At 61.2% G+C, this 56,289-nt stretch carries 54 protein-coding genes and 1 pseudogene (2 of these 55 running past the window's edge); 24 read left to right on the forward strand and 31 right to left on the reverse strand.

Features of this window, described 5'->3' with window-relative positions; all coding sequences use genetic code 11:
- From LWH94_RS08010 to folE, 7 genes and pseudogenes are all read right to left on the reverse strand, one after another.
- Window positions 1–2,590: the 5' portion of a heavy metal translocating P-type ATPase gene (locus tag LWH94_RS08010; protein ID WP_232901821.1), read on the reverse strand. Its footprint begins 23 nt before the window's first position; 2,590 of the gene's 2,613 nt are visible here — the first part of the coding sequence; the start codon lies at window positions 2,588–2,590; the stop codon falls past the left edge of the window.
- A complete protein-coding gene (locus tag LWH94_RS08015; protein ID WP_232901822.1) occupies window positions 2,590–3,027 on the reverse strand; it encodes a MerR family transcriptional regulator in 438 nt (145 codons plus the stop codon). The genes LWH94_RS08010 and LWH94_RS08015 overlap by 1 nt, the downstream gene beginning before the upstream one ends.
- A gap of 163 nt (window positions 3,028–3,190) precedes the next feature.
- A complete protein-coding gene (locus LWH94_RS08020) occupies window positions 3,191–3,511 on the reverse strand; it encodes a hypothetical protein (RefSeq protein WP_094624988.1) in 321 nt (106 codons plus the stop codon).
- Between the two features lie 51 nt (window positions 3,512–3,562).
- Window positions 3,563–5,029, reverse strand: a pseudogene (locus tag LWH94_RS08025) (putative bifunctional diguanylate cyclase/phosphodiesterase); the annotation flags it as partial.
- Between the two features lie 323 nt (window positions 5,030–5,352).
- Window positions 5,353–5,790, reverse strand: coding sequence for a CoA-binding protein (locus LWH94_RS08030; RefSeq protein ID WP_232901823.1), 438 nt, complete (start codon window positions 5,788–5,790; stop codon window positions 5,353–5,355).
- Entirely contained in the window at window positions 5,791–6,183 is a 393-nt protein-coding gene (gene folX, locus LWH94_RS08035; protein WP_022990348.1) for a dihydroneopterin triphosphate 2'-epimerase, read from the reverse strand.
- A 23-nt stretch (window positions 6,184–6,206) separates the two neighbouring features.
- Window positions 6,207–6,776, reverse strand: a complete 570-nt coding sequence (gene folE / locus LWH94_RS08040; protein WP_022990349.1) for a GTP cyclohydrolase I FolE — start codon at window positions 6,774–6,776, stop codon at window positions 6,207–6,209.
- A 175-nt stretch (window positions 6,777–6,951) separates the two neighbouring features.
- Here folE and LWH94_RS08045 point away from each other — a divergent pair, with 175 nt between their 5' ends.
- On the forward strand, window positions 6,952–7,875 hold the full coding sequence (locus LWH94_RS08045) for an alpha/beta fold hydrolase (RefSeq protein ID WP_232901824.1): 924 nt from the start codon (window positions 6,952–6,954) through the stop codon (window positions 7,873–7,875).
- Here the strand turns inward: LWH94_RS08045 and LWH94_RS08050 are convergent.
- Window positions 7,832–8,947: a GGDEF domain-containing protein gene (locus LWH94_RS08050; protein WP_232901825.1), complete on the reverse strand. Its 1,116-nt coding sequence runs from the start codon at window positions 8,945–8,947 to the stop codon at window positions 7,832–7,834. The two genes, LWH94_RS08045 and LWH94_RS08050, sit on opposite strands and share 44 nt — an antisense overlap.
- 147 nt (window positions 8,948–9,094) lie before the next feature.
- Here LWH94_RS08050 and LWH94_RS08055 point away from each other — a divergent pair, with 147 nt between their 5' ends.
- Window positions 9,095–10,177 carry a patatin-like phospholipase family protein gene (locus LWH94_RS08055; protein WP_058342099.1) on the forward strand — a complete coding sequence of 361 codons (1,083 nt, stop codon included), beginning with the start codon at window positions 9,095–9,097 and terminating at the stop codon, window positions 10,175–10,177.
- Between the two features lie 12 nt (window positions 10,178–10,189).
- Here LWH94_RS08055 and LWH94_RS08060 read toward each other — a convergent pair whose 3' ends face one another.
- The 11 genes from LWH94_RS08060 to pilG form a co-directional block, all read right to left on the reverse strand.
- Window positions 10,190–10,981, reverse strand: coding sequence for an iron chelate uptake ABC transporter family permease subunit (locus LWH94_RS08060; RefSeq protein WP_442914977.1), 792 nt, complete (start codon window positions 10,979–10,981; stop codon window positions 10,190–10,192).
- 7 nt (window positions 10,982–10,988) lie between these two features.
- Window positions 10,989–11,762, reverse strand: coding sequence for a zinc ABC transporter ATP-binding protein ZnuC (gene znuC, locus LWH94_RS08065; protein WP_022990354.1), 774 nt, complete (start codon window positions 11,760–11,762; stop codon window positions 10,989–10,991).
- Entirely contained in the window at window positions 11,755–12,246 is a 492-nt protein-coding gene (locus LWH94_RS08070) for a Fur family transcriptional regulator (protein WP_199456150.1), read from the reverse strand. The genes znuC and LWH94_RS08070 overlap by 8 nt, the downstream gene beginning before the upstream one ends.
- Before the next feature lie 69 nt (window positions 12,247–12,315).
- A complete protein-coding gene (locus LWH94_RS08075) occupies window positions 12,316–12,777 on the reverse strand; it encodes a chemotaxis protein CheW (RefSeq protein ID WP_058342097.1) in 462 nt (153 codons plus the stop codon).
- Between the two features lie 9 nt (window positions 12,778–12,786).
- Window positions 12,787–13,839 carry a chemotaxis protein CheB gene (locus LWH94_RS08080; RefSeq protein ID WP_232901827.1) on the reverse strand — a complete coding sequence of 351 codons (1,053 nt, stop codon included), beginning with the start codon at window positions 13,837–13,839 and terminating at the stop codon, window positions 12,787–12,789.
- A complete protein-coding gene (locus LWH94_RS08085) occupies window positions 13,839–21,452 on the reverse strand; it encodes an Hpt domain-containing protein (RefSeq protein WP_232901828.1) in 7,614 nt (2,537 codons plus the stop codon). The genes LWH94_RS08080 and LWH94_RS08085 overlap by 1 nt, the downstream gene beginning before the upstream one ends.
- An 11-nt stretch (window positions 21,453–21,463) precedes the next feature.
- The gene (locus tag LWH94_RS08090; RefSeq protein WP_094624837.1) at window positions 21,464–22,363 is read right to left on the reverse strand and encodes a CheR family methyltransferase; all 900 of its coding nucleotides are present in this window, start codon (window positions 22,361–22,363) and stop codon (window positions 21,464–21,466) included.
- Between the two features lie 27 nt (window positions 22,364–22,390).
- Window positions 22,391–24,466: a methyl-accepting chemotaxis protein gene (locus tag LWH94_RS08095; protein WP_094624838.1), complete on the reverse strand. Its 2,076-nt coding sequence runs from the start codon at window positions 24,464–24,466 to the stop codon at window positions 22,391–22,393.
- 94 nt (window positions 24,467–24,560) lie between these two features.
- On the reverse strand, window positions 24,561–25,106 hold the full coding sequence (locus LWH94_RS08100) for a chemotaxis protein CheW (RefSeq protein ID WP_058342093.1): 546 nt from the start codon (window positions 25,104–25,106) through the stop codon (window positions 24,561–24,563).
- Between the two features lie 20 nt (window positions 25,107–25,126).
- On the reverse strand, window positions 25,127–25,489 hold the full coding sequence (gene pilH / locus LWH94_RS08105) for a twitching motility response regulator PilH (protein WP_011787171.1): 363 nt from the start codon (window positions 25,487–25,489) through the stop codon (window positions 25,127–25,129).
- Window positions 25,490–25,523: 34 nt separating this feature from the next.
- The gene (gene pilG / locus LWH94_RS08110; RefSeq protein WP_022990362.1) at window positions 25,524–25,916 is read right to left on the reverse strand and encodes a twitching motility response regulator PilG; all 393 of its coding nucleotides are present in this window, start codon (window positions 25,914–25,916) and stop codon (window positions 25,524–25,526) included.
- A 316-nt stretch (window positions 25,917–26,232) separates the two neighbouring features.
- On the opposite strand from pilG, the gene gshB reads away from it, so the two are divergent.
- The 8 genes from gshB (at window position 26,233) to LWH94_RS08150 (ending at window position 33,163) form a co-directional block, all read left to right on the forward strand.
- Entirely contained in the window at window positions 26,233–27,186 is a 954-nt protein-coding gene (gshB, locus tag LWH94_RS08115) for a glutathione synthase (RefSeq protein WP_199456155.1), read from the forward strand.
- A 38-nt stretch (window positions 27,187–27,224) separates the two neighbouring features.
- Window positions 27,225–28,085 (forward strand): energy transducer TonB, encoded by an 861-nt coding sequence (locus LWH94_RS08120; protein ID WP_232901829.1) that lies wholly within the window; start codon window positions 27,225–27,227, stop codon window positions 28,083–28,085.
- The gene (locus tag LWH94_RS08125) at window positions 28,082–28,648 is read left to right on the forward strand and encodes a YqgE/AlgH family protein (RefSeq protein ID WP_022990365.1); all 567 of its coding nucleotides are present in this window, start codon (window positions 28,082–28,084) and stop codon (window positions 28,646–28,648) included. The genes LWH94_RS08120 and LWH94_RS08125 overlap by 4 nt, the downstream gene beginning before the upstream one ends.
- On the forward strand, window positions 28,641–29,081 hold the full coding sequence (gene ruvX / locus LWH94_RS08130; RefSeq protein ID WP_058342090.1) for a Holliday junction resolvase RuvX: 441 nt from the start codon (window positions 28,641–28,643) through the stop codon (window positions 29,079–29,081). Before LWH94_RS08125 ends, ruvX begins: the two co-directional genes overlap by 8 nt.
- 10 nt (window positions 29,082–29,091) lie before the next feature.
- Window positions 29,092–29,601, forward strand: coding sequence for a bifunctional pyr operon transcriptional regulator/uracil phosphoribosyltransferase PyrR (gene pyrR / locus LWH94_RS08135; RefSeq protein ID WP_232901830.1), 510 nt, complete (start codon window positions 29,092–29,094; stop codon window positions 29,599–29,601).
- A gap of 27 nt (window positions 29,602–29,628) precedes the next feature.
- Window positions 29,629–30,648: an aspartate carbamoyltransferase catalytic subunit gene (locus LWH94_RS08140; protein WP_022990368.1), complete on the forward strand. Its 1,020-nt coding sequence runs from the start codon at window positions 29,629–29,631 to the stop codon at window positions 30,646–30,648.
- The gene (locus tag LWH94_RS08145; RefSeq protein ID WP_232901831.1) at window positions 30,645–31,940 is read left to right on the forward strand and encodes a dihydroorotase; all 1,296 of its coding nucleotides are present in this window, start codon (window positions 30,645–30,647) and stop codon (window positions 31,938–31,940) included. The genes LWH94_RS08140 and LWH94_RS08145 overlap by 4 nt, the downstream gene beginning before the upstream one ends.
- Window positions 31,941–32,143: 203 nt before the next feature.
- Entirely contained in the window at window positions 32,144–33,163 is a 1,020-nt protein-coding gene (locus LWH94_RS08150; protein WP_232901832.1) for a putative solute-binding protein, read from the forward strand.
- Window positions 33,164–33,214: 51 nt separating this feature from the next.
- Here LWH94_RS08150 and LWH94_RS08155 read toward each other — a convergent pair whose 3' ends face one another.
- A complete protein-coding gene (locus LWH94_RS08155) occupies window positions 33,215–33,487 on the reverse strand; it encodes an HU family DNA-binding protein (RefSeq protein ID WP_232901833.1) in 273 nt (90 codons plus the stop codon).
- Between the two features lie 160 nt (window positions 33,488–33,647).
- Between LWH94_RS08155 and LWH94_RS08160 the strand changes: the two genes are divergently transcribed.
- Window positions 33,648–34,700, forward strand: a complete 1,053-nt coding sequence (locus tag LWH94_RS08160) for a hypothetical protein (RefSeq protein WP_232901834.1) — start codon at window positions 33,648–33,650, stop codon at window positions 34,698–34,700.
- A 25-nt stretch (window positions 34,701–34,725) separates the two neighbouring features.
- Window positions 34,726–36,792: a TRAP transporter large permease subunit gene (locus tag LWH94_RS08165; RefSeq protein WP_232901835.1), complete on the forward strand. Its 2,067-nt coding sequence runs from the start codon at window positions 34,726–34,728 to the stop codon at window positions 36,790–36,792.
- A gap of 96 nt (window positions 36,793–36,888) precedes the next feature.
- Here the strand turns inward: LWH94_RS08165 and LWH94_RS08170 are convergent, their stop codons facing one another.
- From LWH94_RS08170 to mutM, 6 genes are all read right to left on the reverse strand, one after another.
- Complete coding sequence (locus LWH94_RS08170) at window positions 36,889–38,424, reverse strand: phosphoenolpyruvate carboxykinase (protein ID WP_232901836.1); 1,536 nt, start codon at window positions 38,422–38,424, stop codon at window positions 36,889–36,891.
- A 174-nt stretch (window positions 38,425–38,598) separates the two neighbouring features.
- The gene (hslO, locus tag LWH94_RS08175; RefSeq protein WP_022990389.1) at window positions 38,599–39,453 is read right to left on the reverse strand and encodes an Hsp33 family molecular chaperone HslO; all 855 of its coding nucleotides are present in this window, start codon (window positions 39,451–39,453) and stop codon (window positions 38,599–38,601) included.
- 94 nt (window positions 39,454–39,547) lie between these two features.
- Window positions 39,548–39,955: a ribosome-associated heat shock protein Hsp15 gene (gene hslR / locus LWH94_RS08180; protein ID WP_058342084.1), complete on the reverse strand. Its 408-nt coding sequence runs from the start codon at window positions 39,953–39,955 to the stop codon at window positions 39,548–39,550.
- A gap of 66 nt (window positions 39,956–40,021) precedes the next feature.
- Window positions 40,022–40,708 carry a GMP/IMP nucleotidase gene (yrfG, locus tag LWH94_RS08185; RefSeq protein WP_232901837.1) on the reverse strand — a complete coding sequence of 229 codons (687 nt, stop codon included), beginning with the start codon at window positions 40,706–40,708 and terminating at the stop codon, window positions 40,022–40,024.
- Window positions 40,709–40,795: 87 nt separating this feature from the next.
- Window positions 40,796–41,128 carry a hypothetical protein gene (locus LWH94_RS08190; RefSeq protein WP_022990392.1) on the reverse strand — a complete coding sequence of 111 codons (333 nt, stop codon included), beginning with the start codon at window positions 41,126–41,128 and terminating at the stop codon, window positions 40,796–40,798.
- Window positions 41,129–41,224: 96 nt separating this feature from the next.
- Window positions 41,225–42,037 carry a bifunctional DNA-formamidopyrimidine glycosylase/DNA-(apurinic or apyrimidinic site) lyase gene (gene mutM, locus LWH94_RS08195; RefSeq protein ID WP_232901838.1) on the reverse strand — a complete coding sequence of 271 codons (813 nt, stop codon included), beginning with the start codon at window positions 42,035–42,037 and terminating at the stop codon, window positions 41,225–41,227.
- 184 nt (window positions 42,038–42,221) lie between these two features.
- On the opposite strand from mutM, the gene LWH94_RS08200 reads away from it, so the two are divergent.
- Entirely contained in the window at window positions 42,222–43,400 is a 1,179-nt protein-coding gene (locus LWH94_RS08200; RefSeq protein ID WP_058342081.1) for a DesA family fatty acid desaturase, read from the forward strand.
- A 65-nt stretch (window positions 43,401–43,465) separates the two neighbouring features.
- Here the strand turns inward: LWH94_RS08200 and rsmD are convergent, their stop codons facing one another.
- Window positions 43,466–44,095 (reverse strand): 16S rRNA (guanine(966)-N(2))-methyltransferase RsmD, encoded by a 630-nt coding sequence (gene rsmD, locus LWH94_RS08205; protein ID WP_232901839.1) that lies wholly within the window; start codon window positions 44,093–44,095, stop codon window positions 43,466–43,468.
- Window positions 44,096–44,256: 161 nt separating this feature from the next.
- Here rsmD and ftsY point away from each other — a divergent pair, with 161 nt between their 5' ends.
- The 8 genes from ftsY (at window position 44,257) to LWH94_RS08245 (ending at window position 52,531) form a co-directional block, all read left to right on the forward strand.
- Window positions 44,257–45,543: a signal recognition particle-docking protein FtsY gene (gene ftsY, locus LWH94_RS08210; protein ID WP_232901840.1), complete on the forward strand. Its 1,287-nt coding sequence runs from the start codon at window positions 44,257–44,259 to the stop codon at window positions 45,541–45,543.
- 28 nt (window positions 45,544–45,571) lie between these two features.
- Window positions 45,572–46,264 carry a cell division ATP-binding protein FtsE gene (ftsE, locus tag LWH94_RS08215; RefSeq protein ID WP_094624851.1) on the forward strand — a complete coding sequence of 231 codons (693 nt, stop codon included), beginning with the start codon at window positions 45,572–45,574 and terminating at the stop codon, window positions 46,262–46,264.
- Window positions 46,254–47,258, forward strand: a complete 1,005-nt coding sequence (gene ftsX, locus LWH94_RS08220) for a permease-like cell division protein FtsX (RefSeq protein WP_232901841.1) — start codon at window positions 46,254–46,256, stop codon at window positions 47,256–47,258. The genes ftsE and ftsX overlap by 11 nt, the downstream gene beginning before the upstream one ends.
- Window positions 47,259–47,463: 205 nt before the next feature.
- The gene (gene rpoH, locus LWH94_RS08225) at window positions 47,464–48,324 is read left to right on the forward strand and encodes an RNA polymerase sigma factor RpoH (RefSeq protein WP_058342077.1); all 861 of its coding nucleotides are present in this window, start codon (window positions 47,464–47,466) and stop codon (window positions 48,322–48,324) included.
- A gap of 252 nt (window positions 48,325–48,576) precedes the next feature.
- Window positions 48,577–49,488 carry an NAD(P)-dependent oxidoreductase gene (locus tag LWH94_RS08230; RefSeq protein WP_232901842.1) on the forward strand — a complete coding sequence of 304 codons (912 nt, stop codon included), beginning with the start codon at window positions 48,577–48,579 and terminating at the stop codon, window positions 49,486–49,488.
- 10 nt (window positions 49,489–49,498) lie between these two features.
- Window positions 49,499–50,278, forward strand: coding sequence for a hydroxypyruvate isomerase (gene hyi, locus LWH94_RS08235; protein ID WP_232901843.1), 780 nt, complete (start codon window positions 49,499–49,501; stop codon window positions 50,276–50,278).
- 104 nt (window positions 50,279–50,382) lie between these two features.
- A complete protein-coding gene (locus tag LWH94_RS08240; RefSeq protein ID WP_022988601.1) occupies window positions 50,383–51,063 on the forward strand; it encodes a winged helix-turn-helix domain-containing protein in 681 nt (226 codons plus the stop codon).
- Entirely contained in the window at window positions 51,050–52,531 is a 1,482-nt protein-coding gene (locus tag LWH94_RS08245; RefSeq protein ID WP_232901844.1) for a HAMP domain-containing sensor histidine kinase, read from the forward strand. Before LWH94_RS08240 ends, LWH94_RS08245 begins: the two co-directional genes overlap by 14 nt.
- A gap of 4 nt (window positions 52,532–52,535) precedes the next feature.
- On the opposite strand, the gene LWH94_RS08250 is transcribed toward LWH94_RS08245, so the two are convergent.
- Both LWH94_RS08250 and greB read right to left on the reverse strand, forming a co-directional pair.
- A complete protein-coding gene (locus tag LWH94_RS08250) occupies window positions 52,536–52,817 on the reverse strand; it encodes a hypothetical protein (protein ID WP_022988599.1) in 282 nt (93 codons plus the stop codon).
- A 248-nt stretch (window positions 52,818–53,065) separates the two neighbouring features.
- The gene (gene greB / locus LWH94_RS08255) at window positions 53,066–53,542 is read right to left on the reverse strand and encodes a transcription elongation factor GreB (RefSeq protein WP_232901862.1); all 477 of its coding nucleotides are present in this window, start codon (window positions 53,540–53,542) and stop codon (window positions 53,066–53,068) included.
- A 220-nt stretch (window positions 53,543–53,762) separates the two neighbouring features.
- Between greB and LWH94_RS08260 the strand changes: the two genes are divergently transcribed.
- Window positions 53,763–54,221 (forward strand): hypothetical protein, encoded by a 459-nt coding sequence (locus LWH94_RS08260; protein WP_232901845.1) that lies wholly within the window; start codon window positions 53,763–53,765, stop codon window positions 54,219–54,221.
- 3 nt (window positions 54,222–54,224) lie between these two features.
- On the opposite strand, the gene LWH94_RS08265 is transcribed toward LWH94_RS08260, so the two are convergent.
- Both LWH94_RS08265 and LWH94_RS08270 read right to left on the reverse strand, forming a co-directional pair.
- Complete coding sequence (locus tag LWH94_RS08265; protein WP_022988596.1) at window positions 54,225–54,533, reverse strand: site-specific integrase; 309 nt, start codon at window positions 54,531–54,533, stop codon at window positions 54,225–54,227.
- A gap of 146 nt (window positions 54,534–54,679) precedes the next feature.
- Window positions 54,680–54,940 carry an acyl-CoA-binding protein gene (locus LWH94_RS08270; protein ID WP_022988595.1) on the reverse strand — a complete coding sequence of 87 codons (261 nt, stop codon included), beginning with the start codon at window positions 54,938–54,940 and terminating at the stop codon, window positions 54,680–54,682.
- Between the two features lie 271 nt (window positions 54,941–55,211).
- Between LWH94_RS08270 and tssB the strand changes: the two genes are divergently transcribed.
- Entirely contained in the window at window positions 55,212–55,709 is a 498-nt protein-coding gene (gene tssB / locus LWH94_RS08275) for a type VI secretion system contractile sheath small subunit (protein WP_232901846.1), read from the forward strand.
- Between the two features lie 61 nt (window positions 55,710–55,770).
- Window positions 55,771–56,289: the 5' end (the start) of a type VI secretion system contractile sheath large subunit gene (gene tssC / locus LWH94_RS08280; RefSeq protein ID WP_232901847.1), read on the forward strand. The gene runs 963 nt beyond the window's last position; 519 of the gene's 1,482 nt are visible here — the first part of the coding sequence; it begins with the start codon at window positions 55,771–55,773; its stop codon lies off the right edge, out of view.

Here is a 56,289-nt window from a genome sequence, read left to right on the forward strand (position 1 = left end):
ACGAGTGTGCCGGTTTGTGGCTGGTCTTGAACAACCGCAGCCGGTTGGCGTTGGTCACCACGGTGACCGACGACAGTGACATGGCGGCGCCGGCCAGGATCGGACTCATCAGGATGCCCCAGACAGGGTAGAGCAGGCCCGCAGCCACCGGAATACCCAAGGAGTTATAGATGAAGGCGCCGAACAGGTTCTGGTGAATGTTCTTCACCGTCGCCCGGGAGATCTCGATAGCGTCCGGTACCCCGTGCAGGGAGCCGCGCATCAGGGTGATCGATGCGCTTTCAATGGCCACATCGGTACCGGTGCCGATGGCAAAGCCGACATCGGCCGCCGCCAGTGCCGGGGCATCGTTGATGCCATCGCCGACCATGGCCACGGTGTAGCCTTTGCCCCGCATTTCGCTCACCACCTCGGCCTTGTCCTCGGGCAGCACCTCGGCCCGGTAGTCATCGATGCCAGCCTTGGCCGCAATGGCTTTGGCGGTGGCGTCGACATCACCGGTGACCATCATCACCTTGATGCCGGCGTCGTGTAGTCGCCGGATAGCGGCTTCGGAATCCGGTTTGATGGCATCGGCCACGCCGATAACACCCAGCACTTGTTGCCCTGATGCGAGGAACAGCGGTGTGCCGGCTTCCCGGGTAATGGCTTGGGCGGCTTCATTCAGGGCGTCTACAGACAGCCCTTCGGCTTCCAGCCAGCGCCGGTTACCCAGACGCACTGTTTCGCCGTTAAATTCACCTTGAACACCTTTACCGTTCAACGCTTCAAAGCCGTTGACGGCTTCCACGGAGACCTCATCTTCTTTGGCACGCGCCAGAATCGCCTCCGCTAAAGGGTGCTCGGAATGCTGCTCCAGCCCGGCGGCCAGCGCCAGCAACCGGTTTTCATCGCCATCGACGGCATGCACCCGGGTGACCGCCGGATGGCCTTCGGTGATGGTGCCGGTCTTGTCCAGAATCACCAGGTCAATCTTGCCGGCGGTCTGCAGGGCATCGCCCTGGCGAATCAGGGCACCGTACTCTGCTGCCTTGCCGACACCGACCATCACCGACATGGGCGTGGCCAGGCCTAACGCACAGGGGCAGGCAATGATCAGTACTGTGGTGGCGGCCACCATCATGTGCACTACCGCCGGCTCCGGCCCGACGTTGTACCAGACCAGCGCCGACACTACGGCAATCAGCATCACCGAGGGCACGAACACGGAAGAAATCTTGTCCGCCAGCCGCCCGATGGCAGGCTTGGAGCCCTGGGCCTTCTTCACCAGCTTGATGATCTGCGCCAGCGCGGTCTCGCTGCCCACTCGGGTGGCTTCGTAAATGATTGAGCCGTGGGTATTCAGGGTGCCGGCAGAGACTTCATCGCCTTCGCCCTTGCTCACCGGCATGGGCTCGCCGGTCAGCATGCTTTCATCGATACGGGTGGAGCCCTCGGCAATCACCCCGTCCACCGGCAGCTTCTCGCCCGGGCGTACCCGGATGCGATCGCCTTTCTGCACGTCTTCCACCGGAATGTCCTGCTCCTGGCCATCGCGGATCACCCGGGCCGTCTTTGCCCGCAAATCCAGCAGCCGGCGCACCGCCTCCGAGGTCTTGCCCTTGGCCCGCAGCTCCAGCGCCTGGCCCAGGTTGATCAGGCCGATAATCATCGCCGAGGCCTCAAAATACACATGCCGCGCCATCTCCGGCAGCGCCTCCGGCACACTGGCCACCACCATCGAATACAGCCAGGCGGTACCGGTACCCAGGGCAATCAGCGTGTCCATATTGGCGTTATGGTGTTTGAACGCCTTCCAGGCCCCGGTATAGAAATGCCCGCCAGTGGCAACCATCACCCCCAGGGTGAGAATACCCAGATTGATCCAGGTAAGCTGATTGGCCTCGGTCACCATCATCGACCCGAAGCCCATGCCCCAGATCATCAGCCCAAGGCCCAGCCCCAGACTGATGGCCATCTTCACCAGCAGCACCTTGTACTGCTTCTTGTCCTCTTCCTGCTTGCGATCGTCTGCCGCATCCGGGTCTTCAATCACCCGCGCGCCGTAACCGGCGCTCTCCACCGCATTAACCAGTGCCTGCGGGTCGGCATCTCCGCTGGCGGTGGCGGTGTTATCCGCCAGGTTCATATGGGCGTGGGTTACCCCGGGCACCGACATCAGGGCTTTCTCGATAGAGTTCACACAGGAGGCACAAGTCGCCCCGGTCACCGCCAACACCACCGCATCGCTATCGGCCGGCACCTCAGTTGCGCTCGCAGCCTCTGCTGCCGGCTCATCCGGCTTGTGGGTTTCTTCCTGCGCCTTGCTGCTACAGCAGGACGTGGTTTTCTTCGACGCACAACAGCTGCCGAACTCCGCCCCCGGCTCGGCAATGGCCTCTGCCGGATAACCCGTCTCCGTCACAATCCGCGCCGCCTCGGCCACATCCACGCCCTCAGGCAGGGCCACCGTCTGTGCCTCGAGATTCACCTCAACCAGCTCGGTACTACCGGCCAACGGCTCCAGGGCATTGCGAATCTTCTTCGCACACCCCTGACAAGACGCCCCGGAAATCGACAGTGCTGTTCTCAGAACCGGTGCTTCACCCATCACTCACTACTCCCACAGCAAGACCCGGCAGAAGGATCATCCCAATGCTCGATCAACCGACAAATCGTATGCCCGTCCGGCGTCCCATCCGGCATCTCCTGCCAGGCCGACAACGCCGACACCATCCGCTTGCGCAACAACTGCAACTCCGCAATCTCCCGCTCAACCTCCGCCAGCCGTTGCGTGAACACATCCCGCACCATGGGGCAGGGCGAATGATGATCATCCGCCTGCTCCAGAATCTGTCGGACCTCCGGCAACGAAAAACCCAGTTGCCGCGCCTTCCGGGCAAACCGCAACCGCCGCAGATCCTCGGCATCATAAAGCTGATAGTTGTTATCCGGATTCCGCACCGGACGCAGCAGACCTTCCCGGGTGTAGAACCGGACGGTATCCGGGTTAACCCCGGCGGCGGTGGCGATTTCTTTGACTTTCATAAGCAACGTCCAGCGTTCAGGAAGCAGGGTTTTGAATCCACGAATCAAGTCAGCGGAGTGCTGGTGCGGGGCTACCCCCGTGCCAGCGCGGCAAACTCACTACGTTGAAGGATAGACTAAAACCTGTGACCAACTCACAGGTCAAAGGTTTCAGAAAAGGAAATCAGGAAGAGGAATTTTTAGAGCGAAGAAACACACCACAAGACTTGCACTGATCAGGCGCCATCAGCTTCGCCTGCCAGCCGATCTTCTCGCCACAGGCCGGACACCGAAGCCGAAGCTGAAGCACAACAATCGGCGCCACCAGCAACGCCAGCAACACCCCCAGTGAACCCCAGTCATCGCCGGAAGAAATCCCCAGCTGACTGCTGAACACCAACACCACAATCAACGCCACAAACGCGAAGACAAAATAATTGCGATTCCACCGCTCCCAGCGGCGAAGCTTCGCATCCTGCTCCGGAGTCAGATACCTGGCAGACATAACAACCACCCGAAAAGAATTTACCGGAAGTTTGCAGCCAGCGGCAGGCAATTACAATCGGGAAATGGCCGGCTCACGGGCGAATGGTGCTTCCACCATGATGGAACTCTCCAGCTCCTCCGGCGGCACCGGATGATTGATCAGGAAACCCTGGGCCAGATTGCAGTGGTGCCGGCGCAGGAAATTCAGCTGGTCCCGGGTCTCCACACCTTCGGCCACCACCCGGATGCCCAGGTTGTGCGCCAGGTTGATCACCGCCCGGGTAATCACCGCATCATCGTGGCGGCTGGTCACCTCGGTGATAAACGACCGGTCAATCTTCAGCATATCCACCGGGAAATCCCGCAGGTAGCCCAGCGACGAATAGCCCACCCCGAAATCATCAATGGCCAGGTGCACACCCAGCTGGTGCAACTGGCGTAGCTGATTGAGGTTGTGCTCGATATTCTGGATGAAAATCTCCTCGGTCAGCTCCACCTCCAGCATGGCCGGGTTCACCTGCTCGGCCAGCAGGGTGTCCCGGATATGGGCCACCAGGGACTCATCGTCCAGCTCCCGACCGGACAGGTTGACGGCAATCCGGAGGTTCTCGCAGGGCGTGCCTTTCCAGCGCGCCAGCTGGCGGCAGGCGGCCAGGACTACCCAGCGGCCGATCTCGGTAATGCGGCCGCTTTCCTCCGCCAGGGGAATGAACTCACAGGGTGCCAGCAAGCCCCGGCGCGGGTGCTGCCAGCGAATCAGTGCCTCGACGCTGGTTACCTCGTTGGAGTCCAGATCGAGCTGGGGCTGGTAGTACAGAACGAATTCGTTATTGGCCAGGGCCTGGCTCAGATCCTTGTCCAGTTCCAGCCGCATCACCTCCCGGTCCTGCATGCCTTCCATATAGAACTGATAGGTGTTGCGGCCCTGCTCCTTGGCCCGGTACAGGGCAATGTCGGCGTTGCGCAGCAGGGTGTCGGCATCCAGGCCGCTCTGGGGATACAAGGCCACGCCCATGGTGGCGGTAATGCTGTGGCGTTCGCCCTGAACCTCGAACGGCTCCTGGAAGCACTGGCTGATTTGCCCCAGCAGATGAATGACATCATCGATATCGTCGACCTGTTGCTGGCACACCATAAACTCGTCACCGCCGGAATAGGCCACCAGCACCAGCTCGTCGCTGAGGCGGTTCAGCCGTTCCGACACGCTAATCAGCAGTTCGTCGCCAAACTGGTGGCCGAGGGTATCGTTGAGCATCTGGAAGCGGTCAAGGTCGAGCAGGATCAGCGCTGCCTGGCGCATCTGCCGGTCGGCAATGCCGAGGGTATGGACCAGGTCTTCCATAAAGAAGCGGCGGTTGGCCAGGCCGGTGAGGGTGTCGGTGGATTCCAGCCGTTCCAGGTCTTTCTGCACGGCTTTGCGCTGGTCGATCTCCCGCTCCAGCTCTTTACGGGTTTTCAGCAGGGCCTGGTTGCGCCGGAGGATGGCCTGGACCAGCACCGTGGTCAGGCTGGTGAGCAGCCCGAGCAGGAACAGGCTGGCGAAGATAATCCGGACGTGACGGCTGTCTTCCTCGATCAGCCCGCTGCGCAGCCAGAAGCCGACGGCCAGGAATACCATCAGAATTAGCACAGGGAACGCCGGGCTCATCAGAGCACGCACGATCGGTTTCAAGGCTGTGTCATTGCCCGGCATACTTCTCAACCACATGGCTCGGCCAATCTTATGATTATTATGGGACCACGGATCACCCCCCGAAGGGGGTGCGGATACAATCGCTGCAGGCTAGGTTATGACAGGCTGGGCAAACGGGTAACAGTTGTTCGCCCAAACTGTGACAGGCCTCTTGGTTCGAGCGGGAATCAGCGGCCGGATGCGGGTGTGGCAATGCCCAGTTTCGGAATTTCCTGCATCGGGCAGCGATCCATGACCACTTTAAGCCCTGCGGCTTCCGCTCGGGCAGCACCGTCTTCGTTGATCACGCCAATCTGCAGCCAGAGCACCGGGATTTTCTGTTCGATGGCCTGGTCGATCACCGCATCGGTGCGCTCCGGAGCCAGGAACAGGTCTGCCATGTCGACCGGCTCGGGCAAGGAGGCCAGGTCGGCATACACGGTCTCGCCGAGAATTTCCTGGCCGGCTAGTCTCGGGTTTACCGGAATCACCCGGTAACCGTGGCCTTGCAGGTTTTCCATCACCTCATGGGAGGGGCGGTTGGCTTTCTCGCTGGCGCCCACCAGGGCAATGGTGCGGACGGTCTCGAGAATTTCGCGAACCTGTTCAGGGCTGTTACGGGACATTCAGAGTTCCTTGTGGGTTTCACGACGGGCTTCAAGGCAAACAGAAACCGACTCCGCATAGCGTAGCGCATGGGGCTTGTCGATCTCGACACTGGCCCAGTTTACCGCCTTGTGTTCCATCACAATAGCCAACACTTCGTGGGTCAGCCGCTCCAGCAGGGCAAACCGGTTGCCATCCACGTGGCCGATGATCTGCTTGGTGATGGTGCGGTAATTGAGTGCGGCGGAGATCTCGTTCTGTTCGATGGCCTCGGAGGCATCGTAGGTCAGGCAAACGTTGATCACCACATCCTGCTGGTTGTTGATCTCTTCATCCTTGATGCCGATGTAGGCGCGCAGCAGCAGGTTTTTGATGCGGACACGGGCCAGGTGGTCGCCGGTTACGTTTGCCATGGGTTCTCCTGTCGTTCGTGCTGTCAGTGGTTGCTGCTGATCAGGTTCAGAAACTCGGTACGGGTTGCCTGGGATTTGCGGAACTGCCCCAGCATCATTGAGGTCTTCATACGGGAGTTCTGCTTCTCGACACCGCGCATCATCATGCACATGTGCTGGGCTTCGATCACCACCGCCACGCCCTTGGCACCGGTCACGCTTTCCACGGCTTCGGCAATCTGGCGGGTCAGGTTTTCCTGGATCTGCAGCCGGCGGGCATACATATCCACAATGCGGGCGAACTTGGACAGGCCCAGCACCTTGCCCTGGGGCAGGTAGGCGATGTGGCACTTGCCGATGAAGGGCAGCATGTGGTGCTCACACATGCTGTACAGTTCGATGTCCTGCACCACCACCATTTCGTCCATGGCAGATTCGAACACGGCGTTGTTCACCAGGTCCTGAAGGTCCTGCTGGTAGCCCCGGGTCAGGAACTGCATGGCCTTGGCGGCACGCATGGGTGTGTCTTTCAGTCCTTCGCGTTCGGGGTTCTCGCCCAGGCCGTCAAGGATGGAGTAATAATGACCGGCCAGGTCATCGAGGGGTAGAGTCATAATGGTTTCCGGTAGTCTGTGCCTAACAAGGGCCAAAGCTTAAGGGAATTCGGGCCGTATCTCCATGCTTTACGATACCTCAGCCGGAACAGACCAGTGCGCTGCCGGCCGGGCTATGGCCGTTGCTGGCGCTTTCATCTAAAGTGACAGGCTTGGAATGTGTCAGGGATCTGCCATGGAACAGCTTACGACCGGGGCTGGCGTTTCCGCCGCCGGTAAACAGGACATATCGACCCTGGATGGCTGGCAGCAGGCCGGCAAATGGTTCAGCTACGGCGGCCACGCCATATTCAGCCGCATGGCCGGCCAGGGTGAGCCGCTGGTGTTGCTGCACGGTTTTCCGACCGCCAGCTGGGACTGGAGCCGGGTGTGGCCGATGCTGGCCCGGCACTACAACCTGCTGACCGTGGATATGCTGGGTTTCGGGTTTTCCGACAAGCCCCGCAACTACCGCTACAGCATTGAAGACCAGGCAGACCTGGTTCAGGGCTGGATAGAAGGCCTGGGCCTGCCCGGCATTCACCTGCTGGCCCATGATTACGGTTCCACCGTGGCCCAGGAACTGTTGGCCCGGGACCAGGAAGGCGGCCTTGGCTTTACCGTCGACAGCCTGTGCCTGCTGAACGGCGGCATCTTCCCGGAAGTGCACAATCCCCTGTTAATCCAGCGCGTATTGGGCAGCCCTTTAGGCGGACTGATCAGCCGGGGCCTGACCCGCAGCATGTTCGAGCGCAACTTCTGCCGGCTGTTCGGCTCCCGCAACCCTCCTGGCCAGCAGGAAATGGACGAATTCTGGCACCTGCTGACCTACAACAACGGCCGCGGCATCCTGCATGAGCTGATTCACTTTATGGAGGAGCGGCGGTGCCACCGTAACCGCTGGGTGGGGGCACTGCAGAATGCCCGCCAGCCGATGCGGCTGATCTCGGGCACGGCGGATCCGGTGTCCGGTGCCGGTATGGTTCGGCGTTACCGGGAACTGATTACCGATGCAGATGTGGTCACCCTGAGAAATGTGGGCCATTACCCCCACTTCGAGCAGCCCTGGGATGTGTTTACGGCGTATCGGGCGTTCCGGAAGCAGCGGGCCCTGAGCTGACCGGTTGCAACGGTGCCGGTGACCGCTGCCATGGCTCCGGCGGCATCGGGGGCTGTCGGCTGGCTGGCGCCAGCACCACCTGGTTGCGGCCCCGGGCCTTGGCTTCATACAGCGCCTGGTCGGCGCGGTTGAGCCACACAGACCAGGTTTCACCCCGTTCGACTTCGGCAATGCTGGCGCTGGCGGTTACCCGGATGTCGTCCAGAAATGGCCGGGCGCTGATACTGGTCAGTAATTGCTGGGCCAGGGTATGGGCGTCTTTCTGTCGGGTTTCCGGCAGCACCACCATGAATTCTTCGCCGCCGATGCGGAACAGCTGGTCGTTCTGGCGCAGCCGTTTGCGCACCCTGCCGGCCATTTCCTTCAGTACCCGGTCGCCGGCCAGGTGGCCCCACTGGTCGTTGATGTTCTTGAAATAGTCCAGGTCGATCAGCACCAGGCTGGACACCCGCTCATAGCGCTCCCGCATCTGGATCTGGCTGTTCAGCACATCGGCCAGTTGCGAGCGGTTCAGGCAGCCGGTGAGTGGATCGGTGGTGGCCAGCCGGGTCAGTTCCTGCTGCAGACGCCCCACCAGCCAGGCAAAGATCATGGCAAACAGGCAGCTGAGCCCGAGCGAAAAGGTAATGCGCCAGAAGTCCGCCTCGGGGAACTGCAGGAACGACACCACCGCCATAACTGCGACAAAAATGACGTTGCAGACGATAGCTTCCTTGATGGGGAGCAGGAAGAACAGGGCGATGGCCGCCGGATAGGCCCAGTACAGGCCGGCGTGGCCGTTGATGGCCGTGGAGTAGGCCGCGCAGACGACAGCCAGCAGGGGGAACAGCCGGCCTTTCAGAAAGTAGGTGTTGCGAAACCGCAAAAACAGCAGGACCAGTGCGGCATTGGCGCAGAAGAATACCAGCAGGGCAGACAGCAACAAATTGCCGTGCTGCCACTGCACCATCACCAGCGGGGCAACGGCAATAAAGGCCCAGAAATGCAGGTGGTACACCAGCTGCCGTCGAAAACCCAGTACCGCCAGGGTAGGGTTGGTGGTTGCCGTCCCCGGCGGGGCAGATTGATTCACCGCTTGCTCCTGCTGCAGTCCTGCTTCCTTGGAAGGTTTTCGATCGAGTCTAGCACGCAGATCCGGCGTGCCAAGGAAAAAGCCGGTTTTCTTGGCTGCTGCAGCCCGGGTTCGTTAAACTCCCCGCACTTCCAGAGGAACAACAGAATGACGGCAATACATATCAAACAGCCGGCGTTGACCATTCGCGTTGGACGGCGGGCACTGAACCGGTTGCAGCAAAAACCGCTGGGTCCGGAAGACGTACACGTTATCCCCGGTGCTGCCGGTGGCCCGAAAGCCCTGGGCCTCAGCGGCCTGGATAAAGCGATCTTTGGCGACTGGCTGCCCCGGGTGGAACAGGAACGGGCGCTGATCGGCTCGTCGATCGGTAGCTGGCGCTTTGCGGCGGTGGCCTCCTCCGATGACCCCCGGGCCCAGCTGGCAAAGCTGGCGGAGCTTTACACCAGCCAGCGCTTTGCCAAGGGCGTCAGTGCGGCGGAAGTGACCCGCAAGAGCATCCTGTTCCTGGAGGAGTTGCTGGGTGGTCGTGAGGACTACCTGCTCAACCATCCCTGGTACCGCCTGAATGTGGTGGTGGTGCGCAGCCGGGGTTTTCTGGAGCACGACACCCGGGGCCGGCTAGGTCTGGGGCTGATGAGTGCCATCAGTGCCAATATGGTAAGCCGCCGGCACCTGGGCCGTTATATGGAACGGGGCATTCTGCACGATGGCCGGGTACGGGCACCGGTGTCTAAACTGGTGGATTTTCCCAGCCACGAAGTGCCCCTGACCCGGGAAAACCTGCTGCCGGCGTTGCTGGCCTCCGCGTCTATTCCGCTGGTGATGTCCGGTGTCCGCAATATTCCGGGTGCGCCGGAGGGGGTGTATCGGGATGGCGGGCTGCTGGATTACCACCTGGACCTGCCCTACGAGCAGCCCGGGGTGATTCTCTACCCGCACTTTACCGACAAGGTGGTGCCCGGCTGGTTCGACAAGACCCTGCCCTGGCGCCGGGGTGACGCCACCCGGCTGCAGGATGTGTTGCTGGTGTCACCGTCCCGGGAGTATCTGGACAGCCTGCCGAACCGCAAACTGCCGGACCGCAAGGATTTCGAGAAATACCTGGGCGATGACGAAGGTCGTGAACGGGACTGGCGCAAGGCCATCGCCGAGAGCGACCGGCTGGGTGACGAGTTCCTTGAACTGCTGGAAACCGGCCGCCTGATGGACCGGCTCCAGCCGCTTTGACCGGCGAGTGGCTCAGTGGCTGTTCTTGCGGGCCGCTCCGTAAACCAGCAGGAAGCTCAGGAAGGCGGTAACCACCACCGACGGGCCGGCGGGGGAGTCCAGGTACCAGGACATACTTAACCCGCCGGCAACCGCAATGAAGCCAAACACCACGGCCAGCACCATCATATGCTCGGGGTTTTTCGCCAGTCGCCGGGCGGTTGCCGCCGGGATCACCAGCAGGGCGGTAATCAGCAGCACACCGACTATCTTCATGGCGACCGCAATCACCAGCGAGAACATCAGCATCAGTGCCAGCCGCAGGCGCTCCACCGGAACACCTTCCACCCGCGCCAGTTCTTCGTGGATGGTACTCATCAGCAAACCGCGCCAGAGCACGGCCAGCAGGGTCAGCACCACCGCCGCGCCGCCGTAGATCCACAGCAGGTCCTGGCGGCTCATGGCCAGCAGGTCACCAAACAGCAGGCCGGTGAGGTCTACCCGTACTTCCGGCATAAAGCTGAGGGTAACCAGGCCGATGGCCAGGGCCGAGTGCGCCAGGATGCCCAGCAGGGTGTCGGTAGACAGGGCCCGGGTACGGGACAACAGCACCAGCGCCAGGGCGATCACCACGCAGGTGATGATCACCGCCAGGTTGAGCGGAACGCTGATCAGAAAGCTCAGGGCAATGCCCAGCAGGGCGGAGTGGGCCAGGGTGTCGCCGAAATAGGCCAGCCGGCGCCAGACCACAAAACAGCCCAGTGGCCCGGCCACCAGTGCTACCCCCAGGCCGCCGATCAGGGCTCGCCAGAAGAAATCGCCCAGCACCGCATCAATGATGCTCATGGTTACAGGCTCCCTGATGGCCGGTGCCGGCAACAACGTCGCCGTGCAGGTTATGTTGGTGGTTATGGTGGTGGTGATACACCGCCAGCGATTCCGCCACCTGGTGGCCGAAGGTTTCGATAAAGGCCGGATCGTGGGAAATATCCGCCGGATAGCCGCTGCAGCAGACGTGCTGGTTCAGGCAGATCACCTTGTCGGTGGCAGCCATCACCAGGTGCAAATCGTGGGAGATCATGATGACGCCGCAGTGCAGTTCGTCCCGCAGCTCCCGGATCAGTTCGTACAGTGCGGCCTGGCCGTTGATGTCCACGCCCTGGGCGGGTTCGTCCAGCACCAGCAGGTCCGGTTTGCGCACCAGCGCGCGGGCCAGCAGTAAGCGCTGTTTTTCGCCGCCAGACAGGTGATGCACCGAGGCCTCCAGCAAATGGCTTACCCCGGTCCGGGCCAGCGCCGCCTCGCACTCTGCCAGCGGCTTGCCGCTGAGCAGCATGAACCGGCGCACGCTCAGGGGCAGGGTGGCTTCCAGGGTCAGGTGCTGGGGCACATAGCCGGTTACCAGCCCCGGGGCCCGTGATACCTTGCCGCTGGTGGCCCGCTGCAGGCCGAGTACGGTTTTGATCAGGGTGGTTTTGCCGGCTCCGTTGGGGCCGATGATGGTGATGATGTCGCCCCGGTGCACGGTCAGGCTGACCCGGTTGACCACCAGCCGGTCATCAAACTGAACGGTAACGCCCTCCAGGTTCGCCAGCGCCTCAGTCATGGGCTTCTGCTCCCTGGCAGCGGGGGCACAGGCCGGAAATTTCCAGGGTGATGTCGTCGGGCCGGAAACCTTCGGCCCGGGCTGCGGCTTCAATCGATTCGCTGAGCGTCGGCGCATCCAGTTCCAGCACATTGCCGCACTGGCGGCAGATCAGGAAGGTGCCACGATGGTGTTCGCCGGCATGGGGGCAGCCGATAAAGGCGTTCAGGGAGGCAATCCTGTGTACCAGTCCGTACTGCTGCAGGAAATCCAGGGCCCGGTACACGGTCGGTGGCGCGGCGTTGTGGCCCTCTTCGCCCAGCCGGGCCAGGATATCGTAGGCGCCCAGCGGTTTGTGGGACTGCCAGATCAGTTCCAGCACCCGCTCACGGATGGCCGTCAGGCGGGCATTCTGTTGCCGGCAAATGGTGCGGGCGTCGGCCAGGGCATGGCTGACGCAGGCATCATGGTTGTGGGGGCGGTAGGGGAGCGCACGTTCGGGCATGGTCCGTGTCCTGCAAAGTTTGCAACATTATAACATTTGCAGGATCGGCTGCCATGGCCCGGGATGGAATCAGTTCCGGGCCTGCACCGCCAGGGATTCCAGGTATTCCAGGTTGGGAATCCAGGCAGCTTCGCCGTCCACGTCTACCAGCATCAGGTCGGCGGGGCCGGGCTCTCCGTCCAGCTTGCGCACTTGGCTTTCATCCAGGCGGGCCTGGCTCGGAATGCCCTGGGTCACCAGGGCCATGAACGGCGCCTTGTTGTGGTCCGGGCCAATGGTGTTGAGCACAATGATACGGCCCCGGTTATCGCCCGGAACCGTGAGCGATCCGCCATTGGCGGCATCGTAGGATATGACCGGCAAGGTCAGTCCGCGCCAGTCCAGAAAACCCACCAGCCAGTCCGGGGTGTTGGCGCCGGCGTCTGTGCTGTTGAAATCCACCACCTCGGCGATGGATACGTTGGGCAGCAGCAAGTGACGGTCGTAGACAGGGATCATGACGCAGGGAAGCGTTTGGCTGTTTTCGTTCATTGTGTGTCCTCAGGCAGAATCCCGTTTTTGCCGGCCCTTGAGCAGGCAATGGTTCTCAATGGTTTTGATCAGTTCGCCGGCGAGCTGGTCCGGTGTGCCGCAGAAGCTGGTGCAGCCGGTGGCAGCGACAGACTCGGGCATCGAACTGTTGCCACAGCTGGCACTGTCCTGGACCCAGATCCGGCTGCCCCGTTTCTTCAGCAGCGGTGCGGCGATGGCGCCGTCGTTGCCCATCCCGGAGAACAGAATCGCGTGGCAGTGCTCGCGGAAGTGGTCAGCCACGTTCAGCAGCACCTGGTCGATAGACGGGCCATAGGGGCCGGGCCAGGGCTTGCCGGTGGCGGTCAGGCTGCCGTCGTCTGCGAACGACCACTCCTGTTCTACCGGCATCAGTACCACATCGCCGTTGCGAACCTTGTAGCCTTCCTCCGCCCGCTTCAGCTGGTAGTGGGCATGGCGGCCCAGTACCCGGGTCAGCACGCCGGTAAAGTTGTCATCAATATGCTGGGCGTAGACAAAGCCGACCGGCAGGCCGGCCGGCAGGTGGTCCAGAAAGGTTTTCACCGCAGCGGGACCGCCCAGCGAAGCGCCCAGAACCCAGATCTCCTCGGCTACCGAACCCGGAGCCGCCGGGGTTATCCACTGGGGCAGTTGTGGTGCCTCGGGTGATGGCCGGGCGTGGACTTCCAGCTCTTCGATGTCGTTGGCGGAGTCCAGTTTCTCCAGGTGCCCCAGCTGCTTTTCCAGCTTGTTGAGCAGCCGCCTTTCCCAGCGCACATAGTCCTTGGTGCCGGGCTTTGGGGCCTGGTCCATCCCGAACAGAACCGGGGCATCGGTGTGCTCCAGCAGGTGTTCGAACAGTGCCGGATGGTCGGCTTCGTCTTCCAGGGTTACCAGCCACAGGGCGGCATCGGGAAACCCCGGATAATCCATCAGGCGGTCGGGGCCGCCGGAAAAGCTGACCTCAAGGCCGAACTTGCCGGCAGCCACCTGCAACCGGTGCCGCTGCAACACCACATCGGACACAATGCCGATGCCGGGCCGGCCGTCATGGCCGGTCATTACCCGTTCCCGGTCAGTCGTTTGATGGTTTCAAGCAGCTCGGCTTCCTGGAACGGCTTGCCCAGATATTCGTTGACGCCGATGGCCAGTGCCCGTTCCCGGTGTTTCTCGCCGGTCCGGGAGGTAATCATACAGATGGGCGTCTCTTTCAGGTTTTCGTCGTGGCGCACAAAGCTGGCCACTTCGAAACCGTCCATCCGGGGCATTTCGATATCCAGCAGGATAATGTCCGGACGATGGTCCTGCAGCTGGGCCACCGCATCCAGGCCGTCCTTCGCGAGGATAACCTCCATGCCGTTGCGTTCCAGCAGTCGGGAAGTAACCTTCCGTACGGTAACCGAGTCGTCCACCACCATAACCGTGGTGGTCTGGTCTTCGTAGCGGCCGGCTTCGCGGGCCTTGTCCAGGTTAGCCAGGCGCTGGCGCTCAGACAGGATGTCGGAACGGAGCATGGCCGGCAGGTCTAGAATCACCACCACGTTACCGTCACCCAGAATGGTGGCACCGGACACGCCACGAACCGAGCTGAACTGCGGGCCGAGAGACTTAACCACGATTTCCCGGCTGCCCATCAGGTGGTCAACCTGCAGGGCCAGTGGCTGCTCGGCACCCCGCACCAGGATCACCGGCAGCGGCAGGGCCTGGCCTTGCAGCTTGGGCTGGTGGTCACTGTTCAGCAGGCTGCCCAGGTACTGCAGGCGATATTCCTGGCCGGCGTATTCGTACAGCGGTGCATCCGGCTTGTAGTACTCTTCCAGCTCGTAGGTGCTGACCCGCACGATACCTTCAATGGTGTTGAGCGGGATGGCGTAGAAGTCTTCGCCGGTGGCGACCATCAGGGCCCGGTTAACCGATACCGTGAATGGCAGGCGCACAGTGAAGGTAGTGCCACGCCCCAGGGCCGAATCGATATCCAGGCTGCCGCCGAGCTGTTTGATTTCGCTGGATACCACGTCCATACCCACGCCTCGGCCGGAAATCTGGGTCACCTGCTGGGCGGTAGAGAAGCCGGGCTGCAGGATGAACTGCAGGACTTCCCGTTCGGTAAGGTCTTCGTCGGCCCGCAGCAGGCCCTGGCGAATGGCCTTGTCACGGATCACTTCGGCGGGAATGCCTTTGCCGTCGTCGATCATACGCAGTACCACGTCGCCGCCTTCACGGGTCAGCGAGAGCACGACTTCACCGGTTTCCGGCTTGCCGGCACGGGCCCGGTCTTCGGGGCTTTCAATGCCGTGGTCGAGGGCGTTCCGCAGCATGTGTTCCAGCGGCGCAATCATGCGCTCAAGGATGTTGCGGTCCATTTCGCCCTCGGCGTTGCGCACGTCGAAGTTGACCTTCTTGCCCAGTTCGTTGCTGATCTGGCGCACAATCCGGCGCAGTCTCGGCACCATGGAGGCAAACGGAATCATCCGGGTCTTCATCAGACCTTCCTGGAGTTCCGTGTTGATCCGGGACTGCTGCACCAGCAGGGTTTCGGTATCCCGTACCCGGTCAGACAGGGTTTCACGCAGGTCTGCAAGGTCAGAAGACGATTCGCTCAGTGCCCGTGACAGCTGCTGGATCGAGGAGTAGCGGTCCATTTCAAGCGGGTCGAAGTCGTCGCCGTAATCCGGGCCGTGTTCCTGTTCGGCACGGAACAGGATCTGGGCTTCGGTTTCGATATCCATCCGTCGCAACTGTTCGCGCAGACGCTCGATGGTAGCGGCCATTTCCTCAAGGGTGTGGCCGAAGTCGCTGGTCTGCTGTTCCAGGCGGCCGCGGGTAATACTGGTTTCACCGGCCAGGTTAACCAGCTCGTCCAGCAACGGTGCCGATACCCGGATGGTTTCCTGGGCGGCACGCTGGGCTTCCGCTGCTTTGTTGCGGGCCTTGGCCGGAGCCTGGGCCGGCTTGGCGGGCGCTGGCGGTTTCGGGGCTTCGGGCACCGGTGTTTCCGGCTCGGCGGCCTGCGGTTCGGGCTGCTCGTGTTCGGGTGCGTCTTCCGCGGGCTGCTCCGGCTGGACCACCGGGCTACCGTCGGCAAAGCGCCGGCGAACGTCGGAGACCAGCTCGATGATGGCGTCGTGGTCCTGGGTGATCTCCTGCCACTGGCTGTCGCCCGGTGCATTGCCGCCCAGGTCGATCAACCGGGTCTCGAAGGCATGGGCCTTGTCGCCCAGCATGCTCAGCTGGAACAGGCGGGCGCCACCTTTGAGGGTATGCAGGGCCCGCTGGGCTTCCTGGTTGTACTGGTGGTTGTTCGGGTCTTTGCGCCAGTCATCGAGCACCTGCTCGAGCTGGTCCATGATCTCGCCGGCTTCTTCCAGGAAGATTTCCAGCACTTCCGGGTCAACCGCATCGGCTTCGTCAGCGGCCGGTTCTGCCATGGCTGTCGCTTGTTCGCCCTGTTCAGCCGGTTCGGCCTGAATACTGCGGAAGGCTTCAATCAGATCGCTGGCGGCGGCCGGTTTATGGCCGTCTTCCAGGCTGTCGAGCATGCCCTTGAGGCTGGCGGCACCCTGATCGCTGAGCGCCAGCAACGCCTGTTGGTTGTTGCCGCCGGAGAGCAGGGGCTCGAGGCTGTCAGACCAGGCTTCGGCAAGGTCGGCCACCGGGTCGATATCGGACAACCGGGCACCACCCTTGAGGGTGTGCAGCTCCTGCTGCAGGCGGGTCAGAATGGTCAGTTCGTCCGGATCTTCGCGCCACTGGTCCAGGCACTCGGTAATGGCTTCGTGGATTTCCAGGCCTTCATCCAGGAAGATGCCGGCCAGGTCGTCACCGCCCATGGCTTCGAAGGCTTCGGTGAGGTCTTCGTCAGCCTCAAGCCCGGTGTCTGGCATCCAGCCGGTGTCATCCGCTGTGTCTTCGGTAAGGTCTTGTGCCGGTTCCTGCCCTTCGCTGGCCGGTACCGGTGTTTCACCGCGGAGAATCGCTTCTACCTGCTGAACCAGGTCGTTGGCCGGCGGGCAGGGCTTCTGGGTGGCAACCTGTTCCACCATTTGTGCCAGGCGGTCATGGCAGGCAAACAGCAGGTCGGTCATGTCGTTGCTGGCGGCCAGCTGGCCTTCGGCCACCTTCTCGAACAGGTCTTCCAGAACGTGGGTCAGGTCGCCAATAGCGTCGACGCCGGCCATCCGTGCGCCACCCTTCAGGGTGTGTACATCGCGCTGCAGTTCTGCGGCCACGGCCTGGTTCGACGGATCTTCGCTCCAGGTGTGCAGGGCACTGCCGGTGGAGTTGATCAGGTCGTAGGCTTCTTCCAGGAAGATGCCGGTCAGTTCCGGGTCAAGGTCCGACAGGCTAGCCAGGGCATCCTCATCGGCGCTGTCTGTGGCTTCCTCTTCGCTGTCCGCATCGAACGCGGCTTCGGCCTGGGCCAGAATGTCGTCATCAAAGTCGGTTGCCGGTTCGGTGCTGGCTCCGCCATCCCGGGCGCCGTCGATCCAGGCGTGGATATCGGCAATCAGGTCCGGGGCTGCTTCGGGCTGGTTGCCGGCTTCCAGGGTGTCGACCATGTTGGCCAACCGGTCATGGCACCGGAACAGCAGGTCAGACAACGAATCGCTGACGGCAAAACGCTGCTCGGTCAGGCCTTCGAACAGGGTTTCCAGTTCGTGGGACAGGTCGCCGACGGGCGCAATGCCGGCCAGGCGGGCGCCGCCCTTGAGGGTGTGAAGGTCGCGCTGCAACAGGTGCAGGGTATCCAGGTTGCCGGTGTCTTCGCTCCAGGCCTGCAGCGAGGTTGCGGTGCTGTCGACCAGGTCCCGCGCTTCTTCCAGGAAGATGGCAGCCAGCTCGTCGTCCAGTTCGCTGTCTTCGTCGGTGGCAGCTGCCGTTTCGAACGCAGGTTCTTCGCTCAGCCAGCCTTCGCCAGGCGACTCGGGTTCCGGCTGCTCGTCGGGCTGGCCGAGTTCGTCGAATTCCAGGCTCAGGTCGATTTCGTCGAGATCGCCGGAGAACTGCTGCTCGAATTCCTGCTCCAGCTCGCTCTCGTCTGCCCGGTTCGCGAGGGCGTAGAGTTCGTCGATCAGGTTGTCATTGCTCTCGGTGGCCAGGCCGGCGGCGACTTGGTCCATCAGGTTGATCAGTTGCTCATGGCCGGTGCGCAGGGTGCCGAAGAAGGTATCGTCCGGCTCCAGCTGCTTTTCGGATACCGTGCTGTAGGCCTGGTTCAGCGCAGCGGCCAGTTCGGTAACATCCACCAGGCCGGCTTCTGCGGCGCCGGCAGCCAGTTGTTCCAGCTCTCTCTGCAGGGTCTCCACAGACTGGCGCTGGTCCGGGTGGCGGGACCATTCATCCAGGATGCTATCGGCATCCAGCACAATGTCCAGGCCCTCGTTCAGGAACAGCTGTACCAGCTGGGACGGTGCCCGGGTGTCCGGTTGCAGTTCATCGGCCGGGTCAGAGGACTGCAGGGTACGCTGGTACACCTGCTCCAGGCGGGCCAGGTAGTCTTCGGTACCTTCGAGGTCTGCCTGCGGGTTATCCCGGAGCTGGGCCAGGCCGCGGGTCAGGAACTCCTTGGCATCGGCAATCAGTTCCAGTACATCACGGTCTGCCCGCTTGTTCTGGGCACGGGATTCCTTAACAAAGCGTTCCAGCGGGGTGATGACGGCGGCGATGGGGGCAATGCCAGCCGTGTTCGCGCTGCCTTTGAGGGTGTGCAGGGCCCGGGACAGATCGTCGGTGTAGCTGACGGTGGCCTTGTCGCCGGCGGTTGCCAGGTAGTCGTTGATGGTCTGCAGGTGGGTTTCGGTTTCGTTCTCGAAAATTTCCAGCAGGATCGGATCAACGGCGTCTTCATCGTCGTCGTAGTCAGCGGCTTCAGCGTCGCTGTCGGTTTCCTGGACGCCAACGGTTTCAGGTTCAGCCAGTGATTCGGAGTCGGCTGCCGGCATGGTGCTGGCGTCCGGGATCTCTCCGTTGGCCAGGGCATTGGCGCGGGCTTCAAGGGCCGAGGTATCCAACGCTGCCGGGCGGCGGTTCTCGAAGTCGGAAACCAGGCCGGGTACAGCATCGGTGACATCCTGCAGCAGGCTGGCCACGTCTTCGGTCATGAAGATGCTGCCATCAATGACCCGGTTCAGCATGTTTTCCACAGACCAGGCCAGTTCGCCGATCACACTGGCGCCAACCATGCGGCCGCTGCCTTTGAGGGTGTGGAAGGCCCGGCGTACTTCGGTCAGGGCACTGCGATCGTCGTGCTGGCGCAGCAGCATCGGCAGGTATTCGCGAATGGTATCCAGAACTTCGCCGGCTTCTTCAACGAAGATCTCGAGGATTTCGTCGTCGATCAGGTCGTCGGCATCCGCCTCTGTTTCGCCAGTGCTCTCCGGCTGGGCCAGTTCCGGTTCCGCTTCGGGTTCCAGAACCGCGGCGGGGGCCTCGGTGACGGTCTCGGTTGCTTCGGCCACTTCCGTTTCTGCGGTGCCGGTTTCGGTGCGGCGGGTGGTGGCCAGGGCTTCGGCCCGGCTGATCAGGCCATCAACATCGCCGGTGTAATCACCCCGGCGGAATTCCTGGATCAGGGACGGAATGCGTGCGTTGACCTCGTCGACCAGGGCGAAGGTGTCGTCATTGAGCTTGAGGGTCTGGTCGATCACCCGGTTCAGCAGGTTTTCCACAGACCAGGCCAGCTCGCCAATGGAGGTGGCTCCCACCATGCGGCCACTGCCCTTGAGGGTGTGGAACGCCCGGCGCACTTCGGTCAGGGCATCCCGGTCGTCGTAATTCTGGCGCAGACGGGGGTAATGCTCGTGGATGGTCTGCAGCACTTCCTCGGCTTCTTCCACGAAGATGCCGAGGATTTCGTCGTCAACCAGGTCCTGGTCGGAGGTCTTGGCTTCCTGGACTGGCTCTTCGACGGCCGCCCCGGTCTCCAGTACCGGCAGTTCGTCCGGCTGGAGTACCTCTCCGGCTTGCTGCCAGGTGGGTTCCTGGCCGACCGGGAAGCCCAGGCTGGCCAGGCTGTCTTCGGCAACGCGCAGGATAGCGTCGTTCTCGGTGATGCCGTCGGCCAGGCGCTCCAGGTAGTATTCAATGCTGGTTACCGCATCGGCCAGGGTGTCGAGCTGTTTCCAGTCCGGCACCTGTTTGCCGTTGAGCAGAACGTCGGTTACGTAGCGTTCGGCGGAGGCCAGCATGTCGGCGACACGCTCCAGCGGCACCAGCGACAGGCCGCCGCGGATGCTGTGCAGCAACTCAGGAACGTGTTCCACTTCCCGGGTATCCCACTGGGAAGCGATAAAGTTCACAATCGAGGATTTGACCTGTTCCAGGGTGTTGCGGGATTCCCGGATCAGCGCTTCGTTAGCCTCGCCCAGTTCCTGGGAGCCAAGGTGGAATTCGTTGTCGCCGGTGGCTGCCGGTTCGTGGCGATCGCTGTCCAGTCCGGCCAGGCTGGCCTCGACGTAGAGCAGCGCACCGGCGATATCCATCAGGGTGCCGTCGTCAACGGTGTCGCTCTGGGTGCTGAGCTTTTCCACCAGTTCGATCTGGTCAGTAACCACTTTGCGCGGAATGCCCAGGCCGATCACTGCCAGGGTGTTGGCTACCTGGCGCATACCCGGCAGCAGTTCTTCCAGTTCATCGTTCTGGCGCAGCTCGGCCCGGACAAACAGGTCCAGCTGGTCTTTCAGGCGAGCCAGTTCTTCGTTCAGCGCACTCACCACCGAATGGATGGCGTCCCGGCCCGGGCCGGAAACCCGGGTGCGGGCGGCGTCGACATCGCTGTCCGACGGCAGGGCATCATCCAGCTGGTAGGCCTGGCGCAGGGCGCTGACCTGAGGCATGTCCAGGTCCCGGGCGCGGGCGACGTAGTACAGCAGGTGCTTGAACAGGGCTTCGGGTACCGGCTGTTGCAGGATGCTGCTGTGTTCGTCGGTGAGCCTGCGGATTTCCGCGTCCAGCTCCCGCAACAGGGATTTGACCGCAGTGTTGACCGGGTTGGCGCCGCCCTGGAGTGTTTCGATAAAGCCGCTGGCAGCTTTGTAGAGCTCACCCCTCGGGGTTTTCTGGCACAGGCGGATCAGGCGCTGGAGCACCTTCTGCATGTAGTTGAAGTGGGCAGACAGACTTTCCTCGCGCACTACGCCGGCCAGGGCAAACTGGTACATCTGGCGCAGTTTGCGCAGGTGGCCGAGAACCTTGGGATCCTGCAGGCGTTCTGAAACAGCGGCGCTGACCTGCAGCTGTGAGGGGGTCAGGTCAGGCTTGAACAGTGAGGTATCAGACAGCAGTGAATCGCCACGGGCAGCCCGGAGGTCGTTCAGCAGGGGCAGCAGCACCATCGGGAAATCGTCCTGGCTGCTGTCCAGGTGTTCCAGGTATTGCGGCAGCTGCAGGATGGCCTGCATCAGTACTTCAACGGCATCGTCAACGCTGGTGACGGATTCGTTCAGAATGGCCTGGGTCAGTTTCTCCATCTCTTCGGTGAGCAGGGCTGCACCGTAGAGTTCCACCATTTGCAGGGTACCGTGTACCTGGTGGAGGTAGTTCAGGCAGAAGCGCAGGCGTGCGGTGTCGTCGCGATTCTCGACGTACGCTTCCAGTGCATGCTGGCCTTGAGTCAGCGTGTCCTGTATTTCGCCCCGAACCCAGTCGAGGGCGATACTGTCATGGTGATTGCCCATAACCACTCCGGTTATTCTTCGTCGGGCTGGCGCTTGATCCACGCCAGTACATGTTCCGAGGGAACCCTCTGCAGGCCCGGTGGCTGCCAATCGGTCAGTTCACCCTGGCCAAGCACCAGTAAGCCCCCCGGTGCCAGACGCTCTGCTAGCCTTTTCACAATGTCCCGCCGACGCCAGCGGCGGAAATAAATCAGCAGGTTCTGGCAGAAGATAATGTTCATGCCGTGCATGGGTGCCTTGCCCAGATCCATTACGTTGAGCCTGGTAAAACACACCCGTTCACGGATGCTGTTCACGATTTCTACGGTGTTCCTTTCGGCAGGGCGGAAGTACCTGGCTTTCAGGTCTTCATCCATACCCAGCAACTTGCGGGCGCTGTACTGGCCCAGCCTGGCCTTCTCGATGGCCGGCTGGCTGATGTCCGAACCGGTTACCCCGAACAGGGGCTGCAGAGCCAGCTGGTTCATGCATTCGTTCAGAATCATCGCGAGGGTGTAGGGCTCCTCGCCGGTGGAGCAGCCCACACTCCAGGCTTCCAGTGCACGCTTTCTCAGTTGCTCCCGGGGCCGGGTCAGTACGTAATCGGCCACCAGCCTGAAGGCATCGGCATCCCGGAAAAACCGGGTTTCCTGCACGGTCAGGCGGTCCACCAGTGTGGCCCATTCCCTGATGGCATCCGGGCCGGATACGATTTTCTCGTAGTAGGCCTGATAGCTGCTGCAGCCGATTTCCCGCATCCGGATTCCCAGGTTGGTTTCCAGGAAGGAGCGGCGGTCGGCCGTCAGGGTCATGCCGGTACGGTGTTCCAGCAGGGTCTGCCACTGGTTGAACTGCGCCTCGTCCATATCCGGAAGCCGGCGCAGTGCCCAGATCCCTTCGGCGGCTGACAGCTGGTTATGCATCTGAGCCATAAACCGTTATCTGCCCCGGGCCGGTGATCAGCTGACCACCGGGATATCGTTGTCCTGCTCTTGTTCCTGGTCGGCCTGGTCTTCATCCGGCAGGGTGAAACCGGCAACGGAGGACCGCAGCTCGGACGCCATTTCAGCCAGGTTACCGATAGACTTCGCCGTGGCGTTGGTACCAGAGGAGGTCTGCGAGGTGATTTCCTGGATTACGTTCATCGTGTTGGAAATGTGCGCCGCAGAGGACGATTGCTGGCGTGCCGCGTTGGAGATGTTCTGGATCAGCTCCGCCAGGGACATGGATACGTTCTCGATTTCCTCGAGGGCGATACCCGCGTCCTGGGCCAGACGGGCACCACGGACCACCTCGGCGGTGGTGTGTTCCATGGAGATAACCGCTTCGTTGGTGTCAGACTGGATCGTCTTAACCAGCGCTTCAATCTGCTTGGTTGCTGCAGAGGAACGTTCCGCAAGGCGCTGAACTTCGTCCGCAACCACCGCGAAGCCCCGGCCCGCATCACCGGCCATGGAGGCCTGGATTGCTGCGTTCAGGGACAGGATGTTGGTCTGGTCGGCGATGTCGTTGATCAGGGATACGATGTCACCGATTTCCTGGGAGGATTCACCCAGACGCTTGATCCGCTTGGAGGTCTCCTGGATCTGCTCCCGGATGTTGTCCATGCCGCGGATGGTGTTCTGTACCACTTCCGCGCCTTTCTTGGCGATCGCAACCGACCGCTCCGCAACCGCAGAAGATTCAGCAGCGTTGGAAGATACCTGGTCGATGGACACCGCCATCTCGTTAACCGCGGCAGAGGCGCCGGCAATTTCCTGGGCCTGGTGCTCGGAAGCATCCGCCAGGTGCATGGCTGTGGCCTGGGTTTCCTGGGCCGCACCGGCTACCCGTACGGCAGTACCCCGGATGGCCTGTACCAGCCCGCGCATTTGGTCGATCGCGTAGTTGATGGAGTCGGCGATGGCACCGGTGAAGTCCTCGGTTACCGTGGCCTCGGTGGTCAGGTCACCATCGGCCAGGTCGGCCAGTTCGTCCAGCAGTCGCAGGATCGCGTTCTGGTTCTGCTCGTTCTGTTCCTGGGTGGTGGCCAGTCGGGACTGGGCATCGCGGTACAGGGCCAGGCCGATGAACACAACAATGGCCACCATGGCCGCCAGGATGAAGAAGGCCAGGGTCGGGCTGACCAGGCGGGAGCCGGACTGGGAGCCAAAGCCGTCAGCCAGTACCGACAGCTCGGCCAGCAGGATTTCGGAGTTCTGGAAGATGTCGCTGGCAGCGGTACGAACCTTGAAGAGGTCGGGAGAGGCTTCAAGAATCGCGTCAACGTTCTGGGAAACGAATTCGAACAGCTCGTCAACCGCTTCCAGGCCGTAGATGGCGTCTTCATCGGCGACCCGGGTGATGCCCATGGCCGGGTTGCCGTTGAGCTGGCCTTCGAGTACCCGGCCGAACAGGCTGGCGTCGCGGCCGAAACGGTCGGCGGCGATAACGGCGTCTTCGTCACCGGACAGTACGTTGTTAACGGAGCGGACAATACGCTCGGCCAGCAGGGACTGGCGCTGGGCCAGGGAGATCTGCTCGGCGGGTGCGCCGTTATCCAGCAGGATCTGAACGATATCGTCGTATTCCACCTGCAGCTGCGGGATGGTTTCGTTCAGGGTGCGGGCTACTTCGTGCAGGCCCAGTACCGCTTCCCGGGTAGACAGGATGCTGTCGGCGTTTTCGCGAACACTGTTCCAGTGCTGCTGTACACCGCTCTGTTGTGCCAGTTCACTGGCCGGAAGGCCGGTTTCCGGATTGCCTTCGGTAACACTGGTCCAGAGTTGCTGGAACTCGTCCCGGGAGCGACGCAACTGGTCGAACGCTTCGGCGGTACCACCGGCAGCCTCGGTCGCGTTCTTCGCAATCTCCTGGGACAGCACTCGCATTTCTGCAGTGTTGGCAATGTATTGCTGATCGTTCTGGCCGTCCTTGTTGATGATGAACAGCACCACAACGAGCAGGACGGTAAGTGCAATCAGCGCTGCGATCAGGCCGGCAACGAGTTTGTTGCCGCCCTGTCCGGTACTGAGTCTTCCGGCTCTGTTTTTCATTTTCTGGCTCCCGGCCTCTTTCTTCTGGAAATGGCAATATTGGTGTAGCGGGCTTCAGATGGACAGGGTGATGTGCCTGCCAGTGCCATCACCCTTACCACTGTGCAACATCAAGAAAGCGTTCGTCTTCCACCAGGGTGGCGGCAGAGAATACTTTCCAGATTTCGTCGTTACGTTCGTAGCCGCCGTTCACAAACGGCTGAACGTTTTCGGGCACACCACTGGTGCTGGCCCTGAAACTGTCTTTTGCGAAATACTGCATACCCAGCACGGTGTCGACCACCAGGCCGCTGAATACATCGCCCTGCTCAACCACCAGCACCCGCCGTTCACGGGCATTCCGTGAAGAGCGGGGGATGTCGAAGAAGTTGGCAAGGTCAACCAGCGGCAGTAACCGGCCCCGGACGTTGGCGGCACCCAGCAGGAACGGGCGGACGCCCGGAATGTGGGTAAACCGGGGCACGTGCAGGATTTCTGTGACTTCCCCCATCGGGGCAACGTAGTGCTCGCCGGCCAGGATGAAGCCGATACCGTTCCACAGTTCAACGGCTTCTTCCTGCTCCGGCAGGCCGGCCGCCATGGAACGGCTGCGCCGGGCGATATCCGTCAGAACAGCAAAAGGGGCGGCCTGGGCGGACATGCGAACTCCAAAGTCAGGGATCAGGCAATCAGGCTGTTGATTGTCTTGATCAGGTCGTCTTCGTTAACTGGCTTGACCAGGTAACCCTTGGCACCCTGGCGGGTTCCCCACACCCGGTCAGTTTCCTGATCCTTGGTGGTTACGATCACAACCGGAATAGATGCGGTTTCCGGTGCGCGGGTCAGCTGGCGTGTCGCCTGGAAGCCGTTCAGGCCGGGCATGACCACGTCCATCAGCACCAGGTCCGGAGTTTCCGCGCGGGCCTTGGCTACGCCGTCGGCGCCGTTGTCGGCGGTCAGCACTTCGTGCTTGTGCTTTTCCAGGATGGTGGAGATTTTCTTAACTTCGGTTGGCGAATCGTCAACAATCAGAATGCGGGCCATGGTTTCCTCGATGGTTCTGGGGGTTCAGCAGGTTTTACTGTTCCGCCTGCGGCATGTAGTGGCGGATGGTGTTGAGCAGCTCATCCTTGCTGAAGGGTTTGGTCAGATACTGGTCGGAGCCTACGATGCGGCCTTTAGCCTTGTCGAACAGGCCGTCCTTGCTCGAAAGCATGATTACCGGCGTCTTCTTGAAAGAGGAATTGTTCTTGATCAGTGCGCAGGTCTGGTAGCCGTCCAGGCGGGGCATCATGATGTCAACAAAGATGATGTCCGGCTGGGAATCGGCAATCTTGGCCAGAGCGTCAAAGCCGTCAGTGGCAGTGATGACCTCACAACCGACTTTTTTCAGAAGGGTTTCTGCGGTGCGACGAATGGTCTTGCTGTCGTCGATCACCATGATCTTCAAGTTCTCGAAGTTGTCATCCATTGTCCAACTGCCTTGCGCTCTAGCGACTGTCGTTATTTTCGAACGGGGTTTTAACACAAACATTAAGGTTGATCTATAAACCCCGCACATTTATAGAATATCGATGGCCGGATAAAAAGCATTAGTTTGTGACCAAATGTACTTCTGCCCGCTGCGTCACGGATTGATGTGGCGATTTATCCGGATGCATTTATGGCTCGGGTACAATACCATCTAGGGTTTCAGCATAGCACCTTGCACCGGTTTGCTCTGTATACCGGTTCGTGTTTTTGACGGAGCAACTTCCCGCTCCCCAACCGACTTTCCAGGAGACTCTATGACAATCCGGCTCGGGATCGTGATGGATCCGATCGAGGATATCCATTTCAAGAAAGACAGCTCACTGGCCATGTTGCTGGCGGCCCAGAAACGGGGCTGGGAAATCGAGTACATGGAATTGCCGGATATGTACCTGGCCGGTGGCCAGGCCCGTGCCCATACCCGCAAGCTGACGGTGCATAACGACCCGGAAAACTGGTTCAGCTACGGTGCCGCTGAAGACACGGCACTGGGCGACCTGGATGTGATCCTGATGCGCAAGGATCCCCCGGTCGACAGGGAGTTCCTGATGGCCACCTATATACTGGAAGCGGCGGAACAGCAGGGTGCCCTGGTGGTCAATCCGGCCGCCACGTTGCGGGATTGCAACGAGAAGCTGTTTGCCACCCAGTTTGAAGACCTGACACCGCCGCTGATCGTGACCCGCTCCTCCCAGCGTTTCCGGGATTTCTATGCCGAGCACGGCGACATCATCATGAAGCCGGTAGACGGCATGGGTGGTCGCTCGATCTTCCGCGTTAAAGAAAACGACGCCAACCTGGGTGTGATCATCGAAACCCTGACCAACTATGGCGCGCACCAGGCCATGGCCCAGAAATTCATTCCGGAAATCACCGACGGTGACAAGCGCATCCTGCTGATTGACGGCGAGCCGGTGCCCTACGCCCTTGCGCGCATTCCTTCTCAAGGCGAGAATCGCGGCAACCTGGCCGCCGGCGGCCGGGGTGAGGGCCGTGAACTGACCGCCAGGGATCGTGAAATCTGTGCCCGGGTGGCACCGGTGATCAAGGCCAAGGGCCTGATGTTTGTGGGCCTGGATGTGATTGGCGACTACCTCACCGAAATCAACGTAACCAGCCCCACCTGCATCCGGGAACTGGACGCTGCCTTCGGCATCGATATTGCCGGTATGTTGCTGGACGCCGTGGAGCGCCGGTTGTCACAGGGCTGAACAGCACCGGTAATGCGGGCACAGAATCAGGATAGGTAATGGCAGTTCAGGTAAGCGATTTCGACCGGTTTTCCTTCACCCTGTTCATGGCGCTGGCGGTTCACGCCATCGTCGTGCTGGGCATTACCTTCGCCCCGGAACCGCCCCGCAGCTCTGCCCAGACCATGGAAATCACCCTGCCGCAGTTTGACGACGAGGAAGCGCCGGACAAGGCCGACTTCCTGGCCCAGACCAGTCAGAAGGGCAGTGGTACCGAAGAGCAGGCCATGGAAATGACCTCGCCGCAGCCGGCGGAAGTCAGCCAGCCCGATGTAGCCGAAATCCAGCCGGAGCCGGCAACCACGGCAGAGCCCAATCCGCAGGAAGAGCGGGCCGTGGTGCAGACTGAAAGCAAGGCCCGCCAGCAGGTCCGGCAGCCGGAAACCCGGGAAGATCCGGGGCCGCTGCCCCGGGCCGAGCGCAAAAGCCTGATGGAGCGCAGCCTGGAAATTGCCAGCCTGGAAGCCCGCTTCGACGCCCAGCAGCAGGCCTATGCCCGGCGCCCCAGGGTCATGCGGGTAACTGCGGCGTCCACGCTCAAGTCGGATAACGCCTGGTACGTGCAGAACTGGGTCAGCAAGGTGACCCGGGTCGGCAACATGAACTATCCCAACGAAGCGCGCCGTTCCGGCCTTTATGGTGACCTGCGGATGCTGGTTTCTCTGCGCAAAGATGGCACAATCAAGCAAGTGGCGATTCTCCAGTCGTCCGGCAGCACGGTACTCGATGATGCAGCCATCCGGATTGTGCGCATGGCAGCGCCGTTTGCACCCTTCCCGGAAGACATGCGCGAGCAGGTCGACGAACTGGAAATCATACGAACCTGGTCGTTCCAGAGGCGGGGGCTGACATCCGGATGACAACCGGCACGGAAACCAAGGCAAGTCTGCGGCACCATTTCCTGGTGGCATCGCCGTGGCTGGCCGATCCCAATTTTCACGGGGGCGTGATCTACCTGTGCGAGCATTCCTCCGAGGGTGCGCTCGGGTTGATGATCAACCAGCCCTTGGGCATTCACCTGGGTGAAATCCTTGAACAGCTCGATATGCACGGTGGCGAGCTGGACCTGCCGGTATTTACCGGTGGCCCGGTGCAGCCGGAGCGAGGCTTTGTACTGCACTCTCCCGGGCAGCACTGGCAGAACACCGCCACGGTGACGGACGACGTACTGCTGACCACCTCCCGGGACATCCTGGAAGGCATCGGCCGCAACGAAGGGCCGGAAGAGTTTCTGGTAGCGCTGGGTTATTCCGGCTGGGGTGAAGGCCAGCTGGAGGAAGAGCTGGGCAGCAATGCCTGGCTGACCTGCCCGGCCAGCACCGACATCCTGTTCCGCACCCCGGTGGAAAAACGTTACGAGGCGGTGTTGAAACTGATCGGCATAGACCTGAACCAGCTCAGCGATTCGGTGGGCCATGCCTGATACCGGTAACCGCAGAATCCTGGCGTTTGACTTCGGCACCCGCCGCATTGGTGTGGCAAGCGGCCAGGAGCTGCTTGGCACCGGCCAGCCGCTGGCCATGATCCCGGCCCGTGACGGCATTCCGGACTGGCAGCAGGTCGAGAAACTGCTGGCGGAATGGCAGCCGGATATCGTGGTGGTGGGCCTGCCTTTGAATATGGACGACACCGAGAACGACATGTGTGCCCGGGCCCGCAAGTTCGGCAAGCGCCTGCACGGCCGCTACCATGTGCCGGTAGAGATGGTCGATGAGCGGCTGACCAGTTTCGAAGCCAAGGGTGATGTGATGGCCGCCGGCGGTAGCCGGGATTTCGGCCGCCACGGCGTGGACGACCGGGCCGCCGTACTGATTCTGGAAACCTGGTGCCGGGAGCAGACCGGCAAACCTGACTGACGAGGCATCAATGACCGCATTGCTTGATATCAACCAGCTGCTGGATGAACTGGAAAACGGCCTGCGCCGGATTCTGGCAGAGCGTGGCGTCGACAACCCGGCGCTGATCGGCATCCGTACCGGCGGCGTGTGGCTGGCGGATGTGATGAGCAAGCGCCTGGGCCTGGCCGAGCCCTACGGCGAGCTGGATATTTCCTTCTACCGGGACGATTTCAGTCGCATTGGCCTGAACCCCAGGGTAGCGCCTTCCAGCCTGCCTTTCGATACCGAAGGCCGCGACATCATCCTGATTGATGACGTGATCATGAGTGGCCGCACGATCCGGGCAGCCATGAACGAGATCTTCGATTACGGCCGTCCGGCAAGTATCATACTGGCCACACTGATTGACCTGGGCGCCCGGGAATTGCCGGTGCAGCCGGATGTCACCGGCAAGGCACTTGCGCTGGACGCCCATCAGCGAGTAAAACTGCGCGGCCCTGATCCGCTGCGCATTGAATTCCAGGAAACCGGGCAGTAATACTCCCCACCAGACAACAGGCGAGCCATGACCGCGAACGACCCCTCCCCGAACCACTTGCAGCTGACCCGGGACGGTCAGTTGCGGCATTTCCTCACCCTGGATGGCCTGGGCCGCGAACTGCTTACGGACATCCTCGACACCGCCGACTCGTTCATCGAAGTAGGCGAGCGGCGGATCAAGAAAGTACCCCTGCTGCGGGGCCGCACGGTGGTTAACCTGTTTTTCGAATCCAGTACCCGCACCCGCAGCACCTTCGAGCTGGCGGCCAAGCGGTTGTCCGCCGACGTGCTGAACCTGGATATCAATACCTCCGCCACCTCCAAGGGCGAGTCCCTGTCTGACACCCTGCTCAACCTGGAAGCCATGGCCAGCGACATGTTTGTGGTGCGCCATTCCCAGAGCGGCGCGCCGCACTTTATTGCCGAAAGCGTGACCCCGGGCGTGGCCATCATCAACGCCGGCGACGGCCGCCATGCCCATCCGACCCAGGCCATGCTCGACATGCTGACCATTCGCCAGCACAAGGGCAGCTTCGAAGGCCTGAAAGTGGCCATCGTTGGCGATGTGCTGCACTCCCGGGTGGCCCGTTCCCAGATCCGTGCCCTGAACGTACTGGGCGCCGGGGAAGTGCGGGTGATTGCACCGGGCACCCTGCTGCCCAGAGACGTGGAAGACCTGGGCTGCACCGTGGAATACGACATGGCCCGGGGCATGCAGGACCTGGATGTGGTGATCATGCTGCGGCTGCAGAAAGAACGTATGGAAGGGGCATTGCTGCCCAGCGAGCGGGAGTTCTACCGGCTGTACGGACTGAACCAGGACAAGCTTGCACTGGCAAAGCCGGACTGCATTGTGATGCACCCGGGGCCCATCAACCGGGGCGTCGAGATTGAATCAGCGGTGGCCGACGGCCCGCAATCGGTCATCCTCAACCAGGTGACCAACGGTATCGCCATCCGCATGGCAGTGATGTCCATGGCCATGGGCGGCCAGGTGGCCGAACGGCAGCAGAAACACAGTGATCACGAGGGAGCCCGGGCATGAGCCACCAGCAGAATGACAGTCTGAAAATTACCGGTGGCACCCTGTTCGACGGTTCCGGCACCGAAACCGACAACCCCGGCCTGCTGATTCGCAATGGCAGGATCGAGGCCCTCGGCAGCGCTGCGGTAAGTGCCAGCGCGGACCGGGAGTTTGATGCCAGTGGCTGCGTAATCACGCCGGGCTTTATTGATCTGTGCTGCAACCTGCGGGAGCCGGGCAACGGCCAGAAGGGCAACATCGCCTCGGAAACCCGGGCCGCGGCCCATGGTGGCTTCACCACCGTGTGTGCTTCGCCGGAAACCTCGCCGGTTAACGACTCCAGTGCAGTAACCCACCTGATCCGCGAAGGCGCAGACTCCCGGGGCTCGGTGCGCGTGCTGCCGGTCGGTGCCATCACCCGAGGGCTGGAAGGTGAATTGCTAAGCGACATGGCGGGCCTGAAGAATGCCGGTTGCGTGGCGGTGGGCAATGGTTCCCGGGGCGTGCGTAATGCCCGGATTTTGCGCCGCTGCATGGCCTACGCCCAGACCTTCGGCCTGACCGTGATGTTCAGCCCGGAAAACCAGGCCCTGGCGGCTGACGGTTATTCCCACGATGGCCAGGTGGCTACCCGCCTGGGTCTGTTGGGTATTCCGGAAGTGGCGGAAACCGCGGCGGTGATGGAAATGCTGCTGCTGGCGGAAGAAACCGGTGTGAAACTGCACCTGAGCCAGCTGTCCTCGGGCCGGAGTGTGCAAATGCTGGCGGATGCCCGCAAGCGCGGGATTCAGGTCACGGCCGACGTGGCCATGCACCAGTTGTGTTTCACTGAAGAGGCCCTGGCCGGTTTTGACAGCCGTTTCCACGTGCGCCCGCCGCTGCGCTCCGAAGCTGACCGGCAGGCGCTGGTAGCCGGTGTTCGGGAGGGTGTGATAGATGCCATTGTCAGCCAGCACCAGCCCCACGACAGCGCTGCCAAGCAGGCACCGCTGCCGGCTACCGAGCCGGGACTGTCCAGCATCGAAAGCGTGCTGTCGCTGGGCCTGGAACTGGTCGCTCGGGGCGAGCTGGAGCGCGCCCGGCTGCTGAACGCACTGACCGCCGGCCCGGCCTCGGTGCTGGGTCGAACCGCGCGGCTGGCGGAAGGTGAGGCGGCAGACCTGTGCGTGTTCGCGCCGGAGCAGTCCTGGCAGCCGTCAGTGCAAACCCTGGTCTCCGCCGGCCGGCACGCGCCGGTACTGGACCGCGAATTGCCTGGCCGGGTCCGGCTCACGCTGGTGGCCGGAAGAACGGCCTGGGCCGACCCGGCCTGACCCGCCTGTCCTGAAAGTGCGGCAGAGGTTGTCCGGCCTCTGTCGACACTGTCACAGAATCCTTCCTGTTGCTGAAAAACCCTTGATAACAGGCACCCGAGCCAACGTATCCTATGGGGTGACCCCTTATGGTTGTCCCAGGACACGAGCTGCGGCTGCCTGACTGCAGCGCGCGCCAGAGAATAATAATCAGGAGTGAACCCGTGAAGTTATCCAGTCTTTCCCGCCGGGTGGTGGCGGCTGCTGCCCTGAGCGCCAGCCTTGTTGTGCCCGCCCTGGCCCATGCCCAGTCCGAGATTATCGAACGCAGTTTCTGTGTGTTTGACCCGGTGGGTGCCAATGGCCCCCTGTTTGCCATTACCAAGGAGTTTCAGCCGGTTGCCCTGCAACAGGGCATCAAGCTTGACCTGAGCGCCTACACCGACGAAAAGGTAGCGGCCGAGGATTTCAAAGCCGGCCAGTGCGATGCCGTGCTGCTCACCGGCACCCGCGCCCGGGAGTTCAACAAGTTCACCGGCAGCCTTGAAGCTATGGGTGCCGTGCCGGGCGAAGAGGAAATGCGCCTGCTGTACAACACCCTGAGCCAGCCCAAGGCGCGCCCCTTCCTGATTGATGGTCCCTACGAAGTGGCCGGCGTGTTCCCCGGTGGTGCCATTTACCTGCACACCCGTGACCGCAACGTCGATTCGGTAGAGAAGCTGCAGGGCAAGCGCATCGCCACCCTGGACTATGACTCCGCGTCTGTGCGCATGGTGCGCCACGTAGGTGCTTCCGTGGTGGGCTCGAACTCCGCCAACTTTGCCGGCAAATTCAATAACGGCAGCGTCGACCTGGCCTATGCCCCGGCCGTGGCTTACCAGCCCCTGGAACTGTACAAGGGCGTGGGTGAAAAGGGCGGCGTCTTCAAGTATGCGCTGGCGTATATGAACTTCCAGGTGATCATCCACCGGGACCGGTTCCCGGATGAAGCGGGCCAGATGGTGCGGGACCAGGCCATCAAGCGGCTGGATGAAGCCTACGCGATTATCGCCGAAGCCGAGTCTGGCATTCCGGATAACGTGTGGATGCACCCGCCGGCAAAAGACGTAGCGGAGTACGACAAGATGCTGCGCCAGGTTCGCTTGTCGCTGCTGGAAGACGGAGTGTATGACGAGCGTGCGATCAAGCTGATGAAGGCGATCCGGTGCCGGGTAGACGGTGCCCGTTCGGAATGTGCGTCCTGATCAGCCAGGGCATGGAAGGTAACAGGCCCGCATAGCTGCGGGCCTTGCCGGTCAGCGGATGGCGTCTTTCAGGGCCTTGCCGGCCTTGAAGCCAACGGTCTTGCTGGCCGGAATTTCAATGCTGGCCCCGGTCTGCGGGTTGCGGCCGGTGCGGGCTTCCCGCTTGCGGACATTGAAAGTGCCGAAGCCGATCAGGGTAACGTCGTCACCCTTGGCTGTGGCGGCAGAAATCTGGCTGGTAAAGGCACTGATAACGTCGCTGGCTTTTTCGCGGGTAAGGCCGGTCTGGTCGGCAATCGCGGCAGTTAGTTCAGGTTTACGCATTGAAAACTCCTGTTCTTGGTTCTGTTTGTTGTTTTTTGTTTTTTGCTCCAGACCGCCGACCGTGCCGGCGGTTGAAGCAATCTATAGTGGCTTCGGGGCCAATGTGCAAACCCCGGCGTGTAACGATATGTTCGAAAAAATAAAAAAGGACACGAATGTTATGAAAGACTTCCGGACCTCCCTGGCCTGTGGCAAAGGCCTGCGCGGCTTTGCTGCAGCGGTTGCGGCCAGCGTCGCCCTGAGTGGCTGTGGCGTGGTTAACCACATGATCTACAAGACCACCGGCGATGTAATGCAGGGGTTTTCCCGGAACCATACCGTGCCCTACCTGATGGAATCTGAAGACCTGGCCATGGGCTGTGCCATGAGTGAGGCCACGGCACCGTTGCTGATGTCGTTCGGCCGGGTGACCAGCGAGCCGGACCAGCTGGCGGTGATGCTGTATCTGTCGTCCGGCAGCTGCGCCGAAGAGCAGGCCATGGAACATGAGCTGGCAGGCCTTGCGGCCATGCACGGCATGGATGGAACGGCCGCTGAAGATGCCTTTATCCGCCAGAAGCGCGCCCATACCCTCGCGGCCAAGCGCTATCACCGGGCCTGGCAGCACCACAACGCCTACTATGGAAACCCGGAAGAAACCGAGTGCCCGGATTTTGACGATGACATGGACGAATTCATCTACATGGCTGGCTTGCTGTCCGGACTGCAGGCCCTGAATGCCCAGATCCAGGCTACCTCTTCCATCGGCGTGCCCTTCAACACCGGCTCTGTGGTGGGGCGGGCTACCCAGTGCCTGGATAACAAGAAGTGGTGGGGTGCCCCCATGGGCCTGAGGGCAACTGTCTGGGCCATGATTCCCGGGACCAGGCCCGAGGGTGAAGTTCCGCTGGAGCGCCTGGCCATTGCCAGCGAACAGGGCAAGCAGGCCGGTGTGCGCCTTGGCCACGTGTTCCAGGCCATTGCCGCGGGCAACAAGGGCGACGAAGCCCTGGTGAAGGCGGTTATCCGTGACCACGCCGAGTCCCTGAAAAACGACGACGCCAACGAAGAGTGGCGCTTTGTCGATGCCATGGCCACCAACATGCTGGTGGCTATGTCTGACCGGCTCTGGGTAGAAAATACCGGCCACCGCACCCCGATGGGGCAGTTCGGCAGCTTCTGGGATGACCAGCAGGCGCCGACCGAAACCATGGATCTGGATGATCTGTTGTAACCCCCAATTCCCGGAGTAGGTAGTTATGGCCCCGAGTGGTTTTCGTCGTACCGGGCTGGAATGGTTTTCCTCCTTGCCGGCTTGCCTGTTGCTGCTGGCAGTGGTGCTGTTCTCCACCAGCAGTGATATTCACAACCAGATGCTCCGGGGCGGGGAGCAGCTCTGGAGCGGCTACTACAAGCTCCGGATGGATCCGGCCAAGCCGGAGTGTGATGCCAACCGGGATATCGAGGCCGCGGTGGCCGAGGAAATGGCCAGGGAAGCTCCGGCGGATGATCCCATGGCCGCCCTGCTGGGCACCGTAGAAAAAGACCCGGCCGATGTGCGCCTGGCGATTGAGCGTTCGGTAGCGGATTGCCGCTCGGCCCACGCCAGCTATGAGTCCTTGCAGGGCCAGCTGACTGCCGGGGTAAAGGCCTACCGCGCCGTTGAGCTGTTCGTGGCCGACCTGATTGCCTTCGGGCTCAGTGCCCAGCGCTACATACTGGTGATCCTGGTGATGCTCTGTGCCGTCACCGCAACCCTGACCCGCCACCATATTGCCATGCGGGCCATGGAAACCCGCCTCGACTACACCGTCTCCCTGACCCTGCAAACCATCGCCAATGCCATGTTGCTGGGTTCCAGCCTGATTTTCCGGCAATCCACCCTGGCCAGCAGTACCGCAGTGTCGGGCGAGGAGTTGTTGCTGCACAACTTCTGGATCATCGGCTTCGGCTGTCTCACCCTGGCCAGCCTGTACCGTCTGTTCCGGGTGCCGGATGGCCTGTCCGCCGGCGGCAGCCTGGGCCAGGCCTTCCTGTCGGTACCGCTCTACACAGTGATGTGCCTGATTTCCGGCACTTATTTCGCGATGATTGGCCACTCCTCGGGCATCGGTATTTACCTGGGCAAGATGATGGAGCTGGCCGACATGTTCCTGAACGTGGGGTTGTACGTTTGGGTGGGCATGATGCTCAAGCAGACCCGGCTGGCGACACTGGTGTTCAACGTGTTCCGGCCCTGGCGCATGCCGCCGGAGCTGCTGGCAGTCGTTGCCGTGCTGGTGGCAGCAGTGCCCACGGCCTATACCGGCGCCTCGGGCATTTTCGTGATCGCCGCCGGGGCGGTGATCTACAGCGAGCTGCGGGCGGCCGGTGCCCGGCGACACCTGGCGCTGGCAGCCACGGCGATGTCCGGCTCCCTGGGTGTGGTGCTGCGCCCGTGCCTGCTGGTGGTGGTGATTGCCTACCTGAACCGGGAAGTGACCACCGACGAACTCTTCGGCTGGGGCATCTGGGTGTTTGTGCTGACGGCGACCATGTTCAGCCTGGTGGCGGTTACGGTGAACCGCCAGAGCCAGTTCAACCTGGCCCCGGTGACCGATGCCATGCCGGCCTCGGTGCTGGCCTTGCGGCCGCTGGTACCCTATGTGCTGGTGATCATTGCCGTGGTGCTGTTCTATCGCCTGGCACTGGATGTAAAGATGGATGAATTCTCCGCACCACGCCTGCTGCCGGTAATCATGCTGGCCATCCTGGTGTACGAGCACTTCAGTCGCAAACGCCGGCAGGACGATACGGCCGGCGACACGGATTATCAGGGCCTGGAAACCAGTGTTCGTAGCGCGACCAACGACACCACCGCCGAAATCGGTGCCCTGTTGTTGTTACTGGGGCTGTCCGTGAGTATTGGCGGGGTTATCGAACGCTCCCATATCATGGAAGCCTTCCCGCAGGCGTTCGACAGTGCCTGGTCTGCCATGTTGCTGATGGTGGTGATCCTGGTGATTCTGGGCATGATCATGGATGCCTTCGGTGCCGTGATCCTGGTGACCGCCACGGTGGCAACCATTGCCTACTCCAGTGGTATTCATCCCGTGCATTTCTGGATGGTGACCCTGGTGGCGTTCGAGCTGGGCTACCTGAGCCCGCCGGTGGCCCTGAATCACCTGCTCACCCGGCAGGTGGTGGGCGAAGCGGAAGTGCTGGCGGCGCAGCAGGAAGGCGGTACTTTCTACCAGCGCCATGAGCGCATCATCATGCCGCTGATTGCCATGGGTATCTCGCTGGTACTGGTGGCGTTTGTGCCGCTGCTGTTCTACGCGAACTGAGCATGGAGGCCGCTTCCGGCGGCCTCGCTCAAAAACCACCGATACAAAAAAAGCGCCGTGCTTTCGCAGGGCGCTTTTTTTTCAGGCCGGTGACACTCAGGCGAGTTTCGGGCCGGCTTCGACGATGGTGTCTGCCACGTCGAACTTCTTGAAGTTCTCTACGAACTGGCCAATCAGCTCCTGGGCCTTGCCGTCGTAGTACTCCGGGCTGGTCCAGGTATTGCGCGGGTTCAGCAGTTCGGTCTCGACACCCGGGATGTGCCTGGGCACGTCCAGGTTCAGGTCGTCCAGGTGCTCGGTTTCCACGTCGTCCAGGTCGCCGTTCTGGATGGCAGCGATGATGGCACGGGTGGTCGGGATGCTGAAGCGCTTGCCTTCACCGTAAGGACCGCCGGTCCAGCCGGTGTTGACCAGGAATACCTTGCTGCCGAACTCGTCAATACGCTTCATCAGCAGCTCGGCGTAAACGCCGGCCGGGCGCGGGAAGAAGGGTGCGCCGAAGCAGGTAGAGAAGGTGGACTTGAGCTTGGAGGAAGAGCCCATTTCGGTGGAGCCCACCAGCGCGGTGTAACCACTCAGGAAGTGGTACGCAGCGGCTTCGCGGCTCAGTACCGATACCGGAGGCAGAACGCCGGTCATGTCGCAGGTCAGGAAGATGATGTGCGACGGCTCACCGGCACGGTTCTCGATCACGCGCTTCTCGACGTGCTCCAGCGGGTAGGCACAGCGGGAGTTTTCGGTCAGGGAGACGTCGGTGTAATCCGGCTCGCGGGTTTCCGGGTCGATCATCACGTTCTCGACGATGGCGCCGAAACGGATGGCGTCCCAGATGATCGGCTCGTTCTTCTGGCTCAGGTCGATGCACTTGGCGTAGCAACCGCCTTCGATGTTGAAGACAGTGCCGGGGCCCCAGCCGTGCTCGTCATCACCGATCAGGTAGCGGTGCGGATCGGCAGACAGGGTGGTCTTGCCGGTGCCGGACAGGCCGAAGAACAGGCAGGTTTCGCCGGTTTCGCTCACGTTGGCGGAGCAGTGCATCGGCAGTACGTCTTTCTCCGGCAGCAGGAAGTTCTGCACAGAGAACATGGCTTTCTTCATCTCACCGGCGTAGTGCATACCGGCCAGCAGGACCTTGCGCTTGGCAAAGTTGAGGATAACGCAGCCGTTGGAGTTGGTGCCGTCACGCTCGGGCACGCACTCGAAGTTGGCGGCGTTGAGGATCTGCCATTCCTGCTTGTCGGCCGGGTTGTAGGCGTCCGGGCGGATGAACAGGTTACGGCCGAACAGGTTCTGCCAGGCGGTTTCGGTGGTCATTTTCACCGGCAGGTAGTGCTCGGGGTCAGAGCCAACGTGTACGTGAGAGACAAACTGGTCTTTTTCAGCGATGTAGGCTTCAACACGGTCCCACAGGGCGTCGAACTTGTCGGCGTCGAACGGGCGGTTGATCGGGCCCCAGTGGATGTCGTCTGAGGTGCTGGGCTCCTCAACGATAAAACGGTCCATGGGAGACCGGCCGGTGCGCTCGCCGGTGGTAACCACCAGGGAACCGTTTGCCGCAAGCTGGCCTTCCTGCCGTGCCAGTGCTACTTCAACCAGTCTTGCTGTACTCAGATCACTATAAGTGTTGCTCACTTCGACCTCGCCCTCGGGATGTCTTCGTGATTGCCCAGTCCTTGCCCCCGAACACTGGCGGAATTCTGAACAATCGGGTCAATTCAGGCGCGCTATTATGCCAGAGACGCCGATAAAAAACGACTGCCCTGAAAACCGCGCCACTGGCGGCTTTCGGGCAATGTTAAAGAGCAGTCAGTGTAGCGTATGACCGGTGAAAAGGTGATCAATGTCATTTCTATTGAAGCGATAGTTTGCGTGACAGAACTGGCAGTCCATGTCGATGCTGCCCTGTTCGTCCAGAATGCTGTAGCACTCTTCCTTGCCGATCGATTCGAGCGCCGCCAGGGTACGTTCGCGGGAACAACTGCAACGGAATTCCACCGGCTCCGGCTCGTACAGGCGCACGGTTTCCTCGTGGAACAGGCGGTGCAGCAGGGTTTCACTGTCCAGTTTCAGCAGCTCTTCCGCTTCTACGGTACGCGCCAGGTGGTTTACCCGGTTCCACAGGTCATCGTCTTCCTCGGTGTGGCCGGGAAGGCGCTGCAGTAGCAGGCCGGCAGCGGTATCGCCATCGGCAAACAGGAACAGGCTGGTGGCAATCTGCTCGGAGCGCTCGAAGTATTCTTCCAGGCAGCCGGCCAGGTTGTCTGCTTCCCGTGGCACCACGCCCTGGTAGCGCTGGCCCTTTTCCGGGGTAATGGTAATCGCCATCCGGCTCTGGCCCAGCAGCTCGTGCAGGGTCTCGCCGCTCATGGCCTGTTCGTCAAAGCGGGCCAGGCCGCGGATCTTGCGGTCGTGGCTGCATTCGGCCATCAGGGTGCGCAGGGCGCCTTCACCGGCTGCCTGCAGTGACAGGGTGCCCTCGAACTTCAGGGTGCTGCTCATCAGTACGCTGGCTACCAGGGATTCGCCCAGCAGCTGGCGTACGGAATCCGGGTAGGGAGCCTGGTTGATGATTTCACGGAAGCTGTCGCCCAGTTGTACCCAGGCTCCCCGCACCTGGCTGTGCTCGAAGATAAAACGTTGGAACTGATCCTGGGAAGCCATGGTGTCTCCTGAAACTGTCTGTTGATTCACTGGTGATGCCTGTAAGGATGTAAGTTGCGGTGCAGTGCCTGAAACCAGGCTGGGCGAGCCGGTTCTAAAGGCCGTTCTGGTCCCGGAAACGCTGGATATCCCGGCGGTCTTTCTTGCTCGGGCGCCGGGCCGGCGGCAGCTGGGCAGCCTGCATGGTCTTGCGCTGCCAGGCCAGGTCTTCGCGCTTTTTTACGCTGTCGTCGGTTTCGTGGTACAGCTTCTGCGCTTCCGGTGCGCCCCGGCGCCGGTCACTGATGTCGTCCACCACCACAATTTTTTCCTGCCAGCCCAGACGCAGGGAGACCCTGGCGCCGGTTTCCACGATCTTGCCGGGCTTGGTGCGCTGGCTGTTGTAGTGCACCTTGCCGCCCTCAATGGCTTCTTTTGCCAGCGCGCGGGTTTTGTAGAAGCGCGCGGCCCAGAGCCACTTGTCGAGCCTTACTTTCGGGTCGTCGGTGTTTGTTGCTGCCATATCTCCCCACCTGGCAGGCCAGGTTGTCCTGGCCTATGGATGACTGTGCGGATTATAACCGGCCTGTCATTGCGATGGCAGTGGCGGGCGGGCTTGCAGCGTTGGCAGGACCTCGTCGAAGTGACGAATGCCCGGTATTTCCGGGTGCCCGGTCGCCGGGGCCTGGGTGCTGTCCGGTGCCAGGATCGCGAGGCACTGGCCGATACCGGCATCCCGGGCACTTTCCAGTACCGGGAAGCTGTCGTCCACCATCAGGGTGCGCTCCTGGCGGTAGGGAATCCGCCTGGCCAGGTCGCTCCAGAACGCCCGGTCTTCCTTGGGCTTGCCCAGTTCATGGCTGGATACGATGGCATCCACGTGGCGGTCCAGTCCGGTACGGCTGAGTTTCAGTGCCAGGGGATCCGGGTGGCAGTTGGTAACGATCACCGAGTGTAGGCCGGCTTTGCGCAGGGAGGCGAGAAAGTCCGGCACGTGGGGACGGTAGCCGATGCGGTCACTGACCTCCGCTTTCAGCTGGTTGATATCAACCGACAGCCGTTCGCTCCAGTAGTCGGTGCAATACCAGTTCAGGGAACCCCGCTCGGCCATGATCATGGCCAGCAGCTGGTCTTTGGCCTGTTGCGGGTGCAGGTCGTATTGTTCGGCATAGCGCCGGGGCAGGTGTTCGAGCCAGAAGTGCGAGTCGAAGTGCAGATCCAGCAGTGTTCCGTCCATATCCAGGAACACGGTATCGAGGGTTGACCAATCCACCATAAACAAAAACAGCCTGAAGAATTTGCTTCAGGCTGCCTCAGTTTCCGGCCTCTGGCAAGCCGGGATTCTACGGACGAATGCCCGGGATCAGTCTTCGGACTGCTCCACGGTTTCCGCCTTGCGGCCACTGCGGGAACAACCCAGGCACCTTACAAAGGTAGCCTTGGCCGGGCCGACAACCAGTACTTCGCCAGCTTCACCGGCATTACCGCCCAGGGCAGAGAACGGCAGAGACACCAGATACACCGCGCTGCCCACAATGGTGGTGGCCAGCAGAACCGGGCGCAGAAGCACGGCGTCGGTGGTCATGGCCAGCGCCGACGGGCTTTCGTCAATCGCCCTGGCATGGCCCAGAGAAGAAAAAGCGAGCAGACAGGCTGCAACCGTGGCCATCAGGGTGCGGGAAATCTTGCGGGTCATCGTTATTCTCTCCTGTTAATACTCTGTTAACTATGAATCATATTGCCCCAATTTCAAACGATTTTTCGATATCCGGTTGGCAACTCTGGCGGTTGGCTAGCGCTGGCAGCGGGGGCAATAGACGGTGCTGCGGTTGTTCATGCGGATCTCTTTCAGGGTGGTGGCACATTCGGGGCAGGGGTTGCCGCCGCGACCGTACACCAGCAGGGACTGCGCAAAGTAACCGGGTTTGCCGTCGCTGTTCACGAAGTCGCGCAGGGTGGTGCCGCCCATCAGAATGGCTGCGCTCAGGGTTTCGCGAATGGCTTCAGCCAGTTTGTGGTAACGGTCCAGGGAAATGCGGCCGGCTTTCCGTTTCGGGTGGATGCCGGCTTTGAACAGGGCTTCATTGGCGTAGATGTTGCCCACGCCGACCACAATGTGGTTGTCCATAATGAAAGACTTGATGGGCGCTTGCTTGCCCCGGGACAGCCGGAACAACCAGGGCCCGTTGAATGTATCTGACAGGGGCTCCGGCCCCAGGTCCCGGATCAGCGGGTGTTCGGAGCAGTCATCGGCCCAGAGCCAGCAGCCGAAGCGGCGGGGGTCGTTGAAGCGCAGGGTGCGGCCGTTGCCCAGGGCAATCTCCACATGGTCGTGGGTGGCGGCGGGGCTGTCGTCGGTAATCACCCGCAGGCTGCCGGACATACCCAGGTGGACAATCACGGTGCCGGCATCCAGGTGCAGGAACAGGTACTTGGCCCGGCGGTCCACTGCCCGGATAACCTGGTTCAGCAGTTTCTCGGGCAGGTCATCCGGTACGGGCCAGCGCAGGCTGGGGTTGCGGATTAATACCCCGGTCACAGTCTGGCCTTCACAATGGGGTGCAATGCCCTGGCGGGTGGTTTCAACTTCCGGTAACTCAGGCACGGAGCCTCCGCGGATAACAGGTTTCTCGGCCGCCAAGTGTAATCAGTAACAAAAATGGCGCCAAACCCGGTTGTTGTTGCGTACAAGTGTACGCTAAAGTGACGAGGTAACTTCCCCTTCGAGTACCAGCGAAAACCTCCGCAGTATCGCCTTGTCGAAGTTGATTGATTTTTGAGGATATTTTATGTGGTTTAACGGTCTCCTGGACCTCTCCGCGTGGCAGCTGATCGCTGTTACCCTGGTGATGACGCACATCACCATCGTCAGTGTAACCCTGTATCTGCACCGCCACTCGGCCCACAATGCGCTGGACCTGCATCCGGTGCTCAAGCATTTTTTCCGTTTCTGGTTGTGGCTGACCACGGCCCAGAATACCAAGGAATGGACTGCTATCCATCGCAAGCACCACGCCAAGTGCGAGACCGAGGAAGACCCTCACAGCCCGGTGGTTCTGGGTATTCGCAAGGTTCTGTTTGAAGGTGCGGAGCTCTACGCCCAGTCGGCAACCCCGGAAAACCTGGAGCGTTACGGCCAGCGTACCCCGGAAGACTGGATCGAACGCAAGGTCTACACCCCCTATAAAATGGGTGGTATTGCCCTGCTGGCCGTCATCAACCTGCTGCTGTTCGGGGTTAACGGTATCTGGATCTGGGCCGTGCAGATGATGTGGATTCCGCTCTGGGCCGCCGGTGTGGTTAACGGTATCGGCCACTACATGGGTTACCGCAACTTCGAGTGTGCCGACAACGCCCGCAATATCTCCCCTTGGGGTATCCTGATTGGCGGTGAAGAACTGCACAACAACCACCACACCTATCCGAATTCCGCCAAGCTGTCCCGTCGCTGGTATGAGATCGACATTGGCTGGGGTTACATCCGCCTGTTCCAGCTGTTCGGCCTGGCCAAGCCCAAGGGCTACCGGCCCATTGCCCACTATGTGCCGGGCAAGAAGGAAATGGATGTGGAAACCGTGCAGGCCATTACCAACAGCCGGTTCGATATCATGCGCCAGTATCGCAAGCGGGTGATGGAGCCGGTACTGCGCCAGCAGAAGTCCCTGATGGACGACGAAATCCGCCCCCGCTACCGCAAGCTCAAGCGCTTGCTGTCCCGGGAGGTGTCGCTGATCCATCCCCGCGAGAAAGAAACCCTGGATTCAGTGCTCGAACGCCATGAAATGCTCAAACTGATCTACGACAAGAGCCACGAGCTCCAGGCCCTGTGGCGCCAGCGGGGCCTCAAGCCCCAGGACAAGCTGCAGGCGCTGATGGACTGGTGCAAGGAAGCGGAAACCAGCGGTATCCGTTACCTGGAAGAGTTTGCGGCGCACCTGCGGGCCTATTCACTGCGCCCGATGGCCTGATTGGTCGCAGATGCAAAAAAAGCCGGACGGGATTCCCCCCGCCCGGCTTTTTTGTGGCTGACCGGTTAGTCCTGGTCGGCTTCCGGTGCCACCCGGTAAAGGTTATAGGTTACCTGGCCGGCGGTTTTCTGGCGGTGCAACTGCCAGCTTTCGGGTACCGATAGCCCGGTCAGTTCACTTTCGTGTTCGACATACACCCAGCTACCCGGTTTCACCCAGGGGCCGGCGGCGATCAGTGGCAGCAGTCGCGCCAGCCAGCCCTGCCGGAAGGGGGGGTCCATGAAGATAATGTCGAACGGCGGTCGGTGTGGGCTGTGCAGGTAACCTTCCACGTCCTGGCAGACCACTTCGCCGTTTTCGGATTTCAACAGCCGCAGGTTATCCCGCAGGGCTGTAGCCAGTGCCGGGGTATGGTCCACCAGGGTTGCCTTTGCGGCACCCCGGGACAAGGCTTCCAGGCCCAGCGCGCCAGAGCCGGCGAACAGGTCCAGGCAATCGCTGCCGGCCAGGTGGAAATTCAGCCAGTTGAACAGGGTTTCGCGGGTTCGGGCCGGGCTGGGGCGCACGCCGCCGGCATCCGGAAAGCGGAGCTTACGGCTGCGCCAGTCGCCACCGATAATGCGCAACTCGCCCTGTCCGCCGGCCTTGGCGGCGCCCGGGGCGGGTTTGCGTTGAGGTGGTCTGCGCTTGGCCATGGAGCTGCTCCGGTGGGTGAAACGGTGATCAGGTTCGGGCCGATATGTTACCGGAAAGCCCGCAGCAGGGGATAATCGGAGCCCCCATCACTTAGTGCCGGCAGTCTGCTAGAATACCGGCTTTCTTTTCGCCCGCCCATTTTCAGACAGATGGTAAGACTATGACGGCAGAGTGGATTTCAATCGGCCTCCTGGCCTTTCTTGTCCTGTTCTTTGTGCTGGATATCGCCGGCAACCGCAAGCGCGCCCCGCGCCCGGAGAAGGTGCCCCAGCGCAAGCCGGAGGTGGCCAAGGGCCCGGCACCGGTTGCCCCGGAGCAAGCACCTGAACCGGAAGTACAGCCTGAGCAAGCGCCGGAAGCTCCCGTGGCTGAGGCCGCACCGGAGGCACCGCCCGAAGTGCCTGCCGAGCCGGCACCGGTAGAAGAAGCTGCTCCGGCCGTCGAGCCTGCTCCAGAGCCAGAGCCAGAGCCAGAGCCAGAGCCAGAGCCAGAGCCAGAGCCAGAGCCAGAGCCAGAGCCAGAGCCTCAGCTCAGTGTCTTCGAGCGCATCAAGAAGGGCCTGGGCAAGACCCGCGCCAGCCTGACCGGCGGCCTGGCGGACCTGTTCACCGTTGGCAAGAAGATCGATGAAGACCTGCTGGAGGAAATCGAAACCACCCTGCTGATGGCGGACGTGGGGGTAACGGCCACGTCGGAAATTATCGAATCCCTGACCGACAAGCTGGAACGCAACCAGCTGAAAGACGGCGTAGCCCTGCGCAAGGCCCTGAGGGAAGAGCTCCACGGCCTGCTCAAGGATGTGACCAGGCCGCTGGAAATCGATACCGGCAAACAGCCCTACGTGATCCTGATGGTGGGCGTGAACGGTGTTGGCAAGACCACCACCATCGGCAAGCTCACCAAGAAATTCCAGGCGGAAGGTAAGTCGGTGATGCTGGCGGCTGGCGACACCTTCCGGGCCGCGGCTGTGGAACAGCTGCAGGTATGGGGCGAGCGCAACAATGTTCCGGTTATTGCCCAGCACACGGGTGCCGACAGTGCCTCGGTGATTTTCGATGCCATCCAGTCTGCCCAGTCCCGGGGTACCGATATCGTGATCGCCGATACTGCCGGCCGGTTGCAGAACAAGGACAACCTGATGCACGAGCTGGAAAAGGTGGTCCGGGTAATGAAAAAACTGGACGATTCCGCGCCCCACGAAGTGATGCTGGTGCTGGATGCCGGCACCGGCCAGAATGCCCTGAGCCAGGCCCAGGTGTTCCAGCAGGCGGTGGGCGTGTCTGGCATTACTCTGACCAAGCTCGACGGCACGGCGAAGGGTGGTATCGTTTTCGCCATTGCCCGCCAGTTGCAGCTGCCTATCCGGTTTATCGGTGTCGGCGAGCAGGCGGAAGACCTGCGCAGCTTTGATGCAGAAACCTTTGTAGACGCCCTGTTCGACGACTGAAGTACCGGCCACGGAGCCCAAGCCCCCGATGATCGAGTTTCGTCAGGTAACCAAGCGCTATGACAGCGACCACACCGCCCTGCGCCAGGTGAATTTCCACTTGGACCGGGGCGAGCTGGCCTTTCTGACCGGCCACTCCGGTGCCGGCAAGAGTACCTTGCTGAAGCTGATCATGGTGATGGAGCGTCCCACCGCCGGTGAGGTGATCGTGGGCGGCCAGAAGCTCAACAGCCTGCCCCGGCGGCAGATTCCCTACATTCGCCGACACATTGGCGTGGTGTTCCAGAACCACCAGCTGCTGTTTGATCGTACGGTGTTCGACAACGTAGCCATGCCGCTGGAAGTGATGGGGGCGTCGCCGGATGACATCGGCCGGCGGGTGCGGGCGGCTCTGGACAAGGTGGGCCTGCTGAACAAGGAAAAGATGAACCCCATGCAGCTGTCGGGCGGTGAGCAGCAACGGGTGGGCATTGCCCGCGCCGTGGTGAACAAGCCGCCGGTGCTGCTGGCGGATGAGCCCACCGGTAACCTGGACCCGGAGCTGTCGGCAGACATCATGCACCTGTTCACCGAGTTCAGCCAGGTGGGTGTTACTGTGCTGATTGCCACCCACGATATTGCCCTGATCGACCAGATGAACAAGCGCCGGCTGACCCTGGACCATGGCCGGATGATTGTCGGCGCAGATGCACCCCTGACCGGAGGTGTAAGTGGTTACTGACTCACGCCAGAAGCCTGAGAAGCGCAGGGGCGCCAACCGCGGCCGCTCACCGGCCTCGAACCAGGCCCGGAGTTATCTGGACCATCACCGCAAGGTGGCGAAAGATTCCGCCCAGCGGCTGTGGCGCAGCCCGGTGGCCAGCATGATGACCTGGATGGTGATGGGTGTGGCCCTGGCTTTGCCGGTGGCGCTGTTGCTGTTGCTGGGTAGTTTGCAGGGCGTGAGTGCCGGCTGGGAAAACAGTGCCCGGATTACCGCCTACCTGTCACTGGATGTGCCGGTGGAGCAGGCCCGGGAGCTGGCTTCCGAGATTGACGGTGATGGCCGGGTGTTGTCGGTAGAGCTGGTAGACCGGGACCAGGCCCTGGCGGAATTCCGGGTGTCGTCCGGGCTGGATGATGCCCTGGATTTCCTGGACGACAACCCGTTGCCCCACACCCTGTTGGTAACGCCGGAAGACAATGCCCGCTCTGCCGATGGCGTGCAGGCCCTGGTGACCTTTATGGAAGGTATGGATGCCGTCGAGCGGGTCCAGGTAGATCTGGGCTGGCTGCAACGGCTCAATGCCATTACCGATATCCTGGCGAGGGCGGTCTGGGCGTTGGCGCTGTTGCTGGGGGCGGCGGTGATCCTGGTGATCGGTAACACGGTGCGGCTTTCTATCGAGAACCGCCGGGATGAAATCCTCGTGGCCAAGCTGGTGGGGGGCACCGATGCCTTCGTACGCCGGCCCTTTCTTTATACTGGCGCCTGGTTCGGCCTGGGCGGCGGCGTGGTCGCCTGGGTGTTGATCCAGGTTTCGCTATGGTGGCTGAACGGCCCCATCGAGCGGCTGGCGAGCCTTTACCAGAGCGAGTTTGTGATTCACGGCCCGGGTTTTGATGGTGCCCTGGCATTGATTATCACAGCCATGGTGTTAGGCTGGCTTGGCGCCTGGGTGGCAGTGAAGCGTCATCTGGATGACATAGAGCCGGGCGATATTGCCGGAGGGTGATCCGGATAACGGGAAAAACGTATTGAAAATACAGCTTGTTCCAGCGTAGCTTGGTGACCGGTTATCGACGCTGGAATGGCATTCAGGAATTCCCCAGATGTATGATTTTTAACGTGTTACTGGGGAATTCGGGAACTAATCAGGTGCTTGGCGGTCAAAGTTTCAGTTGTTATATTTAACGGCTGTCAGGTTCGGAGGTTATTGCATGGGTACGAGTTTACAGCTGGTTGACAGACTGGTTCCGGGCGCGAATCTCGAGTCTTACATTCAGGCTGCGAGTCGCATTCCGGTTCTCTCAGTGGACGAGGAGCGAGAGCTGGCAGAACGGCTTCACTACCATGGCGATGTGGAAGCCGCCCGTCATCTGGTGCTCTCCCACCTGCGCTTCGTGATTCATATCGCCCGCAGTTATTCAGGCTATGGCCTGGCTCAGGCTGACCTGATCCAGGAAGGTAACGTGGGCCTGATGAAGGCGGTCAAGCGCTTCAACCCGGAGTATGGCGTGCGGCTGGTGTCGTTCGCGGTGCACTGGATCAAGGCAGAGATCCATGAGTTCATTCTGCGCAACTGGCGCATTGTGAAGGTGGCCACCACCAAGGCCCAGCGCAAGCTGTTCTTCAATCTGCGCAGCCAGAAGAAGAAGCTGGCGTGGCTGAACCACGATGAGCTTCAGGCGGTCGCGAAGGACCTGGGGGTAGAGCCCAGGGTGGTGCGCGAGATGGAAGGTCGTCTGGCATCCCAGGATACCGCGTTCGACGGTCCGATGGATGACGATGAAGACAGTGCCTACCAGGCGCCGGCGTATTATCTGGAAGATCGCCGCAGTGATCCGGCGGTGCAGCTGGAGAATGCTGACTGGTCAGAGGACTCCAACGGCCGGTTGATGCAGGCGATGGAAAACCTGGATGAGCGCAGTCAGGATATTCTTCGCGAGCGCTGGCTGACCGAGAGCAAGTCGACGTTGCATGAGCTGGCGGACAAGTATGGTGTGTCTGCGGAGCGGATTCGGCAGCTTGAGAAGAATGCGATGAAGAAGATCAAGTTGCAGATGGCCGAGGTTGCCTGAAGCTGATCATTTGCCCTTGGGGTTTGAAAACGCCACCACCGTTCGCGGTTGGTGGCGTTTTTGCTTGTATAATCCGTGCACTGACAGTTACCTGAGACTTGGGGGCGGAAGCGCTTGGGAGGGCCTTTCCAAAAACCGCTCCTTGCGGCACATCCCTGTGGCGCTTCTGCTCCGCCATCCATGGCTCCGCAAATTTTTGGAAAGGCCCTCCCAAGCGCTTCGTCAATCTCCGTGCGTGTAGGAAGAACAAAGATGACTCAAAAGAACCTTCGAATTGCCTTTCTCGGTATTGGCCTGATGGGCGCGCCGATGACCCGTAACCTGCTGGATGCCGGTTACCCCATGACGTTGTGGAACCGTACCGCAAGTAAGTGTGAGCCCTTTGCCAACGAGGCCTCGATTGCGGCGACGCCGGCTGAGGCGGTGGCGGACGCGGATGTGGTGATCACTATGCTGGAGAACGGGCAGGTGGTTGAGGATGTCCTGGTGCATCAGGGCGCGATCGGGGCGTTGAAGGCGGGGGCGCTGCTGGTTGATATGAGTTCGGTGCAGCCGTCGCTGGCCCGTGAGTTGGCGGGGCTGGTTGGCGAGCGTGGGGCCGGGTTTGTGGATGCGCCGGTTTCCGGGGGTACGGTGGGGGCTGCGGAGGCTCGGTTGAGTATTATGGCCGGGGGGTCGGAGGCGGATGTTGAGCGGGCGTTGCCGGTGTTCGGGGCGTTGGGCAAGTGTACCCGGATCGGGCCGGTGGGGGCCGGGCAGTTGGCGAAGCTGGCGAATCAGGCGATTGTGGGGATTACCATTGGTGCGGTGTCTGAAGCCTTGTTGCTGGCGGCTAAGGGTGGCGCGGATCCTGCCGCGGTGCGGGAGGCGTTGCTGGGTGGCTTTGCCGGTAGCCGGATTCTGGAGTTGCACGGGCAACGGATGATTGACCGGGACTTTGCCCCCGGGGCGCCGGCGCGGATTCAGTTGAAGGATATGCGTATGATCCTGGATGAGGCCCGGGCCGAGGGGCTGACGTTGCCGCTGGCGCAGCAGACTCATAACGAATATTTGTCGCTGGTGGCCAATGGCCACAGCGATGTGGACCACAGCGGTTTGTTGCTGGAGCTGGAGCATATGAACGGGGCCTTGCTGGGCTCGCTGGGCCGTGGGCCAAAGGACTGAGGAGGCACTGATGCCACGTTTTGCCGCGAATTTGTCCATGTTGTTTACCGAGGTGCCGTTTCTCGAGCGTTTTGAGCGTGCTGCAGCTTCGGGTTTCAGGGCGGTGGAGTACCTGTTTCCCTACGAGTGGCCGGCGGAGGAGCTGGCGCAGCGGTTGCAGGCTAGCGGGCTGACCCAGGTGCTGTTCAACCTGCCGCCGGGGGACTGGCAGGCGGGGGAGCGGGGAATTGCCTGTTTGCCGGATCGCGTTGAGGAGTTCCGGGCCGGGGTGGAGCAGGGCATTGCCTATGCCAGGGTGCTGGGTAATACCCGGCTCAATTGCCTGGCCGGGCTCAAGCCGGCGGAGCTTTCAGAGGAGGAGGCCTGGAGCACGCTGGTTGCAAATGTTCAGTATGCGGCGGACCGCTTTGCCGAGGCGGGGCTGACACTGTGCCTGGAGGCGATCAATTCCCGGGTGGATATGCCCGGCTTTCTGCTGGATACCACCGGCAAGGTGATGGAGCTGATTGAAGCGGTGGATGCCGATAACGTGCGCCTGCAGTACGATATCTACCACATGCAGGTCATGGAGGGAGACCTGGTTCGCTCCATGGAGTGCCTGCTGCCCTGGATTGGCCATATTCAGTTTGCCGATAATCCGGGACGGAACGAGCCCGGTACCGGCGAGATTAACTTTTCGAATGTTTTCGCTGCCCTCGACAGGATGGGCTACGCTGGCTGGGTCAGTGCCGAGTATCGGCCTTCGGCTGTAACCGAGGCGTCTCTGGGCTGGTTCCGGCCCGGTTGTTGACCGTCGTCATAGGCGACACCCTCTTACAAGATCGTAACTGGCCGGGTTCCGGTGTTATTCGTAACCTTGTAAGCAACCAAATCCGCTATCAGGAGGAGTCACCGGTGAAAGCGCTGGTAATCGAAGACGATCAGGATGTAGCAAGTTACCTGGTGAAGGGGCTGAAGGAGTCTGACTTCGTGGTGGATCATGCGGCCGACGGCAAGGAAGGCATGATGATGGCGGCCAGTGAAGAATACGACATCATGATTGTCGACCGCATGCTGCCGGGCATGGATGGGCTATCCATCATCAAAACCGTGCGGGCCACCGGCAACCAGACCCCTGTGCTGATTCTCAGTGCCCTGGGTGATGTGGATGACCGGGTGGAAGGCCTGCGTGGCGGGGGCGATGATTACCTTACCAAGCCGTTCTCGTTCACCGAGTTGCTGGCCCGGATCGAGTCGCTGATCCGCCGTAACCGGCAGGCGGCTGAAACCGAAACTGTACTGAAGGTAGCAGACCTGGAAATGGACCTGCTGGCCCGAACCGTGAAGCGCGCCGGCCATAATATCGATGTCCAGCCCCGGGAATTCCGCTTGCTGGAATATCTGATGCGCAACGCGGGCCAGGTGGTTACCCGGACCATGTTGCTGGAAAAAGTCTGGGACTATCACTTTGACCCCCAGACCAACGTAATCGACGTGCACATCAGCCGTCTGCGCGCCAAGATCGACAAGGAATTCGACACACCCTTGCTGCAGACAGTTCGGGGTGCGGGATACATGCTGCGTGAAACTGCTTAGTCAGCTCAGAACGTCATCGTTCCAACTGGCACTGCTTTATATGGTGGTGTTTGCCACCTCTGTATTCCTGCTCCTGGCATTCATCTACTGGCGCACCGCCGGCTTTATGACTGCCCAGACCGACGAGACCATCGAGGCAGAAATCGCCGGTCTGGCGGAACAGTATCGCGGGCGTGGCGTGAACGGGCTGATTACCATCATCCGTGAGCGTGTCGCCCGGGATCCGAACGCCAAGTCCATCTACCTGCTGACCACCGATGACTTCCTGAAACTGGCCGGAAATATTGAAACCTGGCCGGAAGGCAGTCGTTCTTCCGACAGTGGCTGGATCAACTTTACCCTGAACCCGACCGTGGGCTGGCAGGGGCCGGAACGCCTGGCCCGGGCCCGTATCTTTGATGTCCAGGGTGGCCTGCGCCTGCTGGTCGGCCGGGATGTGGATGAGCTGACCAGCCTGAAGCGGGTGATCGAGACCGCCATCAACTGGGGCATGGGCATCACGCTCGCCCTGGCCCTGCTGGGTGGTTTTCTGATGAGCCGAAGTACCACGCGGCGCATCGAAGTAATCAACAACACCTCGCGACGGATCATGAACGGGCACCTGTCGTTGCGGATACCCACCCGGGGTACCGAAGACGACTTTGACCAGCTGGCCGAAAACCTGAACCAGATGCTCGACCGGATTGTGTACCTGATGGAAGGTATCCGGCATGTATCGGACAGCATCGCCCACGACCTTCGCACCCCGCTGACCCGCCTGCGTACCCAGCTGGAAAACACCCTGATTGCCGTCGATAACGACGAGGCCCGCGAACAGGTAGGCCGGGCGGTTGCGGAAGCCGATCAACTGCTGGCGACTTTCAACGCCCTGCTGCGGATTGCCCGGCTGGAAACCCGGGGCAATTCCGCCGATATGAAGGTGGTGTCGCTGGATGAGCTGGTCAGTGATGCCTGCGAGCTTTACGAAGCCCTGGCGGAAGACAAGGAGCAGACCTTTACCCAGGAGATGGCCTCCGGGGTGATGATTGAAGGTGATCGCGACCTGTTGTTCCAGATGGTCAGCAACCTGATTGATAACGCCATCAAGTACACCCCCGAGCATGGTGGTATCGTGGTGGCGGTCCGCCGGGAAGGTGCTGCGGCGGTGTTTGAAGTGCGGGATTCCGGTATCGGCATTCCGGACGACGAGAAAGACCAGGTGTTCCAGCGTTTTTACCGGGTCGGCAAGAGCCGGTCATTGCCGGGTAATGGTTTGGGGCTGAGCCTGGTCAGTGCGGTGGCCGAGATTCACCAGGGCCAGATCCTGCTCAGCGACACCCATCCGGGCGAGGAGCCGCCGGGGCTTACGGTCAGTGTGCGCATGCCGGCCTTCACCGGCGTCCGAAAGCGGATCAAGGCCACCACGGTGGAGCCTGCAGCGGATTCCGCTGATGAACGAGCGTCAGCGGCGGAACCCGGCAAGGCCTGACTGCTTACTGGCTGGCGCGGAACCGGTTTACCCGGTTGAGTACCGGTCCGATGACGATGTCGGCCCGGCTTTCGACGGCCTGTGCCAGCTGGTCAAACTGGGCGCGACGACGGTCAACCCTGGCCTGCAGGCTGTCCCATTCCCCTTCCAGGTGTTTTTGTTCTGCCATCACAAAGGCGGCAATATTGTGCCGGTTGAGTTTGCTGGTAATGCCCATGTCGTCCAGGCGGAAGCCCAGGGTATCAATGCCTTCCAGTGCCAGGTTCAGCAGCTTCTTGGTGTTCATCGGTGTGTCTCCGTTAACAGGGAAATCGGGTCAATTACCTGCAAACTAATGGCGGGCGCTAGAGTGTTCAACCTAATTTCCGGCCGGAGCCAAGGGCGTGATGTCTTGCCAAAAGGTAATTCCGTGGCCACAGGCAGGTAATGAGAGGTGAGGATAATGGGTACTGTAGATGCGGAGGCGGGTGACCCGTTGCCTGCCTCCCCCTCCAGCACAGCGCTAGCCTTAACCCCGTTACCCGCGGGGTTTTTTTATGGCTGCTGGTAACAGATTCGATCGATTTCCCACAGCTTGGTCGACTCCGGGGTTCTCACCATGATTTCGTCGCCTTCGCTTTTGCCGAGGCAGGCTTTGACCACCGGCGCATGCACCGAGACGTAGTTGTTTTTGCCGTAGATCTCGTCCGGCCCGACAATCCGGAAGGTGAGTTCGTTGTCGTCTTCGTCCGCCAGGGTTACCCAGGCGCCAAAGAAGGCCTTGCCTTCCTGCACCGGGCTGTACTCCACCACCCGCAGTTTCGACAGCCGGTTTCTCAGGAATCGCACCCGCCGGTCGATTTCGCGCAATCGCTTCTTGTTGTACTGGTAATCCGCGTTCTCTGAACGATCGCCCAGGCTGGCCGCCCACTGTACCTTCCTGGTCACTTCCGGGCGTTCCTTGCGCCACAGCTCGTCCAGTTCCTGCTGCAATTCGGCATAGCCTTCCGGGGTAATAACGTTGGTATCCATAAGGCCTTCAAAGGTCAGGTGAAAGAGTTTGCCCATTCATATCGCCGGGGCGGATCCGGGTCAACTGCTGAATGGCCTGCAGGGACACGTGAAGGTGGTCACACTTTGACCAGTCTTGCCGGAAAACTCCCGGGGTTGGCGATAAACTGAACAGACTAAGTGTGCGCAGGGCGTTATTAGTGATGTGCCGCACCGGATAGCCAGGATTCAGGAAGATACCATGAGCAGCAACAGACAGAGCACAGAGCAACCGTGGCTAAGGCCGCCCCTTATGGCGGGTATGGTGCTGGCTATTACGGTGCTGGTGCCGGCTGTGGTGCAGGCGCAGAGTGCGGAGTCTGCTTTCGAACCTGAGCAGCGTTCAACCATTGAAACCATCCCGTTCCGGGCCATCGGAGAGGAAGCCCTGGCGAACACGGTGATCGAGGGTGGCCTGGAGGCGCCGGCAGCCGGTGTGCCGGTGCAGGCCGGAAAAGATGATGACTTCTACCTGGACCCGCTGGCGTTTCAGCCCAGGGACGACCGCACTGACCTGGGCCGCTCGGAAATTCCCGTGGATATCCGTTTCAGCAATCCGAAGGTGATTCCCGGCCAGACCCACAGCAACAACTATGTGATCCGGCCACCGGAGAACCGCACCTACGATACCTTCAATCTCAACATGACCGAGCGCCGGTAGCCTTCAGGCCGCCGATTCCAGCGCCACCGGTTTGCCCAGCACATCCCGGTAGAAAAATGTCAGTGCCTGGGTAGCCTGGTTCAGGCGGGCCCGGGATAGCTGCATCTTGTCACTCAGATACGCCAGAAACTGCCTTTGCTCTTCTTCGGCAAGGTTGTCGGGGTCGGTCAGATCGTGAAACAGCACAAAGCGGCTGATCCAGTGCAGGTAGGTTTGTTCGGCACGTTGATTGAGCTGGTGTTTGCGAATGGCCGCCTGAACTTCGTCGACCATGCCGGGCCGTGACTGCTCCAGCGCCTGGGTAATATTCATGTTACGCACTCTTCCGGAAAGCTTGTTGTTGTTATGGTGCGCGCATCATATGACAAACGTTTGAATGGTGCAAAAAAGACCTGCAGCCACCGGGCGAGGGGCTGTCTGCCCGGAGCAGGGGGCTCCGGGCCCAGGGCTCGCCTCGGTTACTTCAGGGCTTCCAGCTTGTCGATATACTTCTGCATGGCTTCGTCGCTGGAGGTGCCTTTGACCTTTTCCCAGGCGTCGTACTTGGCGCGGCCGACAAAGTCCATCATGCCCGGGCGCTTGCCGGAAACATCGCCTTCGGTGGCTTGCTTGTACAGGGCGTAGAACTCCAGCTTCAGTTCGTTGGAGGGTTTGAAGTCGCCTTCGGCGGACTGGATGTAGTTTACTGCGTCATCGAATTTCGCTTTCAGGTCACTCATGGTCTGGCTCCTTGGTTTTAATGGTTTTTTCCTCTGAGGATGGGCCGAGTATAGCCCTGGTGTGAATCGCCGTCATTGACTGAAAGCGCGTTATGGCGGGCGGCAGGGCAATCTGGCAAAAGTTTGCCCGACTGCACATTTCAGGTCATTTTTCGCCAGCGCCTGCTTGAGAACAGCGGATCATCTGTGTACAGTTTGCGTCGTTGCCTGCCAGGATGGCCGGCATCAAGGACTGAACAACACTGCAAATGAATTGCACAGGGAGCACGCCATGTCTGCCAAAGACGGTTCCGTCGCGCCGAAAGAGCGCATCAATATCAAGTATGTCCCCGCCACCGGCGACCAGCAGGCTGAAACCGAGCTGCCGCTGAAGATGTTTGTGGTTGGCGATTTCAAGGGCCATGCTGAAGAAACCCCCATCGAAGACCGCAAAGCCATTTCCGTTGACAAGAACAACTTCCGTTCTGTCATGAAGGAAGCCGGTCTGACTTTGTCTACGGCGGTCTCCAACAAGCTCGAAGAGAATGCTGATGACCTGCCGGTGAACCTGGAGTTCCAGGGTTTGGACGACTTTTCTCCGGACAGCATTGCCCGCCAGGTACCCGAGCTGAAAAAACTGATCGAGCTGCGTGAAGCCCTGGTTGCCCTCAAGGGCCCGCTGGGCAACGTGCCTTCGTTCCGTTCCAAGCTGCAGGAGCTGCTGGACAACGACAGCGCCCGGGAAAAACTGCTGGCCGAGCTCGAACTGGCCACCGAAGGCGGCGAGTAGCCGCACCACCGGAATCCGGTAACCAACACCGATTATCAATCACGTACTGAAGGGATGTGGTATGTCTGATACTGCTGTGCAGCAATCTGCTGCCTCCGAATCCGTAGCAGAAGGGTCCTTGCTGGACCAGGTCATGGCCAATAGCCGTATGGCGCCGGCCGACGAAGGCTACGATGTGGCTCGCAAAGGGGTGGCAACGTTCATTGCCAATTTGCTGAAAAGCGACGAAAAAGGCCAGCCGGTCAACAAAGCCCTGGTCGACCAGATGGTGGTCGAGCTGGATCGCAAGATCAGCGCCCAGATGGATGAAATCCTGCATGCACCCAAGCTGCAGGAACTGGAGTCGTCCTGGCGCGGTCTGAAGTTGATGGTCGACCGCACCGAATTCCGCGAGAACATCAAAGTCGACATCCTGCATGCCACCAAGCAGGAGTTGCTGGAAGACTTCGAGTTTGCACCGGACGTTACCCAGACCGGCTTCTACAAGCACATCTATGCGGCCGAATACGGCCAGTTCGGTGGTGAGCCGGTGGGTGCCATTGTCGGCAACTACGCCTTCAGTCCATCTACGCCAGACATG

Origin of the sequence: Marinobacter sp. G11 (assembly GCF_021282325.1) — a bacterium.
Classification (GTDB): Bacteria; Pseudomonadota; Gammaproteobacteria; order Pseudomonadales; family Oleiphilaceae; genus Marinobacter; species Marinobacter vinifirmus.

Excerpts from the sequence above, each read along its gene's own strand:
- LWH94_RS08095 (WP_094624838.1), bottom strand. The coding sequence starts at position 24,466 with ATGAAAAACAGAGCCGGAAGACTCAGTACCGGACAGGGCGGCAACAAA.
- ftsE (WP_094624851.1), top strand. The coding sequence starts at position 45,572 with ATGATCGAGTTTCGTCAGGTAACCAAGCGCTATGACAGCGACCACACC.
- rpoH (WP_058342077.1), top strand. The coding sequence starts at position 47,464 with ATGGGTACGAGTTTACAGCTGGTTGACAGACTGGTTCCGGGCGCGAAT.
- folX (WP_022990348.1), bottom strand. The coding sequence starts at position 6,183 with ATGGCAAACGTAACCGGCGACCACCTGGCCCGTGTCCGCATCAAAAAC.
- LWH94_RS08165 (WP_232901835.1), top strand. The coding sequence starts at position 34,726 with ATGGCCCCGAGTGGTTTTCGTCGTACCGGGCTGGAATGGTTTTCCTCC.
- hslR (WP_058342084.1), bottom strand. The coding sequence starts at position 39,955 with ATGGCAGCAACAAACACCGACGACCCGAAAGTAAGGCTCGACAAGTGG.
- LWH94_RS08090 (WP_094624837.1), bottom strand. The coding sequence starts at position 22,363 with ATGGCTCAGATGCATAACCAGCTGTCAGCCGCCGAAGGGATCTGGGCA.
- LWH94_RS08100 (WP_058342093.1), bottom strand. The coding sequence starts at position 25,106 with ATGTCCGCCCAGGCCGCCCCTTTTGCTGTTCTGACGGATATCGCCCGG.
- ftsY (WP_232901840.1), top strand. The coding sequence starts at position 44,257 with ATGACGGCAGAGTGGATTTCAATCGGCCTCCTGGCCTTTCTTGTCCTG.
- LWH94_RS08085 (WP_232901828.1), bottom strand. The coding sequence starts at position 21,452 with ATGGGCAATCACCATGACAGTATCGCCCTCGACTGGGTTCGGGGCGAA.
- LWH94_RS08140 (WP_022990368.1), top strand. The coding sequence starts at position 29,629 with ATGACCGCGAACGACCCCTCCCCGAACCACTTGCAGCTGACCCGGGAC.
- LWH94_RS08260 (WP_232901845.1), top strand. The coding sequence starts at position 53,763 with ATGAGCAGCAACAGACAGAGCACAGAGCAACCGTGGCTAAGGCCGCCC.
- pilG (WP_022990362.1), bottom strand. The coding sequence starts at position 25,916 with ATGGATGACAACTTCGAGAACTTGAAGATCATGGTGATCGACGACAGC.
- LWH94_RS08265 (WP_022988596.1), bottom strand. The coding sequence starts at position 54,533 with ATGAATATTACCCAGGCGCTGGAGCAGTCACGGCCCGGCATGGTCGAC.
- greB (WP_232901862.1), bottom strand. The coding sequence starts at position 53,542 with ATGGATACCAACGTTATTACCCCGGAAGGCTATGCCGAATTGCAGCAG.
- LWH94_RS08080 (WP_232901827.1), bottom strand. The coding sequence starts at position 13,839 with ATGACCGGCCATGACGGCCGGCCCGGCATCGGCATTGTGTCCGATGTG.
- LWH94_RS08120 (WP_232901829.1), top strand. The coding sequence starts at position 27,225 with ATGGCAGTTCAGGTAAGCGATTTCGACCGGTTTTCCTTCACCCTGTTC.
- ruvX (WP_058342090.1), top strand. The coding sequence starts at position 28,641 with ATGCCTGATACCGGTAACCGCAGAATCCTGGCGTTTGACTTCGGCACC.
- LWH94_RS08075 (WP_058342097.1), bottom strand. The coding sequence starts at position 12,777 with ATGAACGAAAACAGCCAAACGCTTCCCTGCGTCATGATCCCTGTCTAC.
- LWH94_RS08270 (WP_022988595.1), bottom strand. The coding sequence starts at position 54,940 with ATGAGTGACCTGAAAGCGAAATTCGATGACGCAGTAAACTACATCCAG.
- yrfG (WP_232901837.1), bottom strand. The coding sequence starts at position 40,708 with ATGGTGGATTGGTCAACCCTCGATACCGTGTTCCTGGATATGGACGGA.
- LWH94_RS08230 (WP_232901842.1), top strand. The coding sequence starts at position 48,577 with ATGACTCAAAAGAACCTTCGAATTGCCTTTCTCGGTATTGGCCTGATG.
- LWH94_RS08030 (WP_232901823.1), bottom strand. The coding sequence starts at position 5,790 with ATGTCCCGTAACAGCCCTGAACAGGTTCGCGAAATTCTCGAGACCGTC.
- folE (WP_022990349.1), bottom strand. The coding sequence starts at position 6,776 with ATGACTCTACCCCTCGATGACCTGGCCGGTCATTATTACTCCATCCTT.
- rsmD (WP_232901839.1), bottom strand. The coding sequence starts at position 44,095 with ATGGCCAAGCGCAGACCACCTCAACGCAAACCCGCCCCGGGCGCCGCC.
- LWH94_RS08070 (WP_199456150.1), bottom strand. The coding sequence starts at position 12,246 with ATGCCCGAACGTGCGCTCCCCTACCGCCCCCACAACCATGATGCCTGC.
- LWH94_RS08045 (WP_232901824.1), top strand. The coding sequence starts at position 6,952 with ATGGAACAGCTTACGACCGGGGCTGGCGTTTCCGCCGCCGGTAAACAG.
- LWH94_RS08155 (WP_232901833.1), bottom strand. The coding sequence starts at position 33,487 with ATGCGTAAACCTGAACTAACTGCCGCGATTGCCGACCAGACCGGCCTT.
- gshB (WP_199456155.1), top strand. The coding sequence starts at position 26,233 with ATGACAATCCGGCTCGGGATCGTGATGGATCCGATCGAGGATATCCAT.
- pyrR (WP_232901830.1), top strand. The coding sequence starts at position 29,092 with ATGACCGCATTGCTTGATATCAACCAGCTGCTGGATGAACTGGAAAAC.
- znuC (WP_022990354.1), bottom strand. The coding sequence starts at position 11,762 with ATGACTGAGGCGCTGGCGAACCTGGAGGGCGTTACCGTTCAGTTTGAT.
- LWH94_RS08200 (WP_058342081.1), top strand. The coding sequence starts at position 42,222 with ATGTGGTTTAACGGTCTCCTGGACCTCTCCGCGTGGCAGCTGATCGCT.
- LWH94_RS08145 (WP_232901831.1), top strand. The coding sequence starts at position 30,645 with ATGAGCCACCAGCAGAATGACAGTCTGAAAATTACCGGTGGCACCCTG.
- pilH (WP_011787171.1), bottom strand. The coding sequence starts at position 25,489 with ATGGCCCGCATTCTGATTGTTGACGATTCGCCAACCGAAGTTAAGAAA.
- LWH94_RS08250 (WP_022988599.1), bottom strand. The coding sequence starts at position 52,817 with ATGAACACCAAGAAGCTGCTGAACCTGGCACTGGAAGGCATTGATACC.
- LWH94_RS08160 (WP_232901834.1), top strand. The coding sequence starts at position 33,648 with ATGAAAGACTTCCGGACCTCCCTGGCCTGTGGCAAAGGCCTGCGCGGC.
- LWH94_RS08020 (WP_094624988.1), bottom strand. The coding sequence starts at position 3,511 with ATGTCTGCCAGGTATCTGACTCCGGAGCAGGATGCGAAGCTTCGCCGC.
- hyi (WP_232901843.1), top strand. The coding sequence starts at position 49,499 with ATGCCACGTTTTGCCGCGAATTTGTCCATGTTGTTTACCGAGGTGCCG.
- LWH94_RS08055 (WP_058342099.1), top strand. The coding sequence starts at position 9,095 with ATGACGGCAATACATATCAAACAGCCGGCGTTGACCATTCGCGTTGGA.
- LWH94_RS08015 (WP_232901822.1), bottom strand. The coding sequence starts at position 3,027 with ATGAAAGTCAAAGAAATCGCCACCGCCGCCGGGGTTAACCCGGATACC.
- tssB (WP_232901846.1), top strand. The coding sequence starts at position 55,212 with ATGTCTGCCAAAGACGGTTCCGTCGCGCCGAAAGAGCGCATCAATATC.
- LWH94_RS08190 (WP_022990392.1), bottom strand. The coding sequence starts at position 41,128 with ATGACCCGCAAGATTTCCCGCACCCTGATGGCCACGGTTGCAGCCTGT.
- hslO (WP_022990389.1), bottom strand. The coding sequence starts at position 39,453 with ATGGCTTCCCAGGATCAGTTCCAACGTTTTATCTTCGAGCACAGCCAG.
- LWH94_RS08125 (WP_022990365.1), top strand. The coding sequence starts at position 28,082 with ATGACAACCGGCACGGAAACCAAGGCAAGTCTGCGGCACCATTTCCTG.